The organism is Cellvibrio sp. (genome assembly GCF_039207905.1).
Taxonomy (GTDB): domain Bacteria; phylum Pseudomonadota; class Gammaproteobacteria; order Pseudomonadales; family Cellvibrionaceae; genus Cellvibrio.
This window is the reverse complement of sequence record NZ_JBCECX010000003.1, coordinates 94,636-152,306: the sequence shown is the minus strand read 5'-3', so window position 1 is coordinate 152,306 and position 57,671 is coordinate 94,636. Positions and strand designations below refer to the sequence as shown.

The 57,671-nt window shown below is 49.0% G+C and carries 48 protein-coding genes (1 of these 48 running past the window's edge); 9 read left to right on the top strand and 39 right to left on the bottom strand.

Features of this window, described 5'->3' with window-relative positions:
- Positions 1-45, bottom strand: the 5' end (the start) of a protein-coding gene (locus AAGC78_RS02700; RefSeq protein WP_435782492.1) for a diacylglycerol kinase. It extends 333 nt beyond the left edge of the window; 45 of the gene's 378 nt are visible here — the first part of the coding sequence; it begins with the start codon at positions 43-45; the stop codon falls past the left edge of the window.
- Between the two features lie 145 nt (positions 46-190).
- Here AAGC78_RS02700 and AAGC78_RS02695 point away from each other — a divergent pair, with 145 nt between their 5' ends.
- Together AAGC78_RS02695 and AAGC78_RS02690 are read left to right on the top strand one after the other, a co-directional pair.
- Positions 191-733, top strand: a complete 543-nt coding sequence (locus AAGC78_RS02695) for a phosphatase PAP2 family protein (RefSeq protein ID WP_435782491.1) — start codon at positions 191-193, stop codon at positions 731-733.
- Between the two features lie 48 nt (positions 734-781).
- Entirely contained in the window at positions 782-1,855 is a 1,074-nt protein-coding gene (locus AAGC78_RS02690; RefSeq protein ID WP_435782490.1) for an MJ1255/VC2487 family glycosyltransferase, read from the top strand.
- 34 nt (positions 1,856-1,889) lie between these two features.
- Here AAGC78_RS02690 and arfB read toward each other — a convergent pair whose 3' ends face one another.
- The 5 genes from arfB to rpoE form a co-directional block, all read right to left on the bottom strand.
- Positions 1,890-2,306: an alternative ribosome rescue aminoacyl-tRNA hydrolase ArfB gene (gene arfB, locus AAGC78_RS02685; RefSeq protein WP_435782489.1), complete on the bottom strand. Its 417-nt coding sequence runs from the start codon at positions 2,304-2,306 to the stop codon at positions 1,890-1,892.
- Between the two features lies 1 nt (position 2,307).
- Positions 2,308-2,781: a SoxR reducing system RseC family protein gene (locus AAGC78_RS02680; RefSeq protein WP_435782488.1), complete on the bottom strand. Its 474-nt coding sequence runs from the start codon at positions 2,779-2,781 to the stop codon at positions 2,308-2,310.
- A gap of 51 nt (positions 2,782-2,832) precedes the next feature.
- Positions 2,833-3,825 (bottom strand): MucB/RseB C-terminal domain-containing protein, encoded by a 993-nt coding sequence (locus AAGC78_RS02675; protein WP_435782487.1) that lies wholly within the window; start codon positions 3,823-3,825, stop codon positions 2,833-2,835.
- 73 nt (positions 3,826-3,898) lie between these two features.
- Entirely contained in the window at positions 3,899-4,615 is a 717-nt protein-coding gene (locus AAGC78_RS02670; RefSeq protein WP_435782486.1) for a sigma-E factor negative regulatory protein, read from the bottom strand.
- 210 nt (positions 4,616-4,825) lie between these two features.
- Positions 4,826-5,416: an RNA polymerase sigma factor RpoE gene (gene rpoE, locus AAGC78_RS02665; protein WP_435782485.1), complete on the bottom strand. Its 591-nt coding sequence runs from the start codon at positions 5,414-5,416 to the stop codon at positions 4,826-4,828.
- Between the two features lie 334 nt (positions 5,417-5,750).
- Here rpoE and nadB point away from each other — a divergent pair, with 334 nt between their 5' ends.
- Positions 5,751-7,376 (top strand): L-aspartate oxidase, encoded by a 1,626-nt coding sequence (gene nadB / locus AAGC78_RS02660; RefSeq protein WP_435782484.1) that lies wholly within the window; start codon positions 5,751-5,753, stop codon positions 7,374-7,376.
- Positions 7,377-7,387: 11 nt separating this feature from the next.
- Here nadB and AAGC78_RS02655 read toward each other — a convergent pair whose 3' ends face one another.
- The 3 genes from AAGC78_RS02655 to AAGC78_RS02645 form a co-directional block, all read right to left on the bottom strand.
- Positions 7,388-7,939 (bottom strand): protein YgfX, encoded by a 552-nt coding sequence (locus AAGC78_RS02655; RefSeq protein ID WP_435782483.1) that lies wholly within the window; start codon positions 7,937-7,939, stop codon positions 7,388-7,390.
- A complete protein-coding gene (locus AAGC78_RS02650) occupies positions 7,908-8,159 on the bottom strand; it encodes a succinate dehydrogenase assembly factor 2 (RefSeq protein ID WP_435782482.1) in 252 nt (83 codons plus the stop codon). Before AAGC78_RS02650 ends, AAGC78_RS02655 begins: the two co-directional genes overlap by 32 nt.
- A gap of 63 nt (positions 8,160-8,222) precedes the next feature.
- Entirely contained in the window at positions 8,223-9,539 is a 1,317-nt protein-coding gene (locus AAGC78_RS02645; RefSeq protein ID WP_435782481.1) for a GGDEF domain-containing protein, read from the bottom strand.
- 303 nt (positions 9,540-9,842) lie between these two features.
- Here AAGC78_RS02645 and ygfZ point away from each other — a divergent pair, with 303 nt between their 5' ends.
- Positions 9,843-10,808: a CAF17-like 4Fe-4S cluster assembly/insertion protein YgfZ gene (ygfZ, locus tag AAGC78_RS02640; RefSeq protein ID WP_435782480.1), complete on the top strand. Its 966-nt coding sequence runs from the start codon at positions 9,843-9,845 to the stop codon at positions 10,806-10,808.
- Between the two features lie 55 nt (positions 10,809-10,863).
- Positions 10,864-11,700 (top strand): HDOD domain-containing protein, encoded by an 837-nt coding sequence (locus AAGC78_RS02635; protein ID WP_435782479.1) that lies wholly within the window; start codon positions 10,864-10,866, stop codon positions 11,698-11,700.
- A gap of 101 nt (positions 11,701-11,801) precedes the next feature.
- Here AAGC78_RS02635 and rpoS read toward each other — a convergent pair whose 3' ends face one another.
- The 29 genes from rpoS to AAGC78_RS02490 all read right to left on the bottom strand — a co-directional run bounded on the left by rpoS (position 11,802) and on the right by AAGC78_RS02490 (position 50,816).
- Positions 11,802-12,806 carry an RNA polymerase sigma factor RpoS gene (rpoS, locus tag AAGC78_RS02630; RefSeq protein WP_435782478.1) on the bottom strand — a complete coding sequence of 335 codons (1,005 nt, stop codon included), beginning with the start codon at positions 12,804-12,806 and terminating at the stop codon, positions 11,802-11,804.
- Positions 12,807-12,954: 148 nt separating this feature from the next.
- The gene (locus tag AAGC78_RS02625) at positions 12,955-13,785 is read right to left on the bottom strand and encodes a peptidoglycan DD-metalloendopeptidase family protein (protein ID WP_435782477.1); all 831 of its coding nucleotides are present in this window, start codon (positions 13,783-13,785) and stop codon (positions 12,955-12,957) included.
- Positions 13,786-14,021: 236 nt separating this feature from the next.
- Positions 14,022-14,696: a protein-L-isoaspartate(D-aspartate) O-methyltransferase gene (locus AAGC78_RS02620; protein ID WP_435782476.1), complete on the bottom strand. Its 675-nt coding sequence runs from the start codon at positions 14,694-14,696 to the stop codon at positions 14,022-14,024.
- 125 nt (positions 14,697-14,821) lie between these two features.
- Positions 14,822-15,808 carry a tRNA pseudouridine(13) synthase TruD gene (gene truD, locus AAGC78_RS02615; protein WP_435782475.1) on the bottom strand — a complete coding sequence of 329 codons (987 nt, stop codon included), beginning with the start codon at positions 15,806-15,808 and terminating at the stop codon, positions 14,822-14,824.
- A gap of 13 nt (positions 15,809-15,821) precedes the next feature.
- Positions 15,822-16,808 carry a YheT family hydrolase gene (locus AAGC78_RS02610; protein WP_435782474.1) on the bottom strand — a complete coding sequence of 329 codons (987 nt, stop codon included), beginning with the start codon at positions 16,806-16,808 and terminating at the stop codon, positions 15,822-15,824.
- A 25-nt stretch (positions 16,809-16,833) separates the two neighbouring features.
- Positions 16,834-17,307 (bottom strand): 2-C-methyl-D-erythritol 2,4-cyclodiphosphate synthase, encoded by a 474-nt coding sequence (ispF, locus tag AAGC78_RS02605; protein ID WP_435782538.1) that lies wholly within the window; start codon positions 17,305-17,307, stop codon positions 16,834-16,836.
- Positions 17,308-17,362: 55 nt separating this feature from the next.
- Positions 17,363-18,076 (bottom strand): 2-C-methyl-D-erythritol 4-phosphate cytidylyltransferase, encoded by a 714-nt coding sequence (gene ispD / locus AAGC78_RS02600; RefSeq protein ID WP_435782473.1) that lies wholly within the window; start codon positions 18,074-18,076, stop codon positions 17,363-17,365.
- Positions 18,077-18,123: 47 nt separating this feature from the next.
- The gene (locus AAGC78_RS02595) at positions 18,124-18,402 is read right to left on the bottom strand and encodes a septum formation initiator family protein (RefSeq protein WP_435782472.1); all 279 of its coding nucleotides are present in this window, start codon (positions 18,400-18,402) and stop codon (positions 18,124-18,126) included.
- Positions 18,403-18,523: 121 nt separating this feature from the next.
- Positions 18,524-19,813, bottom strand: coding sequence for a phosphopyruvate hydratase (eno, locus tag AAGC78_RS02590; RefSeq protein ID WP_435782471.1), 1,290 nt, complete (start codon positions 19,811-19,813; stop codon positions 18,524-18,526).
- A 58-nt stretch (positions 19,814-19,871) separates the two neighbouring features.
- Complete coding sequence (gene kdsA / locus AAGC78_RS02585; RefSeq protein ID WP_435782470.1) at positions 19,872-20,723, bottom strand: 3-deoxy-8-phosphooctulonate synthase; 852 nt, start codon at positions 20,721-20,723, stop codon at positions 19,872-19,874.
- A gap of 75 nt (positions 20,724-20,798) precedes the next feature.
- Positions 20,799-22,418, bottom strand: coding sequence for a CTP synthase (locus tag AAGC78_RS02580; protein WP_435782469.1), 1,620 nt, complete (start codon positions 22,416-22,418; stop codon positions 20,799-20,801).
- Between the two features lie 225 nt (positions 22,419-22,643).
- The gene (locus AAGC78_RS02575) at positions 22,644-23,114 is read right to left on the bottom strand and encodes a regulatory protein RecX (RefSeq protein ID WP_435782468.1); all 471 of its coding nucleotides are present in this window, start codon (positions 23,112-23,114) and stop codon (positions 22,644-22,646) included.
- 61 nt (positions 23,115-23,175) lie between these two features.
- Positions 23,176-23,745, bottom strand: coding sequence for a DUF4136 domain-containing protein (locus AAGC78_RS02570; RefSeq protein ID WP_435782467.1), 570 nt, complete (start codon positions 23,743-23,745; stop codon positions 23,176-23,178).
- Between the two features lie 217 nt (positions 23,746-23,962).
- The gene (gene recA / locus AAGC78_RS02565; RefSeq protein ID WP_435782466.1) at positions 23,963-25,006 is read right to left on the bottom strand and encodes a recombinase RecA; all 1,044 of its coding nucleotides are present in this window, start codon (positions 25,004-25,006) and stop codon (positions 23,963-23,965) included.
- A gap of 238 nt (positions 25,007-25,244) precedes the next feature.
- Positions 25,245-26,525: an enterobactin transporter EntS gene (gene entS, locus AAGC78_RS02560; protein ID WP_435782465.1), complete on the bottom strand. Its 1,281-nt coding sequence runs from the start codon at positions 26,523-26,525 to the stop codon at positions 25,245-25,247.
- 129 nt (positions 26,526-26,654) lie between these two features.
- A complete protein-coding gene (locus tag AAGC78_RS02555) occupies positions 26,655-34,025 on the bottom strand; it encodes an amino acid adenylation domain-containing protein (RefSeq protein WP_435782464.1) in 7,371 nt (2,456 codons plus the stop codon).
- An 11-nt stretch (positions 34,026-34,036) separates the two neighbouring features.
- Positions 34,037-34,249: an MbtH family protein gene (locus AAGC78_RS02550; RefSeq protein ID WP_435782463.1), complete on the bottom strand. Its 213-nt coding sequence runs from the start codon at positions 34,247-34,249 to the stop codon at positions 34,037-34,039.
- A gap of 53 nt (positions 34,250-34,302) precedes the next feature.
- On the bottom strand, positions 34,303-35,541 hold the full coding sequence (gene fes, locus AAGC78_RS02545; protein ID WP_435782462.1) for an enterochelin esterase: 1,239 nt from the start codon (positions 35,539-35,541) through the stop codon (positions 34,303-34,305).
- Positions 35,542-35,727: 186 nt separating this feature from the next.
- Positions 35,728-37,404, bottom strand: a complete 1,677-nt coding sequence (locus AAGC78_RS02540; protein ID WP_435782461.1) for a PepSY-associated TM helix domain-containing protein — start codon at positions 37,402-37,404, stop codon at positions 35,728-35,730.
- Positions 37,401-37,751 carry a hypothetical protein gene (locus tag AAGC78_RS02535; protein WP_435782460.1) on the bottom strand — a complete coding sequence of 117 codons (351 nt, stop codon included), beginning with the start codon at positions 37,749-37,751 and terminating at the stop codon, positions 37,401-37,403. The genes AAGC78_RS02540 and AAGC78_RS02535 overlap by 4 nt, the downstream gene beginning before the upstream one ends.
- Positions 37,738-38,037 carry a hypothetical protein gene (locus tag AAGC78_RS02530; RefSeq protein ID WP_435782459.1) on the bottom strand — a complete coding sequence of 100 codons (300 nt, stop codon included), beginning with the start codon at positions 38,035-38,037 and terminating at the stop codon, positions 37,738-37,740. Before AAGC78_RS02530 ends, AAGC78_RS02535 begins: the two co-directional genes overlap by 14 nt.
- Complete coding sequence (locus AAGC78_RS02525) at positions 38,037-41,204, bottom strand: multidrug efflux RND transporter permease subunit (RefSeq protein ID WP_435782458.1); 3,168 nt, start codon at positions 41,202-41,204, stop codon at positions 38,037-38,039. The genes AAGC78_RS02530 and AAGC78_RS02525 overlap by 1 nt, the downstream gene beginning before the upstream one ends.
- A gap of 3 nt (positions 41,205-41,207) precedes the next feature.
- Complete coding sequence (locus AAGC78_RS02520; protein WP_435782457.1) at positions 41,208-42,434, bottom strand: efflux RND transporter periplasmic adaptor subunit; 1,227 nt, start codon at positions 42,432-42,434, stop codon at positions 41,208-41,210.
- Positions 42,435-42,607: 173 nt separating this feature from the next.
- The gene (locus AAGC78_RS02515) at positions 42,608-43,834 is read right to left on the bottom strand and encodes an alpha/beta hydrolase-fold protein (protein ID WP_435782456.1); all 1,227 of its coding nucleotides are present in this window, start codon (positions 43,832-43,834) and stop codon (positions 42,608-42,610) included.
- A gap of 84 nt (positions 43,835-43,918) precedes the next feature.
- On the bottom strand, positions 43,919-44,758 hold the full coding sequence (dhbA, locus tag AAGC78_RS02510; protein ID WP_435782455.1) for a 2,3-dihydro-2,3-dihydroxybenzoate dehydrogenase: 840 nt from the start codon (positions 44,756-44,758) through the stop codon (positions 43,919-43,921).
- Positions 44,755-45,630, bottom strand: coding sequence for an isochorismatase family protein (locus AAGC78_RS02505; protein ID WP_435782454.1), 876 nt, complete (start codon positions 45,628-45,630; stop codon positions 44,755-44,757). The genes dhbA and AAGC78_RS02505 overlap by 4 nt, the downstream gene beginning before the upstream one ends.
- A 9-nt stretch (positions 45,631-45,639) precedes the next feature.
- Positions 45,640-47,283: a (2,3-dihydroxybenzoyl)adenylate synthase gene (locus AAGC78_RS02500; protein ID WP_435782453.1), complete on the bottom strand. Its 1,644-nt coding sequence runs from the start codon at positions 47,281-47,283 to the stop codon at positions 45,640-45,642.
- Entirely contained in the window at positions 47,280-48,569 is a 1,290-nt protein-coding gene (locus tag AAGC78_RS02495) for an isochorismate synthase (RefSeq protein ID WP_435782452.1), read from the bottom strand. The genes AAGC78_RS02500 and AAGC78_RS02495 overlap by 4 nt, the downstream gene beginning before the upstream one ends.
- 285 nt (positions 48,570-48,854) lie before the next feature.
- Positions 48,855-50,816: a TonB-dependent receptor plug domain-containing protein gene (locus AAGC78_RS02490; RefSeq protein WP_435782451.1), complete on the bottom strand. Its 1,962-nt coding sequence runs from the start codon at positions 50,814-50,816 to the stop codon at positions 48,855-48,857.
- Between the two features lie 209 nt (positions 50,817-51,025).
- On the opposite strand from AAGC78_RS02490, the gene mutS reads away from it, so the two are divergent.
- The 3 genes from mutS (at position 51,026) to AAGC78_RS02475 (ending at position 54,697) form a co-directional block, all read left to right on the top strand.
- The gene (mutS, locus tag AAGC78_RS02485) at positions 51,026-53,686 is read left to right on the top strand and encodes a DNA mismatch repair protein MutS (RefSeq protein WP_435782450.1); all 2,661 of its coding nucleotides are present in this window, start codon (positions 51,026-51,028) and stop codon (positions 53,684-53,686) included.
- A gap of 181 nt (positions 53,687-53,867) precedes the next feature.
- Positions 53,868-54,191, top strand: a complete 324-nt coding sequence (fdxA, locus tag AAGC78_RS02480) for a ferredoxin FdxA (protein WP_435782449.1) — start codon at positions 53,868-53,870, stop codon at positions 54,189-54,191.
- Between the two features lie 104 nt (positions 54,192-54,295).
- Positions 54,296-54,697 carry a PilZ domain-containing protein gene (locus AAGC78_RS02475; protein WP_435782448.1) on the top strand — a complete coding sequence of 134 codons (402 nt, stop codon included), beginning with the start codon at positions 54,296-54,298 and terminating at the stop codon, positions 54,695-54,697.
- A 50-nt stretch (positions 54,698-54,747) separates the two neighbouring features.
- On the opposite strand, the gene AAGC78_RS02470 is transcribed toward AAGC78_RS02475, so the two are convergent.
- Positions 54,748-55,470, bottom strand: coding sequence for an MlaA family lipoprotein (locus tag AAGC78_RS02470; protein ID WP_435782447.1), 723 nt, complete (start codon positions 55,468-55,470; stop codon positions 54,748-54,750).
- A gap of 375 nt (positions 55,471-55,845) precedes the next feature.
- Between AAGC78_RS02470 and AAGC78_RS02465 the strand changes: the two genes are divergently transcribed.
- A complete protein-coding gene (locus tag AAGC78_RS02465) occupies positions 55,846-57,549 on the top strand; it encodes a hypothetical protein (protein WP_435782446.1) in 1,704 nt (567 codons plus the stop codon).
- The last annotated feature ends 122 nt before the right edge of the window (positions 57,550-57,671 follow it).

The following is a 57,671-nucleotide window of genomic DNA, read 5'->3' as shown; positions in this document are numbered from 1 at the left end:
CGCATCAATCACACGCCCTAACCCGGTTTTGCCTGGCTTACCCATTCATCATCTCCACGTTTTGTCATTCCACCTTCATTGAGCGTTCACAGAATAGTCACAGAGCGATGCTAACAATAAGCGGACGCTGGCAGGCTTGTAATCGCCAGTTCGATTTCATCTGCAACTTTACCTACAACGGCGGTGAATCATGAACACATTTCTACAGCGCGTCCACCATTTGGACACCCTTGCATTCTTGTGGGTGCATGTGACAAAACGTTTTCAATATCGTCGCTCGGTAAGATTTATTTCACAAACCGGAGACGGCCCACTTTATCTACTCGTCGCGCTCTGTTTACTCGCATTCGAACCGATTGCCGGATCGGCATTTTTCTGGGCGGGAATTATTGCGTACGTGTTTGATGTAAGTTTGTATCTGCTACTTAAAAATCTCATCAAGCGCGATCGCCCAGCAGCAAAAATTACGACTTACCAAGCCTGGATCACACCATCCGATCAATTCAGTTTTCCGTCCGGCCACACCGCAGCGGCATTTTTATTTGCCTGCCTGATTTTTAATTTTTACCCACTCTTTGCGATTCCGTGTTTTATCTGGGCCAGTGCAATTGGTATGAGCCGCGTGTTGCTCGGCGTGCACTACCCGACTGATTTGGTAGCCGGAGCATTACTTGGAAGCGCCTGTGCATTCTGGGGCATTTACTTACATTCACTGATTATTTCGCTGCACTAATCCGCGATTTTTTCTGAATTATTCTTTTCACCAATTGGGCAAAACTGCATGAAAATATTGTACGGAGTTCAAGGTACGGGCAATGGCCATACAACGCGCGCGCGCATTATGGCCAAAGCGTTTGCCGATGTTGGTGCACAAGTCGATTGGGTTTTCTCGGGCCGTGAACGCGAGAAGTTTTTCGATATGGAAGCGTTTGGTGATTTCCAATCCTATCGCGGCCTTACCTTTGCCACGCAAAGTGGAAAAGTGCTGTATGTGAAAACAGCACTCACGTCGAATGTGGTACAGCTCTATAAAGACATCAAGAAAGTCAACGTCGAAGGTTACGACTTTATCATTAATGATTTTGAACCTGTGTCGGCATGGGCAGCAAAACGCGCGGGCAAAAAAGTCATCGGCATATCGCACCAAAATGCGTTTTTCTACGATATTCCAAAAGAAGACAGCAACATTGCAGTAGATTGGTTTATGCGTAACTTTGCGCCTGTGACGCAACCCATCGGATTGCACTGGCATCACTTTAACCAGCCAATTTTACCGCCGCTGGTAGAAACAGCTCACTACGAGAACATCTCCACGCCCAAACATTATTTGGTTTATCTGCCGTTCGCGGGGCTGGACGATATAGTGCCGCAATTGCGCGAATTCCCGGAGTATGATTTTTTTGTTTATCAACCGGTGCCGAAAGCCTACGACGAAGGGCATATTCATATTCGCCCGTTCTCACGCGAAGGTTTTCAAGTGGATTTACATCGCTGTGAAGGTGTTATTTGTAGCGCGGGATTTGAATTGCCAAGCGAGGCAATTCACCTTGGCAAAAAAATATTGGTACAACCCGTTGCCGGGCAAATGGAACAAAAATCCAATGCGCTCGCGCTGGAAAAATTAGGTTATGGTTTTGCTGCGAAAAAATTTGATGTGGAAACATTGAAACAATGGTTGCCGTTAAAAGCGCCCACTAGCCCTCGCCATTTTCCCGATGTCGCCAAAGCGCTGGTTAACTGGCTCAAGCAAGGTGGCGGTGAAAATATCGGCGAACTGCAAAAAAAACTGTGGCAGGAAACCATTGAACACGAAGCTGCGGCTAAAAGTTCTCCACTTCGTGGGTTGGTGACTTAGGAGAAATAACGCATCAGGGAAGATGCGATGAAGATTAATCGTAGGATACTTTTTGCCGTGCTGATTTAATTGACCCACGCTGGGTCTTTGCATCCATACGGCGCTGCTTGGATGAGTATGTAGGCTTGGTTGCGCGGCGCGCTTTTTCAATTTTAATTGCACCGAGAATGATCTCTTGCAAGCGCGCCAAAGCATCTTCACGGTTTTGTTCCTGAGTTCGAAAGCGCTGGGCTTTGATCACCAACACACCATCGTTGGTGATGCGGTTATCGCCCAACGCGAGAAGACGCTCTTTGCAAAATTCACTCAACGACGAATTAGGGATATCAAAACGCAAATGTATCGCACTCGACACCTTGTTGACATTCTGCCCACCAGCGCCCTGCGCGCGCATCGCGCTGCACTCGATTTCACTCAGGGGAATGGTGATCGCCGAGTTGATGCGCAACATATTAATGCTGCTCCGCTGACGGATAAAAATGTAAAGGCGCGCTATCGTCGACCAATACTGGTTGCAGGTTACTATCCAGACGCGTCCGCCATGAATGCCAGCGGACAATCAACCCGCCCAACAACAATCCCGCAAAACCACTGAGGGTCGTAATGCCCTCCTGGGCAAACTGGTGATGCGCAAGCGCTGTAGCAATCACGAGTGTAAGTAGCGGCACCATGTAAACCAGCAACGCTCCTTTCGCGATAACCTCTTCGGGTATACCGATTCGGATTTCATCGCCCAATTGGTAACTCGCCGGATCGCGCCCCTCCAACAGCACCCATATATATGCGCTATGGCCATCCCACTTATTCATCAAACTTTGCCCGCACCCCTTCTCTGCTTTACAGGAACCACAGGCCGACTTCCGGATGGTTTCCACCCAGAGACCTTCAGTTTCTATTGCAGCTATGCGGCCAGTTTCGAGAATCATCAAATAACCTGAGGCAATAAAATATAAATATGCAGAAAAGAAAAGGGAGGATTAAATCCCCCCTATATTCTGCGCAATTTTTTGGGCACTGACGACCGGTATTTCCCCCACCACCGTAATTCGGTAGTTTTTATCCTGATAGCGTAATAAATCCATCACCACCAGTGTCGCTCCGCGCTGTGCAACTCCCTCAGGTATCGCACCCGCCTCTTGTTCGATAAATACCGAGAATGAGGTAAGTCCGTCGGTGTACATCAACATATCAATCTTGTCACGCACTTTGCGCTGGCCGACAAATGCAAAACCGGCGGGCACCCATGCAACATTCCAATGCTCTGGCTGTTTGAGTTCGGAGGGATTGCATTCTGTGATATGCGAAACGGCTGAACGCTGCAATTTAGCGGCAGGCTGGCGTTGCAGGCTAGCGATATCAGGGCTGAGATCGAGGTCGATAAATTGGTAGCGCTCCAACGGGCGCGCAGATTCATCTACCAACCAGGACTTAAGTACTAATCCGGTTTCGTTATCAATCGTCAGTAATGAACTATGGCGGAAATTATCCAGCGGAAAAGCCAGTAACGCCGTTGCCTCACGTCCTGCCACACGCTCAGGGCCGCGAATTTCAAATTTATACAGTTGATCCATGCGCGCAAGGTTGGCGCCGAGCTGGCTGATTTTGCCTTGGAGCAATTGATCGCCCAAAGATTCACAACCTATCGCCTTTCCGGTACGCAAAAATTCCCGCTCAGGGCCATTCAGATGCTGTAGACGCTCATGCTCTACCCCATCTTCCACCCAATGGATAATCCGGAAACTTTGCAACGTGGGATTATCTTTATGCTGGTAAGTAAAAGACCCTTGATAATTCAAGGTATGAGGAATATTCGCCATCTTTTGCAGCAGCTTTTTCACCTCGGGCGATTGCGCCGCGTTAGATGAAACCTGGCTGGATACTGGCGCAGCGCTTTCCTGTGCCTGTAAGTGAAACGAAAATAATAGTGGTGATATCAGTAAGAAGGCGCGAATCGCAGGGGGAGTTAACATTCTGAACTCGTAGGAGAGTGGATCAAGGGAGCAGCATAACTGCTCCACCTGTTAATGCAATCGATCCGGAAAACTATTCCTCTTCTACAAGGATTACGCGGGTGTAAGGCAACATACCCTGGCCGCTATTTTGTGAAGCATTATCAGTATGTTCCTGAATAAGTTGATTCAGGTAAGTACTGATGTCTTCGTTGTAAACCGGGTTGGCTTCCTGACGCGGAACATACATCACCCGACGACTTTCTTGCGGGCGAGATTCATAACCGCTTTGCACCGCAACTGTACGCGCGGTAAGAGCTGGAGCATTAATACCGGAAGGTAAATTGGCAGCCTTGGTTTCAGTTGCGGCGACTGGAGCAGTTACTGGTGAGTTAGCAGCCATCTCAACCGACTGGGGAGCAATGGTTTGATACTGCTGGACACCAACAATCAGGGCGCCAGCTACTGTTGCTGCTACTGCAGCGCGACCAGCTTGCTGCCACCAACGCAATGGCATGGCGACGACATTCCCCGCTACATTTTGCTGTGCAGCAACCTCAGGTTGTTTGGAGTAAGTTTCTTCAGCATCAATCGCCGCGCTGACACGGGAAGCAAAATCGCTGGATGCCAACACCGGCACATCACCTTTTAAACCAGCACTTGCAATCTGGTAACGCGACCAAGTGGATTTGAGTTCTGGATCTGCATCAAGTGCTTTAAGCAAACGCTGCAGTTCTAACTCAGATGCCTGGTTATCCATAAGTGCTGACAAGGATTCGGCAAGCACTGGTGATTGGATTTGCTCTGTCATTCTCGTTGATGCCTCTATGCAAAAACTATTATTAAAAAGACGCGTTAATGTTTGACCCTGATCCTTTATTAACTGTTGGTTAATTTAATGATTCAGGTCAGTTGCTTTCTATGACTAAACGATAGCCAAATGGTTCAAAGAATTACAAAAAATTGTGCAAGTTTTTCAAAGGGCCTTCTTTTTACTTGCATTTTCCAAAATAGAACCGGCTTAAATATCTTCTACCAAGGGCTTGATGCGCTTATCAATTGCCTCGCGGGCACGGAAAATACGCGAGCGCACAGTGCCGACCGGGCACTCCATCACTTCCGCGATTTCCTCGTAACTCAGACCATCAATCTCACGCAGAGTCACCGCCGTACGCAGGTCGTCTGGCAAATCGCGGAAGGCTTGTGCAATCGTATCTTCAAGCTCTTCACACAATACGTTGTGCTCGGGCGTATTTAATTCGTGCATGCCATCGTTGCCATCAAAGAACTCTGCATCTTCAATTTCCACATCGCTGGTCGGCGGGCGACGGTTGCGCGCAACTATGTGGTTCTTGGCAGTATTGATAGCAATACGGTAAATCCAGGTGTAAAACGCACTGTCCCCGCGAAAATTGGGGAGTGCGCGATATGCCTTGATGAAAGCCTCTTGGGCCACATCTTGGGCTTCGGCGTGATCGCGGATGAAACGGCTGATCACCGCCAGAACTTTGTGCTGGTATTTAATCACTAGCAAATCAAACGCGCGTTTATCGCCTTTTTGAACTCGCTCGACCAGTTGCTGATCAACATCAGGCGCTAGTTGCGCTGTCATTCTCTAACCCCCAAGCGCCCCAACCGTTTTGGTTGCAGGGCAAATCTGTGCTGATGCTTCTATTAATCCATCAGGATTTATGTAGCACCCGCGGTACGAAACCAACTTTAGTTTGCTGTCACATTTAGTAGTGAGAGCTGGTATTTTATAAACCCTTGCCTATTAAAGATGGCCGGCTCATAGACAAAATCATGCCTGAAAAGTTCATGGGCGATTATACGGGGTATTTGGCGCAATGGCTGTTTACTTCGTAAAAACCCTCCCAGCCTTGTTATACTGCGACAACTCTCGTCTGCGCTGCTGACGATCCTATCGTGAATCGGGTTTTATCTGCATGAAGAAACACTATCAATACGATGTTCTGGTCATTGGCTCCGGCGCTGCCGGCCTTACTCTGGCGCTAAGTCTAGCCCAACAAGCACGAGTTGCTGTGCTAAGCAAAAATGAAATCAACCAAGGCTCCACCTGGTTTGCACAAGGGGGAATCGCCGCGGTATTGGATGATCAGGATTCGATTGATGCTCATGTGGCCGACACACTTATCGCCGGTGCTGGCCTATGCCATGAAGATGCGGTGCGCTTTACCGTTGAACGCAGCAAAGATGCAATCCAATGGTTGATCGACCAAGGGGTCAACTTCACTAAAGAAAATAGCAATGGCGATTACCATCTAACCAAAGAAGGTGGGCACAGCCATAGACGCATCATCCACAGCGCTGATGCCACTGGCCAAGCCGTACATTCCACCTTGATTGATCAAGTTAAACAACAACCCAATATTGATATCTTTGAACACCACGTTGCGGTAAACCTGATCTCCCAGGCAGATGCTGATTCACGCAAGCTGCGCTGCACCGGCGCCTATGTACTAGACAGCAACAAAGATGCGGTCCACGTATTCCAAGCAAAAGTCGTTGTATTGGCAACTGGCGGCGCGAGCAAGGTTTATCTGTACAGCAGCAATCCGGATAGCGCGAGCGGCGACGGTATTGCCATGGCATGGCGCGCAGGCTGTCGCGTCGCTAATATGGAATTCAACCAATTCCACCCAACCTGCTTGTATCACCCACGCGCAAAAAACTTTTTGATTACCGAAGCCCTGCGCGGCGAAGGCGCCTACCTGCGCCTGCCAAGCGGCGAGCGCTTTATGCCACGGTTTGACGAGCGGGAAGAACTAGCGCCGCGCGATATAGTCGCGCGCGCAATCGACCATGAAATCAAACGCTTGGGTTGTGACTGTGTTTATCTGGATATCAGCCACAAGTCAGAAGAGTTTATCAGCGAGCACTTTCCTACCGTGAAAGCGCGCTGCCTGGAATTTGGCATCGACATCACCAAGGAAGCTATCCCAGTCGTTCCCGCTGCACATTACACCTGCGGTGGCGTAGTGGTTGATAGCAACGGACAAACAGATTTGCAGCATCTTTACGCAATTGGCGAAACCTCTTTCACCGGCCTGCATGGTGCCAACCGCATGGCGAGCAATTCGCTACTGGAATGTATTGTCTACGCCCAATCCGCCGCGCAGCACATTTTGGCAAAACTGGACAAGATCCAACCGCCTGAATTATCCCCGCAATGGGATGCCTCGCGGGTTCGCGATTCAGATGAAGACGTAGTCATCTCGCACAACTGGGATGAGCTGCGCCGTTTTATGTGGGATTACGTGGGCATTGTGCGCACCCACAAACGTCTTGAACGCGCAACCCATCGCATCAAGCTGCTGCAAAAAGAAATCGCTGAGTACTACAGCAACTACAAAGTAAGCAGCGATCTGATTGAGCTGCGCAATCTTGCGATTGTGGCTGAGTTGATTATCCGCTCCGCGCACGAACGGAAAGAAAGCCGCGGCTTGCATTTTTCGCTCGATTATCCGGAGAAATCATCCATCGCGCGTGACACGATTGTGGTGCCCACCAATTTTGCAGGGCAAGATGTGATCGTCAGTAAAGAAGTTTAACCAACTGCCCGCTAGGCCTTGGGAACAAGGCACGCGCGCAGCCAGGCGCGCAAGCGGGCGTTATCTTCTTTGCAAAGCGTGTCGTTAAATATCAATAACCTGCGCGTCTTTTTGCCAGTAGTTTCTCTGCTGATGTTTTCACTAGCGATAACCTCGCGAAATGGCAGAATAATTATCCAGGGCCAACAAACAACTTCCCCCACCAGTTCAAGTTGATACCGCCTTCCCCCTTGCTCAAATACCCAAGTGTTATCGGCAAATCCAAGCGAACCAACAAGATCATTCGTCATTTCTCTCCGATACATTAGCCATAGTCCAACTACAGACAGCATTAACCCAAGCACCCAAACGGGTTGCTCAAGAATGTACGGGTAAAATGCAAACAACAGACTTACTACAAACAAAAAGTAGCTGCAGCGATAAAGAATTAAACGGTGACAGGAATTACCAAGACGAACCGCTACCAATGGCGGCAGCGGTTTTAGAGAGTGAGGAGCATCAGGCGAATCCATCGCCTCATCAGCGATACTATCAACTGCCTTTTTGAAGACCGGTATTTGCACGAATAATATCCACAATCCGTTGTAGTTCGGGGTTAGCAGGATTCTCCCTGCGCAAGAACCAGGCAAACAAATCCTGATCCTGCTCTTCCAATAATAACCAGTAACGTTCTTTGTCAGCCTGCTCCAATGTCGGGTAGACATTCTCCAGAAATGGCATCAGCACCAAATCCAGCTCCAACATCCCGCGTCGGCTACCCCAGAACAAACGATTAATTTCCACAACACTACCTACTGAACACTTTGTGAGGCGCGCATTATAAACGAGCGACCAACGAAAGTCGCACTAGATATCCGCTTTGACCGTCCAGTTCCGCCCTTGAGCCTTGGCTTGATAAAGTGCGATATCGACCTGTCGGAATAGTTGGTGAAATGGGGTTTGACCATCGGCAGTGCCCACACCCAAACTGATAGTGACATGCAGTTCCGGAAATTCGTCAAAGTTGGCCGTTGCAACCAACGCTCGCATCTCTTCGGCAATGCGATAAGCATCATCCAACTGCGTAGCCGGTAATACCAATATGAATTCTTCACCACCCCAGCGTGCAATTTGATCACTTTGCCGAGTGTGGGATTTTATTAGCGCGGTCACCTGCTTAAGCACCAAATCACCACCGTCATGCCCGAGCGAATCGTTTATTTTTTTAAAGTGATCAATATCAATAATCACCATGGAAACCATTTGATCAGCATGCGCAGGAAAATATTGCTCGATATATTCAGCAAGCCCCTGACGATTAAGCACTCCCGTCAAGGCATCAACCATTGACAGCTTTTTATATTTATCGGTTTCTTGCGCAAGCAATGAATTTTGGTCAGCCAGCCGTTCAAGTCGCTGATGTTCCAGCCGAATTTCTTTTGTCAGTCGCGCCAAACTAATCGCACCAACCACCATAATAATACTGAGCCAGAAGAGGAGAATTCCGAGGTACCAATTTTCACGCGATACCCATTCACCAACAAACTCAACTTTATTTAGCTTAAAACTTTGTTTTCCCGGTATACCCGGATAATTAATATCAATACCAAATGCGACCACATTTTTAAATCTGGGCAGTGAGTTTTCGCGCGGCACTTTATAGAGAGCCACCCACCACTCAGCTACCGAAAACTCCGACAAACTCAGCACCAAATGGTCATCCACATAACTAACAGGCACATGAACATTATTGAATTTTGCCGTCTGCATATCGTTGATATCCGAGAAGCCCGGTTCATAATTGCGCAGATAAAAACGCATGCGCTGTTCACTACCGACATAATCCAGTTCGACATTGATGGTTTTATAACTCGATAAATCAATTCCATCAGTACCCAAACCGCCGCCAAGGTAAATATTAAAACCGCAACCGTGTGGCTTTCCGTCATCCTCGATATTGCACTCCCACGCAAGGCCATCAAAATCAGTCCAATAGACCATGGAGTCGCCCGTGGAATTGGTATCGGAGTAAATGAAATGTGGAATATCTGGTGATGGTACAACCAACATTTTTTTTGCAGGCATAAACTCATAAGCGTACATCACCACTACTGTTAATAAACAATAGAGGAAAAGCTTATAGAAGCCGCTTTGGCGGATGGCAGGGTAATGCCTGTAGGTCACAAGGTTTTTACCGCGATTATGTGTTTCGGGTGTCAGGCCCGACGATTAACATTTTGGTACTGTATTAAGCGTTATTTTTCTACTAACGTACGCGCATCCAAACGGCCAACCAAACTTGGATTTATAGCTATTTTGCTTATGAACTCGGTTGCATTGGTCATATATAGTCCAAAATGTAATAACTGCCAATGAGCTCATCGAGAAAAAACGGTATGATGAGAACACTATCACTTTAGTGCCCCACCTGAGTTGATTCAGTTGAGCACCACACAGACCTCATACAATTTAACGGTATTTTCAGCTATGACATCCAAGACACCTCTGGAAAACCAATCAGCTCAATTGGTAAAACTCCACCAATCCCGGCTCTTACTCGTTAAAGGGCCGGATGCCAGCAAGTTTCTCCAAGGCCAGGTTACCTGTGACCTGCGCGAACTGAATAATCCAGTCACACGCATCGGTGCCCAATGCAATCCCAAGGGACGAATACTACTCACTTTCCGCGCATTACAAATTGACCCGGAAACTATCGCCCTGCGAATTCCATCAACCATGATGGAAAAGGCATTAAGCTCGTTTGGCAAATACATTGTTTTCTCCAAAGCCAAGTTGCATGACGGCAGCGACGCTTATCAACTATTTGGATTATTTGGTGAGCAAGCTAAACAAGTGGCAGTGAATTTTTTTGGCGATCTACCTGCAGCAAATGACGGCTGGGTAAAAAAAGAAGGGAGCATACTGATTCAATTAGAGGAAAATCGTTTTGAGTGCTGGATACCAACGTCAGAGAGTGAGGCATTCGAACAAAGTTTGACAATTACAACCAACCCAATCGATGAGAATGCATGGCAACTTCTGGATATTCGCGCAGGTGTTGCCGACATCCAACCTGATACCTTTGAGCTATTTACACCGCAAGAAGTTAATTACCAACTTATTAACGGAATCAACTTTCGCAAAGGTTGCTACACCGGCCAGGAGATAGTGGCGCGCTTGCATTATCGCGGCAAGCTGAAACGCCACATGTATCGATTTGAATTAAACGGCAATCAACTACCTCCGTTGGGTTCAGCGCTGGTGAACATCACCACTCAACAAGTCTGCGGGCATCTAGTGACTGCCGCACATGCACCAGATAATCGCATTGAAATACTGGCCTCACTCCTTGACGAACAATTGGATCAAGTGAAACTGGAAGCAAGTCCGGAAAATTTAAAACATCTGCCTCTCCCCTATGCTATACCTACTGCAGATGACAAAACCGAATAATGCGGTAGAACTGAATAGTGCCGTAAAACTGAATAGTGCCGTAGCAGGATCTCGAATGAACCCCATTGCTGAAAAAGTTCGCCAGGAAATTATTACTGCGATCAACAAAGACCAACTTGTCCTTCCGACCTTGCCAGAGGTCGCACTCAAAGTGCGGGAAGTAGCCGATGACCCTGAGGCCGACATCGATAAATTGACCGGTGTTATTGGTAATGACCCAGCGCTAAGCGCTCGCATTATCCGTGTTGCCAACAGCCCTTTACTTCGCGCCAGCCGCGCAATAGAAGATTTGCGCACCGCGTTGATGCGCCTTGGAATTCAATACACCTGCAACATCGCCACCGGCCTTGCAATGGAGCAAATGTTTCAAGCTACATCTGATTTGGTTGATATGCGTATGCGCGAAGTATGGAGCCGCTCCAGCGAAGTTGCTGGTATCAGCCATGTTCTATGTAAGCACTACACACGCTTGCGTCCTGATCAAGCAACACTGGCCGGTCTGGTTCACAAAATCGGTGTACTACCGATTCTAACGTATGCAGAAGATCACCCGGCCCTGCTCAAAGACAGTTTCACGCTTGATGCTGTGATCGATGAACTACATGGCCCTATCGGCGATATGATTCTGAGAACCTGGGGATTTCCCGAGGAGCTTGCTCATATTCCAACTCAGCACATCGACTTTTCCCGTCAGAGCCCGAAGGTCGATTATGCGGATATTGTCACTGTCGCAATGCTACAAAGTTATTTGGGAACAGACTCGCCAATGGCAAAAATTGATTGCTCAAAAGTAAAAGCATTTGAGCGGCTGGGGCTCGATCCCGATATACACGTTACTGAATCAGAAGATTTAAGCGAGGAAATGGAAGCAGCCATGTCGTTGCTGCTTTAAAAATATTTAGCTCAAGCAGTTGGCCAACCGCAATAAATTCGAGGCAATAAAAAAGGCGACCATGTCGCCTTTTTTATTTGAAACCTCAGAAGCTGGATTTATCAAGCACTAAACAATGCAGCACTATCCAAACCTTGTTTTTCCATAATATCGCGCAAACGCTTTAAAGCCTCTACTTGAATTTGGCGAACGCGCTCACGAGTCAATCCAATTTCAAGACCAACCTCCTCAAGCGTGCTCACCTCATATCCACGCAAACCAAAACGACGAGCCAAAACTTCGCGCTGTTTTTCAGTCAACTCATCCAACCAATGATCAAGACTAGTGGTCAAATCAGCATCTTGCAGCAACGCAGCCGGATCGGACACTTGCGTATCAGCAATCGTATCAACAATTGCACGATCAGATGAGTTGCCTATAGGAGCATCAATTGACGTGACGCGCTCATTTAAGCTGAGCATGTGCTCAACATCAGCCACTGGCTTTTCAAGCAAGTTAGCAATTTCTTCCGGCGTCGGTTCGTGATCGAGCTTTTGCGAAAGCTCACGCGCTGCGCGGAGATATATATTCAATTCTTTCACAACATGAATCGGCAAACGAATAGTGCGCGTTTGATTCATGATGGCGCGCTCAATGGTTTGACGAATCCACCAAGTCGCATAAGTTGAGAAACGGAAACCACGCTCCGGGTCAAACTTTTCAACTGCACGAATTAACCCCAGATTGCCTTCTTCGATTAGATCGAGCAAAGCCAAACCACGGTTAACATAACGACGAGATATTTTCACAACAAGACGAAGGTTACTTTCGATCATACGCTTACGCGCAGCCTCATCACCTTTCAACGCCTTGCGTGCAAAGAAGACTTCTTCTTCAGCACTCAGGAGGGGGGAAAATCCGATTTCATTAAGATAAATTTGGGTAGCATCAAGCGTTTTATTGTACTTATCATCGATAATTCGTTCGCTTACATTTACCGAAGAAGGTTTGGGCAATTCATCATCTTCTTCAGCCAAAAGTAGCTCCGCATCATCCAACTCTCCATCAGCTGGCATAAATGCATCATCGCGATCAAACGTGGTTGAATCCCTATTTTGTAAAGTCATTTTTCAGCCCCTTAATCAATTTTTATTTAACCGGCTGGCTTTTTTTATAAGTCATCCAGCTCGCCCAAGCTGTACCCCTAAACATTGATGCCAAATGTTGGAGTTTCACTCATACATTTCGTTGTAGCCTATGAGTGTGACACTTTGGTTAACGTCTCGGCAGGTATTTCAACGGATCAACCGGTGTTCCATCGCGACGAATTTCAAAGTGAAGCTTTACTCTATCGGTACCACTTGAACCCATATCGGCAATTATCTGTCCAGCTTTAACAAAATCACCTTCTTTCACTAGCAACCTATCATTGTGGGCGTAGGCACTAAGGAAAACTTCATTGTGCTTGACGATAAGTAACTTGCCGTATCCACGAAGACCGCTGCCAGAATAAACAACCTGTCCAGCCGCCGCCGCAAGCACAGGCTCTCCCAATTTGCCGCCAAGATCAATACCCTTATTCAATCCATTATTGCCCTGAAATGATGAGATCAAAGATCCCTTCGCTGGCCAGCGCCATTGTGGTGCACCCCACACAGTTGAATTTTTATTGGATTGCCCAACCGTAGTCGTTTTATTTTCTTTACGGATAACACTATTTTTATTTGTGGAAGTAGGAGTCTTTGCAGGGCCTGACAGCTTCGAATTAGTAACGACTGACTTACCGCCAGATTGAGTTTGAACGGGAGAAGCGGCACCACCCACCATATCCAAACGAATTACTTGTGAAGGACGAATAATATATGGCGGGCTAATTTTATTGTATTTAGCCAGTTCTTCGTACTTTAAGCCGTAGCGCCATGCGATTGAGAACATGGTATCGCCAGGTGCAACTATGTGGGTTTTTGGTCGATTGGCGAAACTGCGGGATTTATCGTAAACAGGAGCGGGAGAATGGGATGCACAGGAAACGAGAACCACACAAGCGATCAATATTTTGAACAATCTTGACAATTTAACCTGGTAATTAGATGTCGCTTCCGGCATGGAATCACTCAAGAGCTGTGGTTGTTTTTTAATCTCTCTTATACGATTTTGAACTAAATATTAGAAATTTATTTTAAAATTATCTAATATCTTTATAAAAAAATGCACAAAAAGGGGTTTTAAAAAGGCAAAAACGCTGATCCTGATAGTGGCTGCGCACAATTCTAAACCAATATTGACACTCCTTGATTACAGACATCCCTCAGCGCAACAAGTTCTAGACTTAGGATTAAGTATTAACGCGAAGTGCCTGAAAGAAAAGGAACAAATTTGACTGGTTCAATTATCCGCGTAATAAAATTCTCTGTTTCACCATCGCGAATAATCAAGTGTAATTGTTGCTCTCGTCCGCCTACTGGAATTACCAGCACTCCATTTGGGGCCAGTTGCTTTAGAAGCTCATCCGGAACAGCTTGAGGGGCGGCAGTACTCAAAATCCCATCATAGGGACCTGCTTCAGGCCATCCGAACCCACCATCAGCATGGCGCAATTGTACATTTCGTAGACCAATCTGCCGTAACCGTTCGCGCGCTTTATCTTGTAGCGGCTTAATACGCTCAACACTGTAGACCTGCGGTACCAACTGTGCCAAAACACTTGTCTGGTAACCTGATCCAGTCCCTACTTCCAATACCTTGGTTAATTTTCCACCTGCGGCCCCAAGTAGAATTTCGGTCATACGTGCGACTATGTAAGGCTGGGAAATAGTTTGTCCGTGACCAATAGGAAGAGCAGTATCTTCATAAGCTCGATGAGCAAGGGCTTCATCGAGAAAAATATGACGAGGTGTGTTGAGCAAAACATCCAACACACGCATATTGGACACACCTTGATCACGCAAACGCTGAATGAGACGCTCACGGGTGCGTAGCGAGGTCATACCTACACCTTGCATCAATAAGTTAGTCATATTCAGATGCTCTCCTGTTTTTATAACGACATGGAAAATTAAATAAAGGAAGCTAAAGGCGATTATCCAAGTGGCACCCAAACAACCAAAGAAGCAACTATAGCATAGGGTTAATATCTTTCCCGCTAGGCTTGGTCAAACGTAGCTTCATCGGCCTGGTTTTGCTGTAACTCTGCCACTTCGCGCAAGATTGCTGTCGCGAACTCACCCGCATCTAACGAGAACTGCACAATCAAATCATCGTTAATCCATTTGTATGCAGCATTTCGAGGGAATAATTGTAATGAGCGGCGCTCTTGCGACAGACCTGCATGCTCCAAGCCATCGCACCATACTGCCCACGGCAGCAAAGCACCCTGCTCTAGCTCAAGCAAAACACCGGAAACTAAAGGACGTCCACGCCCCCACAACGGACCTGATGGTTGTGAACTAACATCTCCATCAAGCAAGCTTGTCCAGTTATTGGAAAGCACTCTCGCTGCCAACACCTGGTTAAATAAATATGATCGCGCTGCCGACAGCATTAACCCGCGCTTTTGTTTATCGCGATAGCGCTTTCCGCCAGCAAGAATAGCATCGGCTTCATTTAAATTATTTCCGCCAATGCCAAAGCGCTGCTCTCCGAAATAATTAGGTACACCATGTGCAAATATTGATTCAATTTTTTGCTGCAACAACTCACGACTTTCTGTTTGTACATTCCGCAAGCGAATAACAAAACTATTTTGCTGATGCTCACCACGACGCAACTTATGCTGATGCCTTGATACCGATAGCAGTTGAATAGACTCGGAGTTAAGTAACGTCCAATCAGGTTCAGGTGCCTTGGGTAGATAAACACTAAACCATTGTGCGGTCACTGCATGACGATCTTTTCGCCCGCAATAGCCCACATCCGTTACGTTCACGCCAGCCAACTCAGCAATCTTTCCAGCAACCCAAGCGGTATTTTCACCTCGCTTGTAAACATGCAAAAAAACGTGCTCCCCTGACCCCGAGGGCGAATAGCCTAAATCTTCATCCACCTGAAAATCTTCAGGTAGCGCACGAAAAATTGCGGTTGCGGAAAGAGCGCCGTAAGCGCGAGGAAAATCAAGTGAAAACTCTGTCAAAACTTTGCCTGCATTATGAAAGTGATTTAAAAAAATTCAAAAATCGTGTATCCAACCACCATTCACGTTGGTTATCCAAAAAACCGACATGACCGCCGGAGTTAGTGATTTCCAAAGTGAGCATCTGATGTTGTTCCGCCAAGCTCAGTGGAATGCAATCAGAATTGAGAAACGGGTCATTTTTTGCTGTTACCAGTAAACAAGGGACATCGATTTTATCAAGGTAATATTTAGCGCTAGCAGCAGCGTGGACCTTGTCCACACTCGCAAAACCATTTAGTGGAGCGGAATAAATTTCGTCGTATGAATAAAAGCTGTTGACCTGATGGTAGCGAGAAAGATCAACCTTACCAAAAAACTGTACTGCTTTCCGCCTCAAGCGCCATTTCATACTGGTGACAAAATACAGTCGATACACCATATTCCGCCAGCGATCCAGGGTTGTTACGCAGGCTTTTAGATCGATAGGAACAGACGCCACGCATACTGCTTTAATTCCACGTGCACGCGCGCTTACACCCTGCTCTCCCAACCATTTAAGTACAATATTTCCACCCAATGAATAGGCAGCAAGATAGATGTTGTCGTATCCATTGCTCTCAGCCCAAACAACGACTGCATCGAAGTCTTGCGATCCACCAGCAAAATACAATTTTTCGGTGTTATTTGAGGGTGATCCGCAACCGCGTAAATTCCACGCAAGCACATCCACATCCACATCTGCACCAGCAACACCAGATTCCAGCGCTGCTTTTGCCATACCGAGAATGTAATGTTGTTTATTACTCCCCTCCAATCCATGAGTAAGAATTAGTAACGTTTTTTTTCGTTCACTGGCAGAACAGTATAAATTTGCACTCAGCTCATCCCCATCAGTCGTTGGAATAACCAATGATTCTGAAGCTAGTTTTACTCGTCGCAATAGAACAGGTAATTGCGTTTGCAAATCACCATTAAACATCCACCAAGGAGAGCGAAATTCGGAATAAATTACCGGCATGAAAATCCCTATTCAATAAATTTATTTATGCTTTTTCCAGCAACACAACCGCATAAGAAGAAATACCCTCTTCTCGCCCGGTGAAACCAAGACGCTCCGTTGTTGTTGCTTTAACATTAATTTGATTTGTTTGGACCTGCAGATCAGCAGCAATAGCTTCAACCATATGGGAGATATAATTAGCCATGCGCGGAGCCTGCGCAACTATCGTCAAGTCTGCATTCGCAAGCTTCCATCCTAGCTGAGATACTTTTGCATAAACCATTCGCAGCAATGCACGGCTATCAGCGTTGCGATATTGCATGTCGGTGTCAGGAAAGTGTTTGCCTATATCACCCAAGGCTGCCGCACCAAGTAATGCATCGCTCAATGCATGCAACAACACATCGCCATCGGAATGCGCAATCAAACCGTGATGATGAGGAATAACAACACCGCCAATAACAATTTTATCGCCTGGACCAAAAGCATGGACATCATAGCCATGACCAATACGCATAGACATATTTGAATTCCGTAACTAGGTAGATAATAAGAGCTGAAAGGTAAGCGAATTAAGCTTGCTGTTGCAAGAGGATAGCAGCAATTGCCAAATCTTCCGGACGTGTAATTTTAATATTATCACTTCGCCCCTGAACCATTAGTGGTTGATAACCATAACACTCCAGGGCAGACGACTCATCAGTAATGACTTTCCCATCCACTAAGGCTTTACGCAAACAATTGTGCAGCAAACCAACACGAAACATTTGCGGAGTCTGTGCCTGCCATAAAAAGCGGCGATCGGCTGTTGCTTGTATGGTCGAATCATTAACCTGCTTTAAAGTATCACTTACAGGCACACCCAAAATTCCACCAACTGCATGATCCTTTACTTCATTGATTAATTTCACAATGCTGTGTTTATGCACGCAAGGGCGAGCAGCATCATGCACAAGAACCCAATCATCAAGTGATGCGATTTCTTTCAAATGCTCAAGCGCATTTAATACTGAATCACAGCGCTCAGCGCCGCCTGCTATGCGATGAATGCGGTCATTTTTTGCAAGGGGCAAGCCATCCCAATGATTATCTTCCGGACTTAATACCAGAAAAATGCCAGCGATCTCTGGCAAAGCGAGCAATCGCTCCAACGTATTTTCGATAACAGTTTTGCCTGCGAGTGGTAAATACTGTTTTGGACAGGCGCTGCCCATTCGTGCACCCACACCAGCGGCGGGTACAACAATCCAATAAGCGGGAGTTTGGGAAGGACTTGAATGACTCATGAGGGTATTTTCGAAATTGGACAGTTAATAAATGTAGTCATCGGAAACTACTGTTCTTCATCCAAAATCATGAAAAAAGTTTCATCTTTTTTAATCAAGCCGATATCGTTGCGCGCACGCTCTTCGATTGTATCGAGACCTGATTTTAATTCTTCGACTTCTACATCCAGAATGCGATTACGCTCACGCATACGATCATTTTCTGCTTGCTGTAGTTTGATATCGGCCTCCAAGCGATGCGCTTGGGCCAAACTGCCATCGCCGACCCACAAACGGTATTGCAGTGCGGCAAGCAAAATTATCAATACACCCAGAAGCCATTTCATAACATTAGCGCGATCTGCTTAACCTTGATTGCAATTTTATTATCATTAAAAGCTATTAACATTAAAAGCTATTAACATTAAAACAAAGGCCGAGCATTCGGCCTTTGTTTTTTCAATCATCTTACGACTTGAATTCTGCACGGCCTTTGTAAGGAGCAGCAGCACCCAATTCTGCTTCAATGCGCAGCAGACGGTTATATTTAGAAACGCGGTCTGAACGGCAGAGAGAACCAGTCTTGATTTGACCAGCAGCAGTTGCTACAGCCAAGTCAGCGATAGTGGTATCTTCGGTTTCACCAGAACGGTGAGAAATAACTGCAGTGTAACCTGCATCTTGCGCCATTTTAATTGCATCAAGTGTTTCAGACAAAGAACCGATTTGGTTGAACTTGATCAAAATAGAGTTAGCAATTTTCTTATCAATACCTTCTTTCAAAATCTTGGTATTGGTTACGAACAGGTCATCGCCAACCAATTGGATTTTGTGACCAATTTTTTGTGTCAAATCTGCCCAGCCAGCCCAATCGCTTTCATCTTTACCATCTTCGATAGAAATGATTGGATATTTAGCAGCCAAATCTGCCAAGTAATCAGAGAATTCGTTAGTAGTGAATACACGACCTTCACCAGCCAAATCGTATTTACCGTCTTTGTAGAATTCAGTTGAAGCACAATCCAGAGCCAGGGTTACGTTATCGCCCAGTTTGTAGCCTGCTTTCTCAACCGCTTCAGCGATAACTTTCAATGCATCTTCGTTAGATGGCAGGTTTGGAGCAAAACCACCTTCGTCACCCACTGCGGTATTCAGGCCTTTGTCGTGCAGAATTTTTTTCAGGCTGTGGAAAATCTCAGCACCAACACGCAGAGCTTCTGCAAACGTTTTAGCGCCCACTGGCTGAACCATAAACTCTTGGATATCTACGTTGTTATCAGCGTGCTCACCACCGTTGATGATGTTCATCATCGGAACTGGCATAGAGTATTTACCTGGAGTGCCATTCAGATCAGCAATGTGGGCGTAGAGTGGAACTTTTTTGGAGATCGCAGCTGCTTTAGCGTTCGCCAAAGACACCGCCAAAATAGCGTTAGCGCCCAATACGGTTTTGAAGTCAGTACCGTCTGCTTTGATCATTGCGTTATCGAGTGCGCGTTGATCCAGAGAATCCAAACCTACTACCAAATTTTTAATAGTTGTATTGATGTTGTTAACGGCTTTCAATACGCCTTTGCCCAAGTAACGTGACTTGTCACCATCGCGCAATTCCAGAGCTTCACGAGAGCCAGTAGAAGCACCTGAAGGAGCTGCCGCTGAACCTACTGAACCATCTTCCAGAATAACTTCGGCCAATACAGTTGGATTGCCACGGCTATCCAGAATTTCAAAAGCTTTGATGTCAACAATCTTAGTCATTCGTTTTTCTCCAGAGTATGTTTCTACAAAAATATGTTCTACAAAAAAGTGCGTCTAATTACTGAATATCGAGTGGTGGAAAATTTTTCACCACATCATCAATCGTTTTCATCTGTTGCAAAAATGGTTGCAACTTATCGAGCGGTAACGCGCTAGGACCATCGCACTTGGCATTATTCGGATCTGGGTGCGCCTCTAAAAATAAACCAGCCAAACCCACTGCCATTCCAGCACGCGCCAATTCTGCTACTTGATGGCGACGACCACTTGATGCTGCGCCCATTGGATCGCGGCATTGTAATGAATGGGTCACATCAAAAATAACCGGAGCATTGCCGCTGACTTCACGCATGGTGCGGAAGCCGAGCATATCAACGACCAGGTTGTCGTAACCAAAATTGGTGCCACGATCACAGAGAATAATTTTATCGTTGCCGCACTCACCAAATTTTTCAACAATATTTTTCATTTGGCCGGGGCTTAAAAACTGGGGCTTTTTAATATTGATCACTGCACCAGTTTTGGCCATAGCGACCACTAAATCTGTTTGGCGAGCAAGAAATGCGGGCAACTGGATCACATCGCAAACATCAGCTACCGGCTGGCACTGATCAATTTCATGCACGTCAGTGATGACAGGAATATTAAAGGTTTGTTTGATTTCTTGAAAAATCTTTAAACCTTCTTCCATGCCAGGACCGCGATAGGAGTGGATAGAAGAACGATTAGCCTTATCAAAAGAGGCTTTAAATACGTAAGGAATTCCAAATTTTTGGGTCACTTGCACATAGGCTTCTGCAACTTGCATCGCCATATCGCGCGACTCAAGCACATTCATACCGCCGAACAATACAAACGGCAATGAGTTTCCAACATTAAGATTGCCAATTTTTACTATTTCTTGAGACACATGTATTCCTTTCAGAATAATTTTAAAATCAGTAGCTGACCTACATGAAAAGGGCGCAATGTTTGCGCCCTCACATTATTTCTTATTTGCCAGCGCCGCTTTTACAAACGCAGTAAATAAAGGATGTCCGTCACGAGGTGTGGACGTAAATTCCGGATGGAATTGGCAAGCCACAAACCATGGATGATCAGGAATTTCCACCATTTCTACCAAAGTATCATCAGCAGACCAACCACCAATCTTCAAACCTGCTTTTTGCAATTGATCAACATAATTATTGTTGACTTCATAGCGATGACGATGACGCTCAACAATGACATCAGCACCGTACACTTTGCGTGCGTTCGAACCTGAAACCAAACGACATTCTTGTGCACCTAAACGCATAGTGCCACCAAGGTCAGAAGATTCATCGCGCTTCTCTACTTCACCGTCAGAGGTAATCCACTCGGTGATCAATCCAATCACCGGATGCGGTGAGTTGCGATCAAACTCAGTAGAGTTGGCACCTTTCAAGCCCAACACATTACGGGCGAATTCAATAACAACTGATTGCATCCCCAAGCAAATGCCAAGGTAAGGGACTTTATTTTCACGAGCGTACTGCACGGCCATTAACTTGCCTTCTACACCACGCTCACCAAATCCACCCGGAACCAAAATCGCATCGGCATCTTTCAGGATTTCTACACCTTCGTTTTCCACACGCTCAGCATCAATGTAGTTGATGTTTACTTTGGTGTGGGTATGGATTCCGGCATGAGTCAAAGCTTCAATCAATGACTTATACGCATCCAGCAATTCCATGTATTTACCAACCATAGAGATGGTGATGGAGTTAACCGGATTCAGTTTGCCTTCTACAACTTTGTCCCACTCACCTAAATCAGCGACAGGACATTGCAGGCCCAACAATTCAACAACGATTTGATCAAGACCAAAACTTTGTAACAAACGTGGAATTGAATAAATAGTATCCGCATCAGGAAGCGGCACAACAGCGCGCTCTGCTACGTTAGTAAACAATGAAATCTTGCGACGGGAATCTTCGTCGACCATTTTTTCTGAGCGGCACAACAAAATATCTGGCTGCAAGCCGATTGAGCGAAGCTCTTTTACAGAATGTTGTGTAGGTTTGGTTTTGGTTTCGCCAGCGGTAGCGATATAAGGTACCAGCGTCAAATGCATTAACAGCGCGCGCGAACCCATTTCCACTTTCAGTTGACGCACAGCTTCGAGGAAGGGTTGGGATTCGATATCACCAACAGTACCGCCAATTTCTACCAGCGCAACATCAACGTCGCGGCCGCCTTCAAGAATACGGCGTTTGATTTCATCGGTAATGTGCGGAATAACTTGTACAGTACCGCCCAAATAATCGCCACGGCGTTCTTTGCGCAATACGGTTTCATAAACACGTCCGGTGGTGAAGTTGTTGCGGCGAGTCATTTTGGTACGAATAAAACGCTCGTAGTGACCTAGATCCAGATCTGTTTCGGCGCCATCTTCTGTAACAAACACCTCCCCGTGCTGGAAGGGGCTCATAGTACCCGGATCTACGTTGATATAGGGGTCGAGCTTCATGATGGTGACTTTAAGGCCGCGAGCCTCAAGGATGGCCGCCAGGGAAGCCGAGGCGATGCCTTTGCCCAATGAGGAAACAACACCACCTGTTACGAATATATAGCGCGTCATGTAAAACCTGATTACTGTGAAAAATGCGGAGCGGATTGGAGATAAATGCCAACAGCAGCACTCGTTGCGAGGCAGGGGGATTTATCGTTCAGGACGGGGCGCCAGAGTAACAGAAAGGCCTTTTCGGCTCAATGAAAAGCTCGCCCGCCTTAGGGAACGAGATCTTAAACGAGAACCAGCTTCCGTGGGAAAAATTGGAAGTTGGTGACGAAATGGGGCTTATCTTTACCAATCTTCATTGGTTGTGAGCTTAAATGCCGCTTGGATATGGCGACTAGAAAAACCGCGAGATTGCAGGAAACGCATCTGTTTCGCGCGTTCGCGCTGATCTGCTGGAGCCAAACCACGGTATTTTTTCTCCCTGACCTCATAAGCCAGCTCATACCAGCATTCATCCGAATCGTCGATAAACTGCGCAATTAATTCTGCTGACACCCCCTTCTCACGCAGCTCCATCTTGACAATTAGCGGTCCCTTCCCTTGCCTTTGCCTCATGGATACAAATGCCTGAGTGAATCGTTCATCTGATTGCAGGTTTTGTTCAATTAATGCGGCAATTACACTTTCAATAAGCTCAGGGCTTTCAAACTTACGCTCCAGCTTATCTTTTAGCTCCTTTGCCGAATGCTCACGCATCGCCAGCAAACTCATAGCACTGTAGCGGATATCCGATAGTTTGGGCGGTTCTTGCTGCATGAAACATCAAACTCCAATAAAAATGGCCGCATAAGCGGCCATTTAAAATCACCAATTACCCTTAGTTAACAGGAGGAAACTGGGCAATAACTTCATTCACTGCGCGACTCAACACTTCGCGCTGTTGCTGGGGCGCCATACCACGACTGAGTCGTTTTTCTGACACACCACGCCAAATTGGTTTTTCGGTTTTAGCATCTACGATATCAATAATCAGACTACCCTGATTGTATACACGCAAACCTGCACCCGGTCCGTAAAAGAAGGGGGAAGGATAGCGATAAGGGCGACCAAAATAACCATAACCATAAAGATCATCGTAACTACGCGGGTCAATCTTCTCTTCGATGACTACATGGTAGCTAACGATAAAATCCGGTTTAGCGCCAGTTGCTGCGCTTTGATAGCGCTTAGCCAGCTCGCCTTTTAGTGCAGAATGAATATGACTTAACGTAAATGGCGATATGAGGATATTTTCTTTAGCATCCTGCTTTGTCTCAGCCACCTCAAAGGTCTTTAACGCTGAGAAATCAAAATCCGCCTGATGATCAGTTTCTACTTGCGGCTGGGTAGAGCAACCTGCAAATACCAGCGCGCTCATTACAACCAACAACCAACCAAACCGTTTCATTATCCACCCCACCAATTCATATTAAGTTGATTAAAGGGATACTAGTTTAACTTAAGCAACTATCCCCTTGATTTTGTGCGAAATTTAAACCGTATATCGCACTCATTACCTACAGCATAGAGAGCGCTTGAGGGCGATGCAAGCTCTATCCCTAAAGACCAAAAAACCTCCATCAACAATATAGCCAATGGAGGTTTTTATCACTGTAACGAAATGTTTAAACCTCTACGTCATCCGTAACTTCATTACCGCCCGGACTAAGTGAGAGTGCAGGTGTTGCAAGGAGTTCAGTTCTGACTTTTTGCTCCAGTTCTTTGGAGATAAGGGGGTTTTCTTGCAAGAACTTCATTACATTGTTTTTGCCTTGACCGATCTTGTTGCCCTGATAGCTATACCAGGCACCGGCTTTATCAATCAGGCCTAATTTCACGCCGTAATCAACGATCTCACCCATACGGTTAATACCTGAACCATAAAGGATTTGGAATTCAGCTTGCTTGAATGGAGGAGCAACCTTGTTCTTAACCACTTTCACACGGGTTTCAGAACCAATCACTTCTTCACCCTCTTTCACCGCACCGATACGACGGATATCAAGACGGACGGACGCATAAAACTTAAGCGCGTTACCGCCGGTGGTGGTTTCAGGGTTGCCGAACATCACACCAATTTTCATACGAATCTGGTTGATGAAAATCACCAGACAGTTAGCATTTTTGATGTTACCGGTGATTTTACGGAGCGCTTGCGACATCAGACGTGCTTGCAAACCTACGTGGTGGTCACCCATCTCACCTTCGATTTCCGCACGCGGAGTCAATGCGGCTACCGAGTCCACCACCAATACGTCTACTGCACCGGAACGCACCAGCATATCCGTCACTTCAAGGGCTTGTTCGCCAGTATCAGGCTGGGAAACAATCAAATCTTCAACATTTACGCCCAATTTGGTGGCGTAAATAGGATCGAGCGCATGTTCAGCATCGATAAATGCACAAGTACCGCCAGCGCGTTGGGCTTCTGCGATTACTTGCAAGGTAAGCGTTGTTTTACCAGAGGATTCAGGACCGTAGATCTCGATAATACGACCTTTAGGCAGGCCACCAATTCCCAATGCGACATCAAGACCAAGAGAACCAGTAGAAATAGCAGGAATAGCGACCTGTTCTTTGTCGCCCATACGCATAACAGTACCTTTACCAAATTGACGTTCGATTTGGCTTAGTGCGGCCTGCAGCGCTTTCTCTTTATTCGCATCCATCTGACACCTCAACATAAAAAATAATGAAACAGTTGTTATGAAATCTTTTAAAGATCTATTTTGCCATGCAGGAGGTTAAACCCACACTGTTGGAGATAGCATACACGAAAAACCTGTATACGCAAACAGTACTAGTAATTTATACAGTATTTTATTTATCCAACCTGACGCCATTTCATCACAACGGAAACTTCAGACAAATATACGAACAAACAGCTCCTAAAGAACAATACATTTCTCAAGTGTTGCCAGCCAATACCGATGACCCTGTGGCTGGGCTATTCAGCGGTTCAGCTTCCATAGGCGCATCGCGCAGGGATTTGAATATACCGAGCACTGCCAAAGTTGCGCCGAAGGCAATTGCACCCAAAGTAAATATGCTGGCGAGGGACGACAGGAATTTGCCCATTAATCCGATACCGACTGCGCCGAGCGAATCACCCGATGCATCCTGAGCCGTCCAAAGTGCGTTGACCCGACCAAGATATTGATCCGGCGTATGGCCTTGAACAAGGGTGTATTGCAGCAATGAGGCAATCGATACCAGATAACCAAAAGCTGCGAGCAATATCAACGCGAGAATAAAATGTTGATTCACCCCCAACAACATCAAACAGATAAACGAACCGAGACTGGTCGCGCCCATTACCCAACCAGGGCGATTAAGATCATTGGCCCAGCCGCTGATAATTGCACCCAAGGTTGCCCCCAGCGGCACAGCGGAATACATCAAACCTAATTCAAACGCACCACCACCGTAAGCAGTTTCGGCCAGCGCGGGGAACAGCACGCGAATAGCCGTGGTTAGCGTCACCAAAGTGCCAACCAAAACCACACCGAACACTATCTTGTTAGTCACCATAAATTGAAACCCTTGCGTTAATGCGCGCAGCGGATGATTGTCTTCAATCTCCGCTGGTTTCATCACTGGCAAACTTAACAGCGGCAACAATGTAAGCGCAGTGCCAAGCGCAGCAATCAAGTAGGCCCAACCCACATGAGAAGCAGCGATAATAATTCCACCCAATGCTGGTGATATGACTGTCGCCAACCGAATACTAACCATACTCACCGCGCGCGCTTGCATCAGCTTCTCGCGGCCTACAATAAACGGCATGGCAGCCATTAATGCACTCACCCCCAGCGCGCCGAAAAAACCATCCCATACCGATAAAAAATAAATCACCCATAGCGATGGCGTGGGCAGCCAGGCGTTAATGGCAAGACCAAAAAATCCGAGGCCGCAAATTGCGCGCGCAAATAAAATTAACGCTTTGCGATCTTGGCGATCTGCCAACACACCGCCCAGCAATAAACCGACAAACAAACCAATACCTTCCAGTGCCATGGCCACACCGACATGAAAACTATCGCCGGTTAATTGGTACACCTGCATGGGAATTGCCACAGACAACATGCCGAGTCCCAACAGGGAAATAGTGCGCGCAATAAAAACGTTGCGAAAATTGCGATTATCCCGAAGCACACTCAGGTCAACAAAAATGGATTTTTTAGCCATGATTTTTCCAAAAAATTTAAATGCCTTAGCAAGTAGAGTTGCCAGGAGCAGCGAATAAAAAATCAGCGAGCCGATGAACTACATCATCGACTCGCCTTTTTCACGACACAGTTTTTGCTAAACCTTTTACTAAACAGTCAGCGATCTCTCTTCGGATTTTGTAACAAGTTTTGTATCAGCTGAACTATAAATTGCCGCTCGTTCAATCAATTCTTCCAACAATGGCCCCAGCGTTTCCAACGATTGCGGGGACATAATATTTTCGTGGGAACATTCGGTTAGATGATGGATTTGCAATTGCTGCGCATAGGGCAACCAGGCGGAATCTGCATCGATATAGTCTGGCAGGGATTGATCAGCTACAAACAAAGTGACCGAACCGCTGTAAGCCGGTGTATTGGTTTTTGCGAGCAGGCGCACAGCATCTTTATAGTTGGCAAAAATTTGGTTGAGCATCGCTTCCTTTTCCTGACGCATTAATTTATCAAGAACAGCATCATCCAAGGCCGCATCTGCTGGCGCATTTCCAGCGAAAGCGTCATTCAATAATTGAGCTTGCTCGCGCTCGGCACCCATCGCAGCTTCTGCACCTTGTGGATCACTCCAGTCATGCACTTCAGCGGGATAGGTATCCAGCAAACCGAGGAAGTCCACGGCTTCGCCTTGCGCACGCAATTTCGCTGCGACGCCATAAGCCACAGTTCCGCCCAATGAATAACCTAGCAAGTAATACGGCCCTTCCGGTTGCGCAGTGCGGATAATCTGCAATTGCCGATCGATCAACTCATCCATGGTCTGGCTGGTTGCGATCAAGCCGCCGGGGCGCGGTGATTGCAGGCCGATAATCGGCTGACCCGCTTTGAGATAACGCGATAGCACCGAGTATTGCCACGCAAAACCGGAACCGGGATAGAAGCAGAACAGCGGCGCGCCCTGCCCTTGACGCAAATGAATCAGCTGATCAAAGCCATCGTTACCGAAGTCATTGAGCATCACCGAATCGTTGAGCTGGGCCGCGAGTTTTTCCACAGTTGGCGAAGTCATGATTTGCCCTACCGCGACTGGTCGCTGCAATTCGCGGCGGATCTCGGCGGCTAGCCGCATCGCCATCAGCGAGTGTCCGCCCAGCGCGAAGAAATCGTCATCGGCAAATACTTGCTCTACATCCAACACACGCGCAAACACATTGGCGAGACGGGTTTCCAAACCGCGTACAGGCAAGCGCCCCTGACGATTGGATTGCCCCGCGTTAGTTGAAAGACCTGAAGATGGAATAGGCAAAGCTTTACGATCCAATTTACCGTTGGCGCTCAGCGGCAAAGCATCTAAAATCACCCAAGCCACTGGTACCATATGAGCGGGTAACTGCGCTTGCAGGTTGGACTGAATTATTGGTAATGCCGGTTCATGTCCGGCCTCGGGCACTATATAAGCCACCAGCTGACGGTTATCCATATTGGCTTGCGCTGCATCGACCTGCCCCAGCACAACAGCATTTACGACAGCATTGGCAACGCCGGTTTGCTGCAATAACAGGGTTTCGATTTCGCCCAGCTCGACCCGTTGGCCGCGAATTTTTATTTGGTCGTCAGCGCGGCCGAAATATTCGATCACACCTTGCGGCAACCAACGCACAATATCGCCGGTGCGATACATACGCGCGCCCGCTTCACTCGAATAAGGATCGGCAACAAAACGACTGGAAGTCAGATCAGCGCGACCGAGATATCCCATCGCCAATTGCACGCCACACAAATACAACTCGCCCGTTGCTCCTACCGGCACTTGGCGCAGATATTGATCCAACACACGCACTTGCGTATTCCATACCGGGCGACCAATAGGAACGCCCGCGCCACCCGCTGTATGTTCATCACCATTGCGATAATCCGCGGGGTGATAAGTCACATCCACTGCCGCTTCTGTCGGGCCATAAAGATTGTGTAACTGCGCGCGATTAAAGCGCTGGGTAAATTCTTTTGCCTGGGCTTTAGTCAATGCCTCGCCACTACAAAACACCAGGCGCAAGCTTGAACAGATGCTTTCCTCTTGTGCGTATAGGGCATTTGCACTGGCCGTAAAAATCGCCAGCATTGAGGGCACAAAGTGCATGCAAGTCACGCCGAAACGCTCAATGGTTTGCACCAGTTGTTGTGGGTCGCGATGAGCTTCCGGTTCAGCCATCACCAACTGCGCACCTACCATCAGTGGCCAGAAAAATTCCCACACAGAAACATCAAAACTGCTCGGGGTTTTCTGCAGGACAACATCATTAGCATCCAGCCGATATTCATGTTGCATCCATTCGATACGGTTATAGATCGCCTCATGGGAAACCAACACACCTTTCGGGCGACCGGTAGTGCCGGAGGTGTAGATGATGTAAGCCGGATGTTGTGGACTAATTGCGACAGGCAACTCTGTCTGACCGACAGTTTCAGTATCGAGCAATTGATTGAACACGCGGATTGCAGGCGCTCCTGCCAATACATGCAGTCGCTCACGTGAAGATTCGCTGGTCAACAGCAAACGCGGTTTGGCATCACTGAGCATATAACTCAGGCGATCATCGGGATAACCCAGATCCAGCGGCAAATAAGCCGCGCCCGCTTCGATCACCGCCATAAGCGCCAGGCTCAAGTGCACTGAACGAGGAATCGCAATCGCAACAATACTGCCCGGCGTCACACCGGCATTCACCAGTTCTGCGGCGAGCGCTCGGACTTGCTGGCGTACTTCGCTATAGGTGAGACTATGGCGTGCATCGCGCAGAGCCAATTCATCCGGTGTACGCCACGCCTGATTCGCTAAGGCACCACGCAGGGTTTGCGGTGCGAGCGGTTGTGCCGTCGCATTCACCTGACGAATAAAGGTTTCTTCCTGCTCCGATTGCAGTACATAACGGGCAATTGGCAATTCCGGCTGAGCCAGCAAGGTTTGCAGAATGCGCTCTACCCGATGGGCAATCTGTGCCGGATTGGCCAGAGCACCGCGATTCTCCACCAGCAGCGTCAGGCTTTCACCTGGTAGCACCAGCAGTGCGAGCGGATAATGGCTGTAGCCGCGGTTGTGGATATTGCCCATCACGAGCGGTTTGCCATCAGTACCGATAAGGTTGCGGGCGAGATAATCGCTATCGGGATAGTTCTCTACCACCAGCAAGGTATCAAACAGATTGCCGTTACCGACAAGACGTTGAATTTCCGCCAATCCCAAAGCATCGTTTTCCAAGAGTTCGATATGACGCTGCTGCATGGATGGCAACAAATCCCACAGAGAACAATTGGCCTCCAGTTTTACACGCACCGGCAAGGTATTGAGGAATAAACCTACCTGCTCTTCGATACCCGCTACCGGCGCGCTTCGCCCTGATACCGGGCTACCAAATACCAGATCATCGCGACCGGTCAGGCCAGACAACGCCAGCGCCCAAACAGCTTGCATCAATACGTTCAACGTCAGGCCGCGCTGACGCAGTTGCGCCATCAACTCACTCGTCATTGCTGTCGACAGCGCGAGCGAAAACTCCTCCATTTGCGCGCTGGCTTGCAGCTGTTCAAAAGCGATTGTCGGTTGCACGCCAGCCAGAGATTGTTGCCAAAGCGCACGCCCAGGAGCGAGATCGCGTGTTGCCAGCGAGGTAATTAACTGGGCGTAATCGGCTTGCGGTTTGGATAGTGGTTTTTGCTGCTCGTAAGCCTGAAGGAGATCGCGCTGCAACAAGGGCGTCGACCAACCATCCACCACCAAATGATGGATAACTAGTAGTAGCTGATAACGATCTTGATCCAATTTGACCAAGGCCGCGTTGAGCATGCCGCCGAATTCATGGGTCGCATATTCAGCATCAAGCAATTCACGCTCGAAAGAATTCAGCAAACGCTGTTGGGCTATTTCGCTGAATGTAGTCAGATCATGTTCTTGCCACGGCCAAGCCAAAACCTGATCGGCGGCGGGCAACAAAAATACCGGCTCAGTACCTGTCTCGGTATCAAATACACCGGCGAGTTGCGGGTAGCGGGTTAACAGGAAATCCAGCGCGCGACGCAAACGCTGGCGATCCAATGCACCGTTAAAATCCACTCTGGTGTAGGCGTTGTAATTGCCAGCGCCCTGCCCTAATTGGGCATGGAACAACATCCCTTTTTGCAGTGGCAATACCGGCGCAGCAGCGGAGAAATTACCGTAGAGCGCGATCAATTCTGCGGTTTGTTCTGCAGACAAACTCCATGTAGCAACTTCAGCGGTTTCAACCTCTGATTGACGAGCAACCGCGGCTAATTGGCGTGGGTTGCGCAGCGCAAAAATTTCGCTGGGGCGCAGTTCATAACCGGCGCGACGCAGCTCGGTGCACAGCATAATTGCCGAGATGCTATCGCCACCCAGTACAAAGAAATCATCCTCAACGCCAACTTGGGCAAGCTTAAGCACTTCTGCCATAGCCTCGCACAGTTGCACCTCTTTGTGATTGGCCGGACGAGCACTGCTAAATGCAGCGACAGGTATTTGGCTAGCGGGATCAGGCAGGCGTTTGCGATCCACTTTACCGCTGACATTGCGCGGGAATTCCTCCATCACCACCAGCATAGACGGCACCATGTAATCCGGTAATTGCTGGCGCAGTTGGGCGAGCAGCGTCTGGCTGCATTGCGCTTGCTCGTTGGTATTCAAACCGGGCACCACGCAGTAACCCACCAACCGCTGGCTGTTATTCACCGACTGGGCGATCACCACCACACTTTCCACTCCGGGCAAGAGTGACAAAGCATTTTCAACCTCGCCGATCTCCACGCGATAACCGCGGATTTTGACCTGATCGTCGCTGCGTCCCATATATTCCAAACGGCCGTCGCGATTCCAGCGAACCAGATCGCCCGTGCGATACATACGGCTGCCCGTATCAGCCGAATCAGCAAACGGATTCGCCACAAAGCGACTCGCACTCAAGCCAGCGCGAGCGAGATAACCCAAAGCCAAACCTGCACCCGCGACATACAGCTCGCCCACAACACCGACTGGTACTTGCTGCAGACGAGAATCCAATACATAGACTGACGTATTGCCAATCGGGCGACCAATAACCGGCCGCTCACTATCACCCAGCGCAGCGCGCAAAGTATCGACGGTGTATTCCGTCGGGCCGTAGAGGTTATGTACTTGCAGGTGCTGGAACTGGCGCAGCTGCTGCCAAAGCGCTGCCGGTGCCGCCTCGCCGCCAATCAGGATCAGGCTTGGGTGATGTTGCTTCTCTGCCATCAGACCATTACTGAGCATCTGCGCCAAAAATGACGGCGGCAAATCCATGGCATCTATCTGCAAGCGCGCGACTGATTGCACTAATTCATAAGCATCGCGGCGGGTGTCTTCATCGAAAACATAAAGCTCCTGCCCCAACAGCATCCAGAAAATCTGCAACCAGGAGGAATCAAACGAAAACGAATGAGTGTGTGCCGCGCGTAAAGCACGATTCGGCCAAGCTTTATTAACGCGCGCCAAGGTAGGCAAATAAAACGCCGTGCGATGGGATGAAATCAGATTCAGCAAAGCACCGTGGGTATTCATCACCCCTTTGGGGCGACCGGTACTGCCGGAGGTAAAAATCACATAGGCAATGCTATCTGCAGTGATTGGAGCAATGCGCTCATTAGCGAGCAGCGGGCTACCACTAAAACTTAACAAGCGCGTTTGGACGCTGGTGGTATCAAGGTCGAGACGTTTTAAAGTCGCGGGCAATTCCAGATGCGCGCGCCGACTGCTGAGCAATAGGCGCGGATTAGCATCCTCACACATCATCGCCATGCGCTCGGGCGGATAATCCAGATCCAACGGTAAAAAAGTAGCGCCGCTATTCAGCACTGCCAGCATGGCAATAATGGCTTCTGTCGAGCGTGGAATTGCAACAGCAACTACTTGTCCGACGCCTGCACCTTCTGCAATTAACAAGCGGCTTAGGCGTGCGACTTGTTGATTCAACGCGGCAAAATCCAGACGGATTTCGCCACACACGAGTGCAAGAGCATTTGGCTGGTTTTGTCCCTGTGCGACCAGCAAATCCACGATGGTAGTAAGGCTTGAGTCGCGTTCAACCGCAAGCCCTTGCGACCACTCAGCAATCTGTTTCGATTCATCACTATTCAACAGCGGCAATTGCACCAAGCTGGTTTGTGGATCAGCTAACCAACCCGCCAATAATCCCTGGATGCGCTGGGCGTGAGCTTCTAATTCGTCGCTGCTGTAGCGGCTGGCATCGGCGCGCAATTCGAGGCTGATCTGTTCGCCCTGAATCACCAGACCAAATTCCAGATCATCAATCGGACCAGTGGCGAGGTGATGGGTAACTCCCGCAATAACAGTGCCCTCGCTGCCAGCGAACTCAACGGTGTAATCAAACATTTTGTAATTGATGACCGCGCCATAAAGTTTTTGGCCGGAACCGACGAGGTGACTATCGCGCTGGATTTGCTCGGCGGGATATCGCTGGTGTGGTCGCACTTGCTGGAGCGATGCTTTGACCGTTTGTGCCACCTCAAGCCACGCCATTGCCGGGTGCAAATGCACCGCAACCGGAAGCACATTCACCACCGGCGCGACCGACTTCACCGCTACCGAACCCATGCGGCACATAAAAGGCACACCGAATGCTTGGCTGTATTGGCCGGTCATACGGCTTTGGTAGGCAACCAGTAAACCGAGCAGTAAATCCGGTGGGGTGAGTTGTGGGGCGGCATCGTTTGCGCGAATCGACTGCTGCAACTGCGCAAAACAATCCGCAGGAAATGCAAAGTTATGGCTCAATAAATTGGTGCTGGTCTGGCTGCTCGCCGAACTGCGCAATGACAAACTCGTCGCTGCCGGCAAGGCTTGTTGGTAATCCTGCCAGAAGTTTTTATCTTTCTCCCATTTGCTGGATTGACGATAGGCTTGCTGCTCCGCAACGACCAAATCCACGCCAACAAACGGGCTAGCACTCACCGCTTCGCCCTGTACCAGATGATTGTAAATAGCGGTAATGCGGCGAGTTAATGCGGTAAAACTGTAGCCGTCGAGCATGATGTGGTGGTAACGCTGATACCACAACCAGCACTCGCGGCCAGAAGTTCCTTGAGTCTCTTCCCTGACCCGAAAAATCCCATGACGATAAAGCGGTGCGCTGCCACCCAAGGGTAAATCCGCTTTGGTATCAGCCCACATCCACTCCCATGCGCGGGTTTTGCCAGCGGGCTGGTCATACCAATCCATCACTTCAATGGCAATCGCTGCAGAATCAGGTGTAACCAACACTTGCTCGACGCTTGAACCTACCGCGCGGTAATCCGCCGTCACCGTATCGGCCTCCGATAGACCTATGCAAATTGCTTGTTGCAGCAGCGACGGATTTACTTCCCCGTGCAATTCGATGCAGTGGGAAATGACATAGACAGCCTTGTCCTCGGCGACCTGATCAGCCAGCCATATTCCTTCCTGCGTTGCCAACAAGGGCAAGGTTTTTGCGAATGTCATGGCAGATAACCTCAGTTGGCGACTTGAAAAGGATTGATTTCCGGCCAGTGGCGTTCGATGTAATCCAGACATTGGCTGCGCTCGTGCGGCCCAAAGCGCACATCCCATCCCGCAGGCACAGCGGCGAATTCCGGCCACAAGCTGTATTGCGCGCGGTTGTTAGCCAGCACTAAAAATTGGTGTTGTTCGTCATCAAATGGATTGAGGTAGTTTTCGTTGCTCATGGTGGTTTGCTCGTAATCAAATTAGGAAGTGCGATTAAATTTAAAAGCGGTAATTAAGCGGGAGAAAATTCGGTATCCGGCGCTGGCGAACCCAGCAAGCTGATAAGCCCGCTGACCAGCCCTTCGCTCCAGCAGAGCCAATCGTGGCCGCCACGGAATTCGCGATAGCTAACCTTGTGGCCGGTAGCGATCAAGGCATCGCACAAAGCGCGGTTAACGCCCAGCATGTCCTGCTCGTAGCAGCCAATATCGAGATGAATACGCAGTGTTGCTCCCTGCCCTTGACCGGCCAACACCGCTTGAGTCAACTCACCTTTATCACCGGCCTCATCCGCATCCGGCCACCAAAAAGAACCTGACTGGCTGAGCGCGATACCAAAGCGCTCTGGCCAATGCAGCACTGCATAAGCTGCAGCCAAGCCGCCAAAGCTTTGGCCTGCGATCAGGGTTTTGTGTGGGTCTTGGGTGAGGGAAAAACGTTTCTGTAACCGGGGCAATAATTCCTGTTGCAGCGCGTACCAGAATGTTGGGTTGCATGGCATTTCGTCGGCGCGCGCGCGCGGACTCAATGCATCGATAAACAGATATTGGGCTGCGGGCAAAACGCCGCTTTGCGTTAGCGCATCCAACTCGCTAAGTAGCGGCTGGTGATTAGCCCAGTAATGGCCATCAAGCAGGATTACCAGCGGCTTATCACCCGCATTGTCTTTGCCAGAATCGTACAGCCAGATTGAACGTTCATTGCCGAGGCGGCGACTGAGCCAGCGTTCGTGATGAATTTGGACTGGAGTGATAACCTCCGGCAATGCGCGCGCTGGCTGCAGTTGGATCGCCGAAAGTGGCAAACCCCAACCGCTGTTGTGCGGCGGATACAGATTAAAACTGTCCGCCTGAGCCTGCCGCTCCATCAGATCAATCCACCAATGGCGACGCTCGCGGCCATGCTCCGGTGGCGGTAAATCTTCTGCCTCAACCGGCAGTAAAAAATAGCTACCGCACCAATCAACGGGCAACCGGGTCCGCCAGTACCAGACGTCGGTCTGACCAATACGGGTTAGCGCCGTGAGTGATTGGATGATATGGGGAGTGTGGGAGTAAACATCGATAAACACTTGCGCTGGCGTACCTCGCCAAAGGAAGGTCAGCTCGACCGTTTCGCCGATGTGAGCACCACGTAAGGGAGTGCCGATCCGGGTTATATCCTGCCACCAAGCGGGGCTGCCCAAATCGGCACGTTCAAACAGCAGCTCCGTCTGCTCAGTCAGTGAATCAGGGGAAATACAGAGGTTCATTGTTAACGTCCCGGTGCGATGTTCGAGTCACGTTTATCAGCTCGGGGTTTCCTTCCCTGATCAACGCAACGGCAGGCACATTAACAAAAATTAATTCTATTTGTAAATTATTATCATTTGATAAATCGCATTTTGATTTATTTTGTCGCCTAAATCAAAATATCTTTGTAAAACAAGTGACTAGGATTAATCACTTAAAGCGTCATCGAGACTTTTTGGCACCGGACTTATCGCTGAAATCGTCTCAGGATGATCTTTAACTTCGGCGTTAACCGCCCAAACACTATCGCCAGCGCCCTTGTGCGCGCGTCGCCAAGTCAGCTTCGCCAACCACAAAAACACCAGTGCAAACACCAGCGCTGTAGCATCCACCGCCAGGCTTGCAGTGCTGGTATAAGCCCAAAGCCCTGATGAGGGAAACAGGATCGCAATCAGTGAAGTCAGTGGAATTGCGCTGGATGCGACAGCACAGGCAAGCAACAAATGTACTGCCCCTCGCGCCGCGCCCTGCCAAAAAGCCCATGCGACGGCACTCAGGAATACGCCGTAATAAATCCACAGATAGCCGTGGTTGATATTGTCCACATGGGCGTAGAGCCATTTACCACCGATCATCGCGATAGCAACCCCAAGAATCGAACCCAGACACACGCCGACAGTCGCCGCTGCCATCCAATGGATATTGCGCGCCTGGGTTACTAATTGCTGACCGCGTTGGTGTTTACGGCGGCTCTCCACCCACAGCAAATTGCCGCTATAAAACAGAAAGGCGCCGCTCAGCCCCAACAGGAAATACACCCAGCGCACCAAATCGCCACCATAACTACCGAAATGTAGTGCGAAAAAACTGCTCGCCAATGCGCTCCAGATATCTGCTTTCTCCGGCAGCATACTGGTGTTGGTAATGGCACCGGTGTAAGGGTTAATTCCAAGATAACCACCAATTGGCCCATGCACCATTTGCGCGGTATTAACGATAGTCGCGCGCACCATAGGGCGCGGCGTTTCTAGGCGCATATACAGCAGATCGCTCACCTGGTATTCCGGTGCTTCGGCCTGCAAGCGCTTGATCAATTCCGAGGGCGGTAACATTTCTGCCAACACATAAGATTCACTGGGAGCAGCCGGCGGTGTAAACATCGGTTGCTCTTTATAAACCACTTCCGCAAGGCCATCGTAAAACTGGTCGTGGAAGGCAAATACAATTACCGTCAGGCTGATCACAATATGAAACGGTAAACTGGTAATACCGATAATGTTGTGCGCATCCAACCAAAAACGTTTGCGATTTTTACCCGGCCGCAACGCAAAAAAATCTTTCACCAGCGTCGGTAGCAACAGAATCAAACCGGATACCAGCGCAAGAAAATACATCACGCCCGCAACACCCAATACATAAACACCGAGATATTCGTCGGTAAGAAAACCGGGAATTCCGCCAGTGCGATGCAGCATATCCACCAGATCGCCGAGCAATGACGGCATTATCTGTTCGGATTGCAATTGCCCATTTGCATCCAGCGTGGCTTGCCAACGCGGACTGGAAATCGCCAGTTCACGACCGCCCTCCGCCTCACTCCACACTACCGGAGCGCTGATATTTTCTTGCGGCTGTAAATAGAGCGTGAATTCGCCCCGTGCAGCAGGATGTTTTTCTAATAATTGACTCACTAATAAATCGCGCTCTGCTTCATCAACAAACGCTAAACGCTGTTGCGGCGCACTAGTCCAACGATCAAGCGGTTGCTTAAACATGGTGAGCGCACCGGCAAAAAAACCGATAAACAATAACAAACCCGCACTGATGCCCACCCAGGTATGGAGCGAGCGATACACGCGCAAAATATCACTGCGAACTTTCACATTCCGCTCCCGTGTAACCAACCCTGCTGCGCAATCCACAACAAACCATAAGCCAGAAAATTGGCGAGCGATAACCACAGGATTGCACGCAGACCCGTGCGAAATAAAAAAACAAAACTGAAAATCAATACCCACAACGGTGAGATCAACCACATGTTCACTTGCACTTTGTTATCTGCGCTGATTCCACCCGGCCCAAGCCATGCAAACAAACCACTCAACGCCAGCGCAAGGCTTGCGCCCAATACACAACCGGCAAAGGTTTTGCTCCACCAATCCGGTTGGATATTCGCTTTGGTTGTGGAGGGTTTCGTTGTTTTTGTCGGTTCGATATCAATTGCGGACATTTTTCTGCCTCCGGGATTTTTCATCGGCACGCTGCGGAACCAGGGGCGTAAGCGCAATAAACGGCAACAACCCCCAATACAACATCAGCAGCACTAGCGTTGCAAAAATGGCGGTAACAACACTGAACGCCAGCAACGCGCAATACAAACCAGCGAGCAGTAAAAGACAACCCGCAACTCGGCTAGGCCATGCAGATAATGGATTCGCCAACCAGCGTTGATGGCTATGGCTGAGATACAAAAGGACTGCGCCGGCCAATAACAGTAAGCCAAAAATAATTACCATCAGGCCGCGCCTCCTTCGGAAAAATCGCGCGCAGTGGTTGCACGATTATTAAACCGACGCTGCAATTTTTCGGTTGCACGCACGATCAATAAATAACAGAGCGGCACCAGAAAAATCACACACACAGTCGCAGAAACAACGCCGCCCAATACACTTGCACCAATCGCATTTTGCCCCGCTGCACCCGGCCCGGTTGCAAGTACCAGCGGTACCACACCAGCACCGAACGCGAGCGATGTCATTACAATGGGACGCAACCGTTGGCTGGCGCCAGCGATAATGGCCTGCATCACGCCCTGCCCTTGCCGCATGGCATGTTCGGCAAACTCAACAATCAGAATCGCGTTTTTAGCAGACAATCCAATCGTGGTTAACACGCCTACTTGAAAGAAAATATCGCGCGTCATACCCAATAAATTTGCGCCCAACACTGCGCCCAATAATCCGAGTGGAATTACCATCAATACCGAGAACGGAATTGACCAGCTTTCATAAAGTGCAGCGAGACATAAAAACACAAAGAGGATGGAGACGGCATACAACAGCGGCGCTTGTCCGCTGGAAATTTTTTCCTGATAGGACAATCCACTCCACGCAAAATGGGTTACACCTTGTTCAGCCGCGATGCGTTCAATTTCTTCCATCACTTCGCCAGAACTCACACCGGGAACACCGGCACCGCTGATCGGAATTGCAGGTAAACCATTAAAACGTGTGAGCTGCGTTGGGCCAGAATCCCAGCGCGTTGAAGCGAAGGCCGAGAAAGGAGTCATGGCATCGTCGTTACCGCGCACAAACCATTGGTGCAAATCTTCCGGTGCAGAGCGGTAATCGGCATCGGCTTGCATCAATACTTTTTTCACACGACCGCGATGCACAAAATCATTCACGTAAGTACCGCCCCATGCGGTGCCCAGCGTTGAATTCACATCATCCAGATCAAGACCCAAGGCTGAGGCTTTTTGTTGGTCGATATCGATACGCAATTGCGGACTGGGCTCACTGCCGTCACTGTCCGCATATAAAATTGCAGGGCTTTCACTCGCTGCATCTACCAGCTCACGCGCTTTCTCCGCGAGTTTGGCTTGGCCAATAGCCTGTGTATCTTGCAGCCAAAATTCAAAGCCGTCGGTATCACCCAAGCCATCAATCGGTGGCAATACCATTGCAAATACTTTTGCATCGCGAAGCCCACTCAATGCACGAGTGGCGCGGCTCGCAATTGCCTGCGCACTGTTTTCAAAACCTTTGCGTTCAGACCAATCTTTTAACGGGACAAAACCTATGCCCGCATTTTGCCCCGACCCGGTAAAACTAAAACCGGCGACGGTGTAGATGGCTTCAACATTTTCTTTTTCTTGCGTTAAAAAATACTGCTCGATTTCTTTAACCACTTCCGCTGTACGCGGATAAGTTGCGCCAGCGGGCAACATGTAACGCACCATCACCGTGCCTTGGTCATCTTCGGGAATAAACGCTCCCGGCAAACGTTGATAACCGAAAAAAACGCACAGCAAAATAGCTGCGTACACCACCAAAAATCGCACCGGGCGATTCAATACCAGGCTCAAACTGCGCGTGTATTTTTGCTGCACATTGTTGATGCCACGCCCGATAGCTGCGAGCAATCCGTAACGGCGAGTTTTGGAATAATCTTTATCAGCATGAGGTTTAAGCAAGCTCGCACAAAGTACCGGCGTAAGGCTAACGGCGACTAAAACTGACAGTGCCATCGCCGATACCAGCGTAACCGAAAACTGGCGATATATAACGCCAACCGATCCGGCAAAAAAAGCCATCGGCAAAAATACTGCACCCAGCACCAAGGTAATTCCAACCAATGCGCTGGTAATTTCGCTCATGGATTTAATCGTGGCGGCGCGCGCATCAAGCCCCTCTTCCGCCATAATCCGCTCAACGTTTTCTACCACCACAATTGCATCATCCACTAGCAAACCGATGGCGAGCACCATGCCGAACAACGTGAGCGTATTGATCGAATAACCGCACGCCGCTAACACAGCAAACGTACCCAAAAGTACAACTGGCAAGGCGATGGCAGGAATCAAAGTCGAGCGCCAGTTTTGCAGAAAAATAAACATCACCAGCACTACTAGCGCCATGGCTTCCACCAGAGTTTTAATTACCTCGGTGATGGAACGTTTTACAAAGCGAGTTGCATCCTCGGGGTACATCATTTTCACGCCTTGCGGAAACGCAGGCTTCATTTGTTCGATGCGTTCTTTAACTAATCCAGCGGTGTCCAATGCATTTGCACCGGGCGCAAGATTAATGGCCAAACCAGATGCAGGCATGCCATTTAACCGCGAGGTGCTAGCGTAACTCTCGCTGCCGATTTCCACGCGCGCCACATCGGCAAGGCGAACGACGGCGCCGTCCGGTGCCGTTTTAATCACGATATCGCGAAATTGTTCCGGCGTTTGCAAACGCGAAAGTGCAGTCACCGTAACATTCAAACGCTGCTCATTATCTGAAGGGCGACCACCTAATTCGCCCACCGGCACTTCGGTATTTTGTGATTCGATTGCGCGCACTACATCGGCGGGGATCAGACCAAAACTGCTGAGACGATGAGGTTGCAACCAGATGCGCATCGCGTAAGGAGAACCAAAATTTTCCACTGCACCAACACCCGGGACGCGTGCGAGTGCATCGACCATGGTGGTAGCGAGCCAATCCGAAATATCTGCATCGCTACGCACACCGGATTCATCGTAGAAAACCGCTACCATCAAAAAACTGCCTTGCTGGGCGGTCACGCTTAAACCTGCTTGTTGTACTGCGCGCGGCAGGCGATAGCTGACTTGGTTAACTTTATTTTGTACTTGTACCTGCGCGACTTCCGGATCGGCATCTTGCTCAAACACCAGCGTGATACTTGCTGAACCAGATGAAGAACTGTTCGCATCGAAATACAGTAAATGATCCAGACCTTTTAATTCTTGCTCCAGAATCTGAGTGACACTGTTCTCGACTACCTCTGCTGAAGCGCCGGGATAAAAAGCAGAAACCTGAACAATCGGCGGTGCGATATTGGGATATTGGGCAACCGATAAATGACGCAGACCAAGTAGCCCCGCGAGCATAATTACAATCGCAAAAACCCACGCAAATACCGGGCGCTCGATAAAAAAACGGGAGACCATAATTTAGTCCACCCGAGTTTCAGTAGGGGGAGTCGCAGCCTTGTCAGCAACATCGGCTTTGGCGATTACAGAGTGCGCGGCAGGAGCAACCCAAGCAACTGGTTTCACACCCTGCCCAGGTCTTACTCGTAAACTGCCTTCCACCACAATTCGCTCGCCCGCTTTTAATCCTTTGCGCACAGCCCATTGGCTGCCCTCGCTGCCCAGCAATTCCAAAGCGCGTAACTCCGCCTGATTATTGGTGCCTATCACCCAGGCAGCAGGTTCATTTTTTTCGTTGTAGTGCACGGCTTGTTGCGGAATCAATACCACGCCCGACTCGATACCTTGCTCAATCAACGCACGCACATACATTCCCGGCAGCAATAATCCTTGGGGATTGGGAAATTGCGCGCGCAGGGTTACCACGCCGGTAGCAGGATCAACATTCAATTCGGTCAACTTGAGAAAACCTTGCTGCTCAAACGGAGCGCCATCTTCCAGAATCAAACTGGCTGCGCGGTCGCCCGGTTTTAAATCCCCGGCTTGTAAACGACGCTTGTGTTGCAACAGCTGTTGGCTGGATTGGACTATGTCCACATAGATGGGATCAAACTGTTGAATGGTGGCGAGTGATTCCGGCTGATCCGCCGATACCAAAGCACCTTCGGTAATAGCAGAGCGCCCGATACGACCAGCAATAGGTGCGCGGACTTTGGTGCGTTCCAGATTCAGGCGCGCAACCTCAAGCTCCGCCTCTGCAGCACCGACTTGCGCCAAACCCTGCTGGTAATTAGCTTGTGCCTGATCATGTTCTTGCGGGCTGACGCTTTTGCTGGTTAGCAGCCGTGTGTGTCGCTCGGCTAGCGTTTGCAAATTCACCAGATTGGCTTTGGCGATTGCCAAGTCGGCATTGGCGCGCGCCATCGCCGCTTTGTAGGTATCGGCATTAATTTGGTAAAGCAAATCCCCCGCTTTCACATCAGAGCCTTCGGCAAACAAGCGCTTCTCCACAATCCCGCTCACTTGCGGGCGCACCTCGGCAATACGTAAGGCCGATACTCGCCCCGGCAATTCGGTGCGCACCGGAAAATCCTGTGCAGCCAAGGTAATCACCGCGACTTCTGGCGCGCTATCAGCTTCTTCATCGCCATGATCAGATGAACAACCCAAGGTAAGAAATAAGGCCAAACCGAGTGGCACATAAGCCAAGCGAGCACGAATTGGGGGGAACGAGAGGAGCAATGACACTTGGATTTCCTTACGACAGTGATCAAAAAATCGAACGCAGCAGACAGCTCGCGATAATCGAACTAAACCTGCGCTAAACATTACTTAACTTTTATTCTCTTGCGCTAATGATAATTAATATCATTAAAAGCCTCAATGCAAAACCGCGTTGTCGGTAAGGATTGACGCTGAAATCACCTTTTCGCTTCAAATAACGCCAAGAGCCCATCGGCAAGTGCGCCCTGCCAGGCAAAATAATCGTGGCCGCTCACATATTCGCGGTAGTGAAATTCGTAGCCTTTGTTGGCCAATGCATCACGCAGTTGGCGGGACGTATCGATAATCCCCGGTTCCCCATTGCGCGATCCTTCGAACAATCCGGCACTGACAAATAAGTGCAGCGGCAATCGCGGCTGGCTGATGACTCGCTGCGGCACGACAGGTAAATCCGCTCCGCCCTTCCACCAAAAAGAACCGGACAAGGCCAACGCATTGCCGAACACATCGGTATGGCGCATTGCAACTGTGACGGCTGCTAATCCGCCAAAACTGGAACCGGCCAGCGCAGTGCGTTCCGCTGGAATACGCACACCCAATTGGCGGCTCGCCCAGGGATAAAGTTCTTGCGCCATAAAGCGCGCAAACTCTGGATTGTCCGGCAATTCATGAGAGCGGCTACTGCTATCGGGATTACCAACAAAAACAGCGGCGATAGGAGGCAAACGGCCTGCGGCATAAAGGTTATCGAGAATAATCGGCGTGGGAACGAGCGAAATAAATTCGCGCGCATCGAATACAAATAACAAAATCGCGTTGGGCGCGGAGGGTGAAAATCCCGGCGAGGTATAGAGATTAATCGCACGCGAGTTGCCGAGAATTTTGCTTTCCACTTGATAAGCTTTTAATTCACCCACTGGACTTTGACGCTGCTCACTCCAAGGTTGGGGCGGCGCATCGGGCAAACTGATAGACGATTCCTGCACATAAAAATCAGGGGAATTTTTTGGCCAAGGCGTGTGATTAAGTGGATCGGCTTTTGCGGTTAGCATCAACGCGCGCCAGCGCCCGCCCTCTGCTTCAGATAAGTCCGGCACATCCACCGCAATTTTGTAAGTCAGCCGCGCACTATTGGGAACCACAAAACTTTTGTACCAAATATCGGATTGTCCCAAACGTTCCAAATATTGATGATCATTCGCCGGTGCGCCGATTAACAGCACGCTCTTTTGCGCACCGCGCACAAGAAAAGTCATCACCTTACGGTGGTCATCAAACGGCTCAACTAACGGCGTTCCTGCTGCGATAATCTGTTGCCAAAAAATTTCCGTGCTCTCGCCTCTCGCCACTTTATTTGCGACAGCGGCAATGGTCGGGCTGAGATAAATCGTTGAATCTGGCTTTCTCGTTGTGCATGCAGACATACATATCAACACGAGCGCAAAAAGGATCGATATAAAACGGGAACCACACGCTGAAATCACTAACACTACCCTTCCCTTTTTCAATCACGCCGCGAGTGTCGCGCCGCCATCAACCACAATGTCTTGCATAGTGATATGGCTGGCGAGATCAGAGGCGAGAAATAGTACGGCGTTAGCAATCTCCTGCGCCGTCGCCACTTTCTTAAGCGGAATTCCCAATTTAAATTGCTCGGGCAAACCGCGAATAGTCGGGGCAAATAGTTCTACGCCCTGCTGCGCGGTTGCATCGCCCAACATGGCACGCAACATAGGCGTGTCGGTTGATCCGGGAGAAACAAGGTTGCAACGCACACCGTATGCGGCCAATTCCAACGCGACACAATTGCTTAAACTCACCAGCGCCGATTTGGATGCACAATAAGCGCCCATATTGGCGCGCGGCACATGAGCAGCGTTGGAAGCAAGATTGACAATGCTGCCATTTCCTTGCGTTTTAAAATGCGGAATTAAATTGCGCAGCAAATAAAAAACGCCGCTGACATTTACATCAAAACACGCTTGCCAATCCGTTAACGACAAACCATCTTCCGCTTGTGCATCCAATTTGCCCAACCGCAAAACACCGGCGGCATTCACCAGAATCTGTGGCGCCATTCCACCTTGCAGTAAGCGATTGGTAACCTCGTCAACTTGTGCAGGATTGGTGATATCCAACAACACCCGCTCATGTTCAACCGGTTCGGAAAGTGCAGGAAACTGGCAATCTAACGCAACCAACTGCGCACCCAATTGCTGAAATGATTGGGCAATCGCCAACCCGATTCCCTGGGCCGCGCCAGTTACCCACACGCATTTACCCGCAAACGGCTTTTCGCTACCAAGCAAAAAACAGGCGTTCATTGTTGAAGAGTTTTGTTGGATCATGCCGCTTGTTTCTTCTCGATCAAATTCCACCAGGCGTTGAGTGATGGTTGCTCTGCCAGTTCTTCAAAACGCAGCTTCACACCCAACTTTTCCCACTGGGAAATCAAACTCATTAGTTGCACCGAATCCAATCCGTAATCCATTAAATTTTCATCAGCATCAATTTCATTTGCGCTGGTTTGCAGATATTGCGCTAGCTGCCCCAGCAACCATTCACGTGTTAGTGACTCCTTCGTTAAAGACGTCTGCCCCAGCAAAGTGGATTTGGTAATGACTGAACCACAACGACCCGCAACATAAGTAAGCGCCATGCGATGTTCTTGCTCGCTAAAATCCGCTAGCGCATCGGCGACCATAAACGGTTGGATATCACGCATAAATGCATCGAGCGCCGTCGTCATACAACCAATGTGAGCGTAAACACCGACAATAATTAATTGGTCGCGCTGCCAATCTTTCATCATCTGTTGCAGATGCGAGCGCTGGAATGCGCTGTAACGCCACTTCACTAACACTGTGTCATCCATATCTGGCGTGAGCGGAGCAACAATAGCTCTCAATGCGGGATCAGCCGTCGTTAAACCTGGGCCCCACATATCATTTAATAACGCGCGATCTTGCGGACTTTGCTCAGTAGGCTGAGCGGTGTACACCACCGGAATTCCTGCGCTTTTTGCCCAGTTTCTCAATGCGACTACATTGGCAACTAACTGTGTGGTTAGCGGATTATCAGCACCGTAAAAACGTAAAAAATAATCCTGCATATCGTGAATCAACAATACGGCGCGTGCTGGTTCAACTTGCCACTGAACGCGATTGATCGGCAGATCAATAACAGGTAATGCATAAGAAGGAATTGATGGAATAGACATAAAAAATACTCACACAATCGCCGCAGCGGTAGAAAACATCTCGGCAAGCTGCTGGCGCAATAAAGGTTTATTCGTCTTGCCTATTGCGGTGAGTGGCAAGCGTTCAAGGATGTGGAAACGATCCGGTAATTTGTATTCCGCAAGGCCCAAATTGCGCAGGTATTTGCGCAATTCCATTAGGCGCAAGGACGGATCATTTACTACTAAACAAGCGCAACTTTTTTCACCCAAGTGTTCGTCGGTAACGGAAACAAGCGCGGCCTGAATAATGGCGGGATGCGTAAGCAGCAAGTTTTCGATTTCCTCTGCCGCAATTTTTTCGCCACCACGATTGATCTGGTCTTTCACTCGCCCGACCACGCGCAAATAACCATCAGCGGTTTGTTGCACCAAATCACCGGAGCAATAAAAACCCCCGCTATCGATCACGCGTTGATTGTGCTCGGGCGATTGGAAATATCCACGAAAGGTATAAGGGCCACGGGTTAATAGAAGACCAGTTTCACCGTTCGCAACTGGAGCGTCATCTTCATCTACAACACGCACTTCATCGGCAGGACTCATAGGACTGCCTTGAGTGGTGAAGATTTTTTCATCGCTGTCATTAAGCCGTGTGTAATTCACCAATCCTTCGGCCATGCCAAATACTTGCTGCAATTGGCAACCCAATTCCGTTGGTACACGACGCGCTTGGGCCTCGGCAAAATTAGCACCGCCGACTTGCAATAAACGAAGCGATTGCAATTGTTGTTTGCGCTCGGGCGCAGCTTGCAACCACAGACCAACAGCAGAAGGAACGAGTGACGTCATAGTGACTTGATGATGTTCAATTAATTCGAAGCAGCGAATGGGTTCCGGATCAAGCGCGAGCACCACAACACCGCCCGCATAAAACACACCGAGAGCACCGGGTGAACTCAGGGGAAAATTATGGCCTGCCGGTAGCGCGCAGAGATAACAGGTCGTTGGAGATAAGGCGCAAATTTCCGCACTGCGGCGAATGCTGTAGTAGTAATCATTGTGGGTGCGCGGAATCAGTTTCGGTGTACCGGTGCTGCCGCCAGAGAGTTGAAAAAAAGCGACTTGATCGGCAGGTGATGGCGCGAGTGCGTCAACGGCAGTTAGCAATTCAAGTGAGTCACTGAACAGCAGATCTTGCAGATTTTCAGCGTAAAATGATTCGCCCAACAGCAGCACCAAATCCACCGAATTTACTGCGGATTTCAACTCGCCAACAAATTGCTCATCGGCAAATAGTTTATGTTTTGCCGAACCAATCACTACATAAGGTTGCAATTGGTTTGCGTAAGCCAACAACTCCAAACGTTGGTGACTGTACAAAGCATTTACTGGCGCAACGCCCATTTTGAGCAACGCCCAAAACACCAGATAAAACTCGGCGACATTTGGCAATTGCACTAGTGCTGTATCACCCGCGCGCAGGCCGCGATCAGAAAGTGCGAGCGCTAAACGAGTTGATAAACGATCCACATCGGCATAACTGAATTGACGCTCACCGCAGATTAGCGCGGGCGCATTCGGATTCAGCTCTAGCTGACGTTGCACTATGTCAGTTAATGGCAAATCCACCCAATAACCTTGTTCGCGGTAACGATTGGCCAATCCTTCCGGCCAAGGTGTAAATGGAATCATTCCGTCTCCTCCGCCACCGCATCCTTGCGGGTCTGAACTCCCTTGTTCAAATCAATTTTTGCGTTAGCGGCGACCGGTTTGCTGATATCCACACCCAAGGCATTCAACATGGTTTGCAATTTGGCCTGGGTTTCTGCCCACTCAGATTCGGGGCAAGATTCTTCAACAATCCCTGCTCCGGCAAACAGGCGGATACGATTTTGTTCGATCACACCACAGCGAATCGTAACCACCCATTCGCCGTTGCCTTCTGAATCGCACCATCCGACCATGCCCGTGAACATATCCCGCTCAAACGATTCGACCAAATTGATCAGCTTGCGCGCTTGTCGCGTGGGGAAACCGCACACGGCAGGAGTCGGATGCAAGCGGCTGGCGACTTGTAGTGCAGTCAGCGACGGATCAACCAATTCACCTTTGATACTGGTCGCCAGATGCCACATGGCGCGCGTGCTCATCAGCGATGGCGCACTCGGGACATCAAGTGTTTTGCACAAAGGCGCGAGCTGCTGGCGGATGTCGTCAATCACCAGACTGTGCTCGTAGGCGTCCTTGCCTGATTGCAGCAGTGTCTCGCTTACCTTGCGATCCTGCTCGGGGTCTGACTGGCGTTTGGCAGAGCCCGCTAATGGATAGGAATAGACCTGAGCACCCTGTTTGCGCAGCAGCAGCTCCGGGCTGGCGCCAATCAATTCAGCGCCCGACTCCAGCGGCAGACGGAATTGGTAAGCCGACGGATTTTGCGTAACCAGACGCGCAAAAATCGCATCGGTATCGAGCGGCTCTGCTAACTCAACTTCGAGCACCCGCGACAAGACTGCTTTGCGGATATCGCTCAATTGGAAATTGGCAATCGCCTGTTGCACTGATTGCTTGAATCGTTGATCGCCCGGCAAACTCTGTAAACCGACGACATCCAGCGGATCGGATACATTGGTGTCGTCAACTGGCAAGCCTTCCAGTTCACGCGAAAACACTTCATAGGAACGTGGAATCGCCAAGCAACTCGGCTTGCTTACATCAAAAGGAATTGCGCCAATTACAATCGGATTGGCAATCCCGCAGGCGCGCGCGCGGCTCATGGCATCGCGCAGCTGCTGATGGAAACGTTCATCGCCCGGATGACTGCTGCCTGCTTGATGAAGGGCGGGATTCAGAGGCTGCACAATCCGCTCAAAAATACCTTTAGCGCGAATCGAACAATGGGAAGACATAAACAAAAACTGCGCTTGTTCCAGCGCCGGATCATGAAAGGCGGCTCCCTTGCCTGCTAGCGGACTATTCATTTCATTCTCCTATTAAATGAGATTCCAACTGAGTAACTGCCTGCTCAACAATAGCTATGCCGGGATTCGACCAGTGAGCTGCCTCGAATCAAACACAATATCAAATGAGAACAATTATCAAATAAATGCTACAGAGAAGAATTTACAAATGCAAACAAATCTTGAGTAAATACAACAACTTGTCGCCGAATTCATTGACAGACCATTAAGGTCGTAAAGCGGGAAAAGTGCAGGAGGAAAATCGCGCCCATCCCTGGGCGCATTACTGACGATAAATAAATCTGCTTAGAAATTGTAAGTCGCACTCAGGTAATAATTGCGGCCCAATTCCTGGCTGATAAAGTTTTCACTCTCTTCAGTTAAGTCCACATCGGTAAGGTTTTTAACCCCGAAGCGAATCACCGTGGATGAGGTTACATCGTACGCAGCAGTCCAGTCCAAACGGGTATAGGACGGCAAATCATTACCTTCGTAGATTTGTTTGCCGGTGTAGTGCGCGCCCAAACCAGTAGTAAAGCTGTCGCTCACCTGCCAGTTCAGGCTCAGGTTGCCCAAGGATTCAGGACGACTTTCCAGCTCGGTTTTAACACCAGCTTCGTTGATGTATTCGGTATCCAGCGCGGTGATATTCGCGCTTAAGCTGAAGTTTGAAGAAAGATCGACACCTGCATCCAACTCCACACCGGTGGTTTTGGCTTTGGCGATATTTTCCCAGCGGCGCGATGGCCCGGCCGGATCGTAAACCGCGATGATCATGTCATCCACGTCGTTATCGAATATCACCACACTCAGGTTCCAGGTGTTTTTATTCACTTCGATACCGATTTCGTAGTTGGTGCTGGATTCCGGCTTGAGGTCTGGGTTGCCCGAGAGATAACAGCTACCACCGCAGCTGATTACGCGATATTCCTCACTCATCTGGTAAGCGTCAGGCGCTTTGAATGCTTCGCTCACACCGCCTTTCAAGACTACATCGTCGGCCAACTTATAGGTCGCATAAGCTTTGGGTGAGAAGTGATCGCCGAAAACTTCATGGTCGTCCAGACGGCCGCCAAGAGTGAAATTCAACTTGTCGGTGATTGCGATTTCGTCCTGTGCAAAGAGCGCGACATCATTAGTTTCCACCTTGCCGGTATCAAGATAGGAAACGGCGTCCTCGATCACCTGGTTGCGCAAATCGATACCGGCAGTCAAGGCATGGCGGCCCAATTCGCCGGTGGCATAGACTTTGGCGTAGGTATTTTTCTCTTCCACACGGCGCTGTTGCGGATCGTTGTAGGACGAGTTGAAGTCGTCGATCTTGCTGTTTTCTTGTTGGATAAACGCAACTGTGTTGAATCCGTCCCACTCAGCTTTGTGCGTAAAGCCGTAGGTGTAACGGGTGATTTCCTGCTCGCGGTAGCTGAAGGATTCAAAATCCCACGCCGGATAGTAAGCGTAGCTATACAAGCCCTTCGGACGCTCGTCGTTCATGTAGGTCACGTCGAGGTCAAGCGATTGGGTATCGCTAATTTTAAAGCTGGTAGTTGTCACCAAACTGGCGGTTTTCTTCTCTTCCAAACCGGGAACTTCTTTTGGATCTGCCGCTGAATTACGGAACCAGGCATCGCGGTCTGTGAACTCGCCGCTTACCGATAATCCCACCGCATCCGATACCGCGCCCGTTGCCGAAGCGCTCACACGTTTTTGATCGCCGTCTTCACCGGCGTCAATACCGCGATATTCCGCAGTTACTGCCCCCACCCAATCTTCGGTCGGCTTTTTGGTGATGATGTTAACCACGCCGCCCATAGCATCGGAACCGTAGAGCGCCGCCATCGGGCCGCGCACAATTTCCACGCGCTCGATACTGCCCAAGGGGATAGAACTGAAATCGAAATCGCCACCACGCCACAGAGCACCCGATGAAGATACGCGCTTACCATTTACCAAAATCAGGGTATAACGCCCGCCCATACCGCGAATCTGGATCTGGTCACGACCGGTGCTGTCGGTCTGATTGGTAACACCAACCGTTTCACGCAGCAAATCGGGAAGGCTATTAACCGGGGCTTTGGCGATATCATCGGCCGAAACCACACTGGTAAACGCGGGGGAAGTCGCACTGTCACGTGCGGTCAAACTGGCGGTCACAACAACCTCTTTCACTGCTGCGCCATCTTGTGCGTATGCCCAAACAGGCACCAAAGTACCACCTAAAGTACAACTAGCCGCTGCGACTGCAGCAAGCACATTCTTGTGTAACATCAAACATCTCCTGGTTTATGACTTTCAGTAACTTTTGTTAATGATAATTATTACTATTTATGTTAACAAACGTTAATAAATCTTTACAAGAGAAAAGTTGAGCGCCAGCCAGCCAATTCAAGTTTGTGCGCTTGTCTCCAATAACCGGCCTCACTGTGGGATAATGCCCGCCCTCAAACGAGCAACGAACCTAACAAGATATTTGCGCAATGAATTCAATAGAGTCGACGGAACAACACACACCCATGATGCAGCAATACCTGCGCATCAAAGCCCAGCATAAAGACGAAATCGTGTTTTATCGCATGGGGGACTTTTACGAGCTGTTTTTTGATGATGCGAAAAAAGCATCAGAGATTCTGGGCATCACCCTCACTGCGCGCGGCAAATCCAATGGTGAGCCTATCCCGATGGCGGGAATTCCTTTTCACTCGGCCGACGGTTATCTCGCCAAGCTGGTAAAAGAAGGGATTTCCGTTGCAGTCTGTGAACAAGTGGGTGACCCCGCCACCAGCAAAGGTCCTGTCGAGCGCAAAGTAATGCGTATCGTGACGCCGGGTACGGTGAGCGATGAAGCCTTGCTGGATTCACGTCGCGACAACTTGTTGGTAGCAATTCATCAATCCGGTGAAACATTTGGTGTTGCGTCACTCGATATGGCCAGCGGCCGTTTTCTGGTATTGGAAGTCGAAGGTTTGGAAGCAGCGCTGGGAGAGTTGCAGCGTTTAAGCCCGGCAGAACTGTTGATTAGCGATCACATCACCACTCCGGGTCTGGTAGAAAATCGCAAAGGCTTGCGCCGTCGTGGCCCTTGGGAATTCGATTTGGAAACTGCCGAGCGTTTGCTCATCCAACAATTTTCCACTAAAGATTTGGCTGGCTTCGGTTGCGATCATTTAAAAACGGCGCTGTGCGCTGCAGGCTGTTTATTAAGTTATGCGCGCGAAACCCAGCGCACCGCCCTGCCTCATGTTCGTAGCCTCGCCCATGAAAATCGCGATGAAGCGGTGATCATGGATGCAGCGACACGTCGCAATCTTGAATTGGATATCAATTTAACCGGAGGTGACGAGCACACCTTATTTTCAGTGTTGAATCGCGCAGCGACTAGTATGGGCAGCCGCTTGTTGCGTCGCTGGTTAAATCGTCCACTGCGCGATCTTGATTTATTGATTGGTCGTCAAGACGCCATCGCCGAGCTGCAACACAATTATGCGTTTGAAATCTTTAACGGCATTTTAAAACGTGTCGGCGATATGGAGCGCATCCTCGGTCGACTCGCATTGCGTTCTGCACGTCCACGCGATTTATCGCGTTTGTTGATGTCGATTGGTACTTACCCTGAATTGCAAAATGAGTTAGCACCAAAAAATTCGCCCCAATTAAAAAATCTCGCGCAGCAAATTTCTACCTTTCCCGATCTGGTTGAATTGTTATCGCGCGCGATTATTGAAAATCCGCCGGTGGTTATTCGCGATGGAGGTGTTATCGCAGAAGGCTACGATGCCGAGCTGGATGACTTGCGCAATATCAGCACCAATGCGGGCCAATACTTGTTGGATCTGGAAACTCGCGAGCGCGAGCGCACCGGTATTCCAACCTTAAAAGTTGGTTACAACCGCGTGCACGGTTATTTTATTGAATTGACGACGGCACAATCTGAAAAAGCACCAGCAGATTATATTCGTCGCCAGACGTTAAAAAATGCCGAGCGTTACATCACGCCGGAATTAAAAGAATTTGAAGATAAAGCACTGTCTGCACAAAGCCGCGCACTTGCGCGCGAAAAGGCGCTTTACGAAGAATTGATTGATATTTTGAATGTGCAATTAATTCCGCTGCAAGATTCTGCCGCAGCCGTAGCTGAGCTGGATGTTATTGCCACGCTCGCCGAGCGTGCTGACGCACTAGGCTTTTGCAAACCGGAATTATCGCTGCGCGCAGGAATTAACATTATTGGCGGACGCCATCCAGTTGTTGAACAAGTGACGACGGCGCCATTTGTGCCGAACGATCTGGAATTTAATCCGCAGCGCCACATGCTCATCATCACCGGCCCGAACATGGGCGGTAAATCGACTTACATGCGGCAAGCAGCGTTGATTACCTTGCTCGCGCACATAGGTAGTTTTGTGCCCGCGCAAAAAGCGAGTATCGGAATTGTCGACCGTATTTTTACTCGTATCGGTTCAGCGGATGATTTGGCGGGCGGCCGCTCCACTTTCATGGTGGAGATGACCGAAACTGCAAATATTTTGCATAACGCCACCGAACGCAGTTTAGTATTGATGGACGAAATAGGCCGAGGCACCAGCACCTTCGACGGCCTCTCGCTCGCGTGGGCCTGCGCTAAACATCTCGCCGAAAAAGTGCGTGCATTTACTCTTTTTGCTACGCATTATTTTGAAATTACCACTTTGCCCGAAACGGTGACTGGCATAGCCAACGTGCATTTGAATGCGACCGAGCACAAAGATAATATTGTGTTCCTGCACAAAGTTCAGGAAGGCCCAGCAAGTAAAAGTTACGGTTTACAAGTAGCAAAATTGGCGGGAATTCCAGCGCAAGTGTTGGCTGAAGCACAACAGCAATTGCATCTATTGGAAAACGGTGAACATCCGCATTCAATAAAACAGGTGCCTGCAGCCATCAGCGATCACACCATAACAACACAAGTTGTTATAACTGCTACGGAAAATATTGTTGCATCTGCCCCTGTTGTTGAATCACCACAACAATCAGGATTATTCGATACACTGCCAAATCCGGTTTTGGACGCGCTCAAAAAAATCAATCCGGACAACTTGTCCCCGCGTGATGCATTGGAACAGTTGTATCGTTTGAAAGAGATTTACTCTAAAGGAAAGTGATTTTTAAAAAGAACTATTCTCAACAATGACTTATCGCAGCAAATACCGGCATTTTTCTGCGGACTTCGCGGGTGAAAGCCTACCAAAATAGGTGTAGGCTGTTTAGAATGCGCGCTCTCGCGCTGCACCCTATTGTTTTGTGCATTGATTATCGAATTCTGTTACTTGTTTGGAGTCTCCTATGGCGTTTGTAGTTGGGGAAAATTGCATCAAATGTAAACACACTGACTGTGTGGAAGTTTGCCCGGTAGATTGTTTCTACGAAGGCCCCAATTTTCTGGTGATTCACCCGGACGAATGTATTGATTGCGCATTGTGCGAGCCAGAGTGCCCTGCAGGCGCGATCTTCTCTGAAGATGAACTACCGGAAGATCAAGCTGTATTCCTGGAGCTGAACGCTGAGTTGGCACAAGTATGGCCAAACATCACCCAGATGAAAGATGCCCCTGCCGACCACGCCGAGTGGGATGGTGTTCCGGGCAAGCTGCAATACCTTGAGCGCTAATAGCCAGCTCATCAAAAAAACCGCGCACTGCGCGGTTTTTTTTCGCCTTGAATTTGCCGACTCTTAACACACGGAAATCGACTGCTGGGCACTGGCTATTTGACGTGCTGTGCTACACTCAGTTGGGTTTGATTAAGACCATCACGCACCCGCAACAACCAAAAATCAGTACAACAACCGATAACGAGGATCAAGCTATGGGGATCAACGACAAGCCTTACAGCGAAAAGCGCGATTTCATCCGTATGAAAATAGGCGCCCCCTTGAATGCCAAATTGGCCGCTGCAACAGAGGTTATTGAAGGTTTATGCCTGGATTTGAGTGGAGGTGGATTGCAGGTTGAAGCCAAGCAAAGTCTTGCGGTGGGTACTGAAGCAGAGGTGGAGGTATCCTCAGATCACGGTCATAACCCAACCCTGAAAGCACGGGCGAAAGTAGTGCGATCAACAACCAACGAAGCCGGCGACTATGTTTTAGGGCTGGAAATTCTACAGATTATCCCCTGATTCACCCGCCCCCTAAAACGACAACGGCTACCCTGAAGTAGCCGTTTCAGTTAAAACTCTCCGTCAAAATCATCCGCACCAAACTCATCCGCCACTTCACCGTTATTGATCAGGTAGTCGCGGCGCTGCAGATACACATCACGAATAAACGTATATTTATCGCCGGTGATGTTCTTTTCCAGATCCAGTAAGTTCGCACGAGCGCTCAGCAATGAAACACCAAGAACCGTATTATCGGTAGGTACGTGGTCGATGTAAGCCGTCGGACTGGTGTACCAATCCACAGGGCGACCGAACCCATCACGTAAGGTACTAGGACCTAATAGCGGCAATACCAAATACGGCCCTTGCCCGACCCCCCAAACAGCCAGGGTCTGGCCAAAATCTTCCGGATCATCGGCTGGCAAATTCATGTATTGCGCCACATCTAATAATCCACCAATACCGATAGTGGTATTAACCAGCAAGCGGCCAGTGTCATGCGCTGCGCCTTTAAAGTCGCCCTGCAACACACCGTTGATAGTGTTGGGGACTTCTTTGATATTGCTAAAAATGTTGGTTACACCTACTTCAAGCGGGTCTGGCATTACAAACTTGTAGCCTTTGGCAAGCGGCTTGAGTGCCCAACGATCAATAGCATCATTGAAGGTGAACATGGCGCGGTTAAATCCCTGCCATGGATCAGGATTCTTATCGGACTCGGCAAAGCTTATCGAAGGAAGCGCGAAGCCGAGCGAGCAAAAAACAACCAAGGGTTTGAGAATTGAGTTCATATAGTCCCTACGACGCAGTAAATCTGCGATGGAAGCGTTTCATATGGTAACGCTGAGAGGAGGCTGCACTTTAACGAATCACCCTGCCTTGAACAACCTGAAATAGCACAACCTGACCGAATGGTTACAAAGTGCAACAATTTCACTTATCTGCAAAGTGCCATTTGTCATCTACTTAAATTGCCCCGCTTTCCCACTCCACTGAAATATTACCGCCACATTTTCGAAATAAAACTTTCACAAATCTGTCGTCCAAACTTCACATTTGTCATCAAAAATGGCGCCACAAACGCGAAAGCCAAGACCCGTTTTACGAAAAGGTTAGTGCGTTCAGATTTTCCTTACCCCTTGTGAAACTGAGAAGAGAGTGACCTCATGAAACTGAAAAATGTATTTGCACTGAATGTATTGGCAGCAACACTGGCGGCGTGTGGCGGTGGCGATGTAAACCTGAACCCATCGGTTAAACCAACCCCGTCCTCACAAGCTGCTGCTTCTTCTGTACCAGCATCATCTGTAGCAAGCTCTAGCAGCTCCTCAGCTGCAGCTGTGGCTTGTGCCAGTTACACTCTGAACGGCCAAACATTCCAAGGTGCTCTCTCTGGTAACGACTGCGCATACCCTGCAACGTTTGCATCAGCCAGCAAACAAATCACCACCAACCTGACCATCCCTGAACTGCCAAACGGTGGTGTGCACGTATTTCAAGGCTCTATCTTCATCGGTGAAGACGTAGACAGCAACGCTGCTGCCGGTGGTAAACGCATTCCACAAAATGGTGAAGGCGTAACCCTGACTGTCGCTGCAGGCGCAAAAATCGCATTCCAAAATGGTACTGATTACCTGCGTATCGCACGCGGTTCACGCATCGTTGCCGATGGCACCAAAGACAAGCCAATTATTTTCTCTGCGGTAAAAGATCTGGTAGAAAAAACTGCAACCGTTGCTGATCGCGGCCTGTGGGGCGGTTTACAAATTAACGGTAACGGTTTAACCAACAAATGTACCGACGAACAACGTGGCGCTACTGCCAATAACGTACACGGCTGCCATGTTTTGTCTGAAGGCTTACCAGGCACTTACGGCGGTAACAACAACACCGAAAGCTCAGGATCACTGAAATATGTTGTTGTTAAACACGCAGGTTACAAAGTAGTAGAAGGCAACGAATTGAACGCAGTTAACTTCAACGCTGTAGGCTCAGGTACTGTTGTTGATCACGTGCAATCTTACGCTGCGCAGGACGATGCATTTGAGTGGTTCGGCGGTGCTGTAAACGCTAAACACATTGTTGCGGTTGCTACCTCTGACGACTCATTCGACTTCACCGAAGGCTATGTAGGCCACATCCAATACGCATTGTCAGTTGCACCGGAAGGTGTCGGCGGCAACCACTGTGTAGAAGCAGACAACGCTGGTACTGGTCGCGCTGATAATCTTAAGCCTTTGACCAAAGTACGATTCTCTAACCTGACTTGTGTAACCAACAACGTAGCTAAAAATGGCGGTACTGTTATTTCTCCAGACGGTGATTCTATCGGCCTGCTGATCCGTGAAGGCTTCTTTATCGAGCTTTACAACAGCATCGTGACCTCAAACACCACCGACATGACCTCCAAGGCACTGTTCATTTTCCACGACACTGAAGGCCCGGAAACCATCAAAGCAGCAACTGATGGCTGGTCTGTAGCCAAGAGCAACCTGTTTGCAGGCACTGGTGGTGTTGCACAAACTAAAGTATGGCCATCCAACGATGGCTTCACCACTGCCGCTTGGTTAGCCAACGCTACCAACACCAACAACCTTGTTGTAACTGCTACTAACCAACTGCCTGTTAAGGTTCTGAAAGATTCAGCAACCAATAAAAATGCATATTTGACGTTGTCAGCAATCACCGACGCTACCACTGCGCCAATCAGTATTGCGCTGTTTGATGTAAGCAAGTTGGCCGATCTGGCTCAGCCAAACGTTAACTCGGCACCTGTTGCGGGTACTAGCAGCTTCTTCGTTAACCCAACTCACCTTGGCGCCGCTTCTGAAACTAACGACTGGGTAGCAGGCTGGACTGTTGGCCTCTAATTGAAAGAGTTCAACGCCTAACTGCAATCCCAGACTGAGGCGCCTCCGGGCGCCTCAGTCATAAGAAGCCCTTATCGAAGCCTCGCCCACACAAGGTTCAAACCATGCAGACACTGAATACC

Coding starts and splice junctions, on each gene's coding strand:
- ygfZ (WP_435782480.1), top strand. CDS start 9,843: ATGACATCCAAGACACCTCTGGAAAACCAATCAGCTCAATTGGTAAAA.
- AAGC78_RS02595 (WP_435782472.1), bottom strand. CDS start 18,402: ATGAAATGGCTTCTGGGTGTATTGATAATTTTGCTTGCCGCACTGCAA.
- AAGC78_RS02470 (WP_435782447.1), bottom strand. CDS start 55,470: ATGAACTCAATTCTCAAACCCTTGGTTGTTTTTTGCTCGCTCGGCTTC.
- AAGC78_RS02695 (WP_435782491.1), top strand. CDS start 191: ATGAACACATTTCTACAGCGCGTCCACCATTTGGACACCCTTGCATTC.
- AAGC78_RS02530 (WP_435782459.1), bottom strand. CDS start 38,037: ATGGTAATTATTTTTGGCTTACTGTTATTGGCCGGCGCAGTCCTTTTG.
- AAGC78_RS02575 (WP_435782468.1), bottom strand. CDS start 23,114: ATGCAGCAAGAACCGCCCAAACTATCGGATATCCGCTACAGTGCTATG.
- AAGC78_RS02670 (WP_435782486.1), bottom strand. CDS start 4,615: ATGACAGAGCAAATCCAATCACCAGTGCTTGCCGAATCCTTGTCAGCA.
- AAGC78_RS02625 (WP_435782477.1), bottom strand. CDS start 13,785: ATGCCGGAAGCGACATCTAATTACCAGGTTAAATTGTCAAGATTGTTC.
- AAGC78_RS02690 (WP_435782490.1), top strand. CDS start 782: ATGAAAATATTGTACGGAGTTCAAGGTACGGGCAATGGCCATACAACG.
- AAGC78_RS02495 (WP_435782452.1), bottom strand. CDS start 48,569: ATGAATAGTCCGCTAGCAGGCAAGGGAGCCGCCTTTCATGATCCGGCG.
- recA (WP_435782466.1), bottom strand. CDS start 25,006: ATGGATGCGAATAAAGAGAAAGCGCTGCAGGCCGCACTAAGCCAAATC.
- AAGC78_RS02490 (WP_435782451.1), bottom strand. CDS start 50,816: ATGTTACACAAGAATGTGCTTGCTGCAGTCGCAGCGGCTAGTTGTACT.
- fes (WP_435782462.1), bottom strand. CDS start 35,541: ATGAACCTCTGTATTTCCCCTGATTCACTGACTGAGCAGACGGAGCTG.
- AAGC78_RS02610 (WP_435782474.1), bottom strand. CDS start 16,808: ATGCCGGTAATTTATTCCGAATTTCGCTCTCCTTGGTGGATGTTTAAT.
- AAGC78_RS02620 (WP_435782476.1), bottom strand. CDS start 14,696: ATGACTAACTTATTGATGCAAGGTGTAGGTATGACCTCGCTACGCACC.
- entS (WP_435782465.1), bottom strand. CDS start 26,525: ATGGCTAAAAAATCCATTTTTGTTGACCTGAGTGTGCTTCGGGATAAT.
- AAGC78_RS02635 (WP_435782479.1), top strand. CDS start 10,864: ATGAACCCCATTGCTGAAAAAGTTCGCCAGGAAATTATTACTGCGATC.
- ispF (WP_435782538.1), bottom strand. CDS start 17,307: ATGCGTATTGGTCATGGCTATGATGTCCATGCTTTTGGTCCAGGCGAT.
- AAGC78_RS02675 (WP_435782487.1), bottom strand. CDS start 3,825: ATGTTAACTCCCCCTGCGATTCGCGCCTTCTTACTGATATCACCACTA.
- AAGC78_RS02680 (WP_435782488.1), bottom strand. CDS start 2,781: ATGATTCTCGAAACTGGCCGCATAGCTGCAATAGAAACTGAAGGTCTC.
- AAGC78_RS02580 (WP_435782469.1), bottom strand. CDS start 22,418: ATGACGCGCTATATATTCGTAACAGGTGGTGTTGTTTCCTCATTGGGC.
- AAGC78_RS02525 (WP_435782458.1), bottom strand. CDS start 41,204: ATGGTCTCCCGTTTTTTTATCGAGCGCCCGGTATTTGCGTGGGTTTTT.
- fdxA (WP_435782449.1), top strand. CDS start 53,868: ATGGCGTTTGTAGTTGGGGAAAATTGCATCAAATGTAAACACACTGAC.
- AAGC78_RS02465 (WP_435782446.1), top strand. CDS start 55,846: ATGAAACTGAAAAATGTATTTGCACTGAATGTATTGGCAGCAACACTG.
- dhbA (WP_435782455.1), bottom strand. CDS start 44,758: ATGATCCAACAAAACTCTTCAACAATGAACGCCTGTTTTTTGCTTGGT.
- AAGC78_RS02555 (WP_435782464.1), bottom strand. CDS start 34,025: ATGACATTCGCAAAAACCTTGCCCTTGTTGGCAACGCAGGAAGGAATA.
- AAGC78_RS02535 (WP_435782460.1), bottom strand. CDS start 37,751: ATGTCCGCAATTGATATCGAACCGACAAAAACAACGAAACCCTCCACA.
- eno (WP_435782471.1), bottom strand. CDS start 19,813: ATGACTAAGATTGTTGACATCAAAGCTTTTGAAATTCTGGATAGCCGT.
- ispD (WP_435782473.1), bottom strand. CDS start 18,076: ATGAGTCATTCAAGTCCTTCCCAAACTCCCGCTTATTGGATTGTTGTA.
- AAGC78_RS02515 (WP_435782456.1), bottom strand. CDS start 43,834: ATGTCTGCATGCACAACGAGAAAGCCAGATTCAACGATTTATCTCAGC.
- arfB (WP_435782489.1), bottom strand. CDS start 2,306: ATGTTGCGCATCAACTCGGCGATCACCATTCCCCTGAGTGAAATCGAG.
- AAGC78_RS02550 (WP_435782463.1), bottom strand. CDS start 34,249: ATGAGCAACGAAAACTACCTCAATCCATTTGATGACGAACAACACCAA.
- rpoE (WP_435782485.1), bottom strand. CDS start 5,416: ATGACAGCGCAACTAGCGCCTGATGTTGATCAGCAACTGGTCGAGCGA.
- AAGC78_RS02570 (WP_435782467.1), bottom strand. CDS start 23,745: ATGAAACGGTTTGGTTGGTTGTTGGTTGTAATGAGCGCGCTGGTATTT.
- AAGC78_RS02505 (WP_435782454.1), bottom strand. CDS start 45,630: ATGTCTATTCCATCAATTCCTTCTTATGCATTACCTGTTATTGATCTG.
- rpoS (WP_435782478.1), bottom strand. CDS start 12,806: ATGACTTTACAAAATAGGGATTCAACCACGTTTGATCGCGATGATGCA.
- mutS (WP_435782450.1), top strand. CDS start 51,026: ATGAATTCAATAGAGTCGACGGAACAACACACACCCATGATGCAGCAA.
- nadB (WP_435782484.1), top strand. CDS start 5,751: ATGAAGAAACACTATCAATACGATGTTCTGGTCATTGGCTCCGGCGCT.
- AAGC78_RS02500 (WP_435782453.1), bottom strand. CDS start 47,283: ATGATTCCATTTACACCTTGGCCGGAAGGATTGGCCAATCGTTACCGC.